Annotated in this window: 59 protein-coding genes and 3 pseudogenes (2 of these 62 only partly in view); 28 read left to right on the plus strand and 34 right to left on the minus strand. The window is 57.5% G+C overall.

Features of this window, described 5'->3' with window-relative positions:
• A protein-coding gene (locus AC07VO_RS12060) for a zinc-dependent alcohol dehydrogenase family protein (protein ID WP_192351380.1) crosses the window boundary here: on the plus strand, positions 1-484 show its 3' end. It extends 500 nt beyond the left edge of the window; 484 of the gene's 984 nt are visible here — the last part of the coding sequence; the start codon falls outside the window, past its left edge; the stop codon is at positions 482-484.
• Between the two features lie 171 nt (positions 485-655).
• Positions 656-2,470, plus strand: coding sequence for a DAHL domain-containing sensor histidine kinase (locus AC07VO_RS12065; protein WP_192351381.1), 1,815 nt, complete (start codon positions 656-658; stop codon positions 2,468-2,470).
• Positions 2,471-2,655: 185 nt separating this feature from the next.
• Here AC07VO_RS12065 and AC07VO_RS12070 read toward each other — a convergent pair whose 3' ends face one another.
• Positions 2,656-3,474, minus strand: coding sequence for an aldo/keto reductase (locus tag AC07VO_RS12070; RefSeq protein WP_018928215.1), 819 nt, complete (start codon positions 3,472-3,474; stop codon positions 2,656-2,658).
• 245 nt (positions 3,475-3,719) lie between these two features.
• On the opposite strand from AC07VO_RS12070, the gene AC07VO_RS12075 reads away from it, so the two are divergent.
• The 7 genes from AC07VO_RS12075 (at position 3,720) to AC07VO_RS12105 (ending at position 10,226) form a co-directional block, all read left to right on the plus strand.
• Positions 3,720-4,508: an alpha/beta hydrolase gene (locus AC07VO_RS12075; protein WP_086945351.1), complete on the plus strand. Its 789-nt coding sequence runs from the start codon at positions 3,720-3,722 to the stop codon at positions 4,506-4,508.
• Positions 4,509-4,787: 279 nt separating this feature from the next.
• Positions 4,788-5,765 (plus strand): NAD-dependent epimerase, encoded by a 978-nt coding sequence (locus tag AC07VO_RS12080; protein WP_086945350.1) that lies wholly within the window; start codon positions 4,788-4,790, stop codon positions 5,763-5,765.
• Positions 5,766-5,814: 49 nt separating this feature from the next.
• Positions 5,815-6,555, plus strand: a complete 741-nt coding sequence (locus AC07VO_RS12085; RefSeq protein ID WP_018928219.1) for a glycosyltransferase family 2 protein — start codon at positions 5,815-5,817, stop codon at positions 6,553-6,555.
• A complete protein-coding gene (locus AC07VO_RS12090) occupies positions 6,552-6,830 on the plus strand; it encodes a lipid-A-disaccharide synthase N-terminal domain-containing protein (RefSeq protein WP_018928220.1) in 279 nt (92 codons plus the stop codon). The genes AC07VO_RS12085 and AC07VO_RS12090 overlap by 4 nt, the downstream gene beginning before the upstream one ends.
• 3 nt (positions 6,831-6,833) lie before the next feature.
• Positions 6,834-8,354, plus strand: a complete 1,521-nt coding sequence (locus AC07VO_RS12095) for an ArnT family glycosyltransferase (RefSeq protein ID WP_064616901.1) — start codon at positions 6,834-6,836, stop codon at positions 8,352-8,354.
• On the plus strand, positions 8,351-9,286 hold the full coding sequence (locus AC07VO_RS12100; RefSeq protein ID WP_192351385.1) for an SdiA-regulated domain-containing protein: 936 nt from the start codon (positions 8,351-8,353) through the stop codon (positions 9,284-9,286). Before AC07VO_RS12095 ends, AC07VO_RS12100 begins: the two co-directional genes overlap by 4 nt.
• A 190-nt stretch (positions 9,287-9,476) precedes the next feature.
• Positions 9,477-10,226: an SDR family oxidoreductase gene (locus AC07VO_RS12105; protein ID WP_086945347.1), complete on the plus strand. Its 750-nt coding sequence runs from the start codon at positions 9,477-9,479 to the stop codon at positions 10,224-10,226.
• 181 nt (positions 10,227-10,407) lie between these two features.
• Here AC07VO_RS12105 and AC07VO_RS12110 read toward each other — a convergent pair whose 3' ends face one another.
• From AC07VO_RS12110 to AC07VO_RS12120, 3 genes are all read right to left on the minus strand, one after another.
• Entirely contained in the window at positions 10,408-11,769 is a 1,362-nt protein-coding gene (locus tag AC07VO_RS12110) for an MATE family efflux transporter (protein WP_086945346.1), read from the minus strand.
• A 354-nt stretch (positions 11,770-12,123) separates the two neighbouring features.
• On the minus strand, positions 12,124-12,366 hold the full coding sequence (locus AC07VO_RS12115; protein WP_086945342.1) for a hypothetical protein: 243 nt from the start codon (positions 12,364-12,366) through the stop codon (positions 12,124-12,126).
• Positions 12,367-12,378: 12 nt separating this feature from the next.
• Complete coding sequence (locus AC07VO_RS12120) at positions 12,379-12,858, minus strand: hypothetical protein (protein ID WP_192351387.1); 480 nt, start codon at positions 12,856-12,858, stop codon at positions 12,379-12,381.
• 348 nt (positions 12,859-13,206) lie between these two features.
• Here AC07VO_RS12120 and AC07VO_RS12125 point away from each other — a divergent pair, with 348 nt between their 5' ends.
• Entirely contained in the window at positions 13,207-13,767 is a 561-nt protein-coding gene (locus AC07VO_RS12125; RefSeq protein WP_086945340.1) for a lipid-binding SYLF domain-containing protein, read from the plus strand.
• Positions 13,768-13,865: 98 nt separating this feature from the next.
• On the opposite strand, the gene AC07VO_RS12130 is transcribed toward AC07VO_RS12125, so the two are convergent.
• Positions 13,866-14,804 carry a LysR family transcriptional regulator gene (locus AC07VO_RS12130; protein WP_192351389.1) on the minus strand — a complete coding sequence of 313 codons (939 nt, stop codon included), beginning with the start codon at positions 14,802-14,804 and terminating at the stop codon, positions 13,866-13,868.
• A 116-nt stretch (positions 14,805-14,920) separates the two neighbouring features.
• Between AC07VO_RS12130 and AC07VO_RS12135 the strand changes: the two genes are divergently transcribed.
• The 4 genes from AC07VO_RS12135 (at position 14,921) to AC07VO_RS12150 (ending at position 17,485) form a co-directional block, all read left to right on the plus strand.
• Positions 14,921-15,679, plus strand: a complete 759-nt coding sequence (locus tag AC07VO_RS12135; RefSeq protein WP_495007519.1) for a sulfite exporter TauE/SafE family protein — start codon at positions 14,921-14,923, stop codon at positions 15,677-15,679.
• 89 nt (positions 15,680-15,768) lie between these two features.
• Positions 15,769-16,308, plus strand: a complete 540-nt coding sequence (locus AC07VO_RS12140; protein WP_064616891.1) for a hypothetical protein — start codon at positions 15,769-15,771, stop codon at positions 16,306-16,308.
• Between the two features lie 212 nt (positions 16,309-16,520).
• Positions 16,521-16,883 carry a hypothetical protein gene (locus AC07VO_RS12145; protein ID WP_019020916.1) on the plus strand — a complete coding sequence of 121 codons (363 nt, stop codon included), beginning with the start codon at positions 16,521-16,523 and terminating at the stop codon, positions 16,881-16,883.
• A 296-nt stretch (positions 16,884-17,179) separates the two neighbouring features.
• On the plus strand, positions 17,180-17,485 hold the full coding sequence (locus tag AC07VO_RS12150) for a hypothetical protein (protein WP_018928234.1): 306 nt from the start codon (positions 17,180-17,182) through the stop codon (positions 17,483-17,485).
• A 263-nt stretch (positions 17,486-17,748) separates the two neighbouring features.
• Here the strand turns inward: AC07VO_RS12150 and AC07VO_RS12155 are convergent, their stop codons facing one another.
• Complete coding sequence (locus tag AC07VO_RS12155; protein WP_018928235.1) at positions 17,749-18,084, minus strand: hypothetical protein; 336 nt, start codon at positions 18,082-18,084, stop codon at positions 17,749-17,751.
• A 117-nt stretch (positions 18,085-18,201) separates the two neighbouring features.
• On the minus strand, positions 18,202-18,591 hold the full coding sequence (locus AC07VO_RS12160; RefSeq protein ID WP_192351393.1) for a c-type cytochrome: 390 nt from the start codon (positions 18,589-18,591) through the stop codon (positions 18,202-18,204).
• A 188-nt stretch (positions 18,592-18,779) separates the two neighbouring features.
• On the opposite strand from AC07VO_RS12160, the gene AC07VO_RS12165 reads away from it, so the two are divergent.
• Positions 18,780-19,250 carry a GNAT family N-acetyltransferase gene (locus AC07VO_RS12165; protein ID WP_192351395.1) on the plus strand — a complete coding sequence of 157 codons (471 nt, stop codon included), beginning with the start codon at positions 18,780-18,782 and terminating at the stop codon, positions 19,248-19,250.
• Between the two features lie 14 nt (positions 19,251-19,264).
• On the opposite strand, the gene AC07VO_RS12170 is transcribed toward AC07VO_RS12165, so the two are convergent.
• Entirely contained in the window at positions 19,265-20,230 is a 966-nt protein-coding gene (locus AC07VO_RS12170; protein WP_192351397.1) for a GlxA family transcriptional regulator, read from the minus strand.
• Positions 20,231-20,336: 106 nt separating this feature from the next.
• Here AC07VO_RS12170 and AC07VO_RS12175 point away from each other — a divergent pair, with 106 nt between their 5' ends.
• Positions 20,337-20,918 (plus strand): thioesterase family protein, encoded by a 582-nt coding sequence (locus AC07VO_RS12175; RefSeq protein WP_192351511.1) that lies wholly within the window; start codon positions 20,337-20,339, stop codon positions 20,916-20,918.
• Here the strand turns inward: AC07VO_RS12175 and AC07VO_RS12180 are convergent.
• Positions 20,872-21,506 (minus strand): annotated as a pseudogene (locus tag AC07VO_RS12180) (cation:dicarboxylate symporter family transporter); the annotation flags it as partial. The gene AC07VO_RS12175 and the pseudogene AC07VO_RS12180 overlap by 47 nt on opposite strands.
• Here AC07VO_RS12180 and AC07VO_RS12185 point away from each other — a divergent pair.
• Positions 21,492-21,890, plus strand: a pseudogene (locus AC07VO_RS12185) (LysR substrate-binding domain-containing protein); the annotation flags it as partial. The pseudogenes AC07VO_RS12180 and AC07VO_RS12185 overlap by 15 nt on opposite strands.
• Positions 21,891-21,896: 6 nt before the next feature.
• Here AC07VO_RS12185 and AC07VO_RS12190 read toward each other — a convergent pair.
• Complete coding sequence (locus AC07VO_RS12190) at positions 21,897-22,298, minus strand: DUF1801 domain-containing protein (RefSeq protein WP_018928241.1); 402 nt, start codon at positions 22,296-22,298, stop codon at positions 21,897-21,899.
• A gap of 164 nt (positions 22,299-22,462) precedes the next feature.
• Here AC07VO_RS12190 and AC07VO_RS12195 point away from each other — a divergent pair, with 164 nt between their 5' ends.
• Positions 22,463-23,026 carry a histidine phosphatase family protein gene (locus AC07VO_RS12195; RefSeq protein WP_018928242.1) on the plus strand — a complete coding sequence of 188 codons (564 nt, stop codon included), beginning with the start codon at positions 22,463-22,465 and terminating at the stop codon, positions 23,024-23,026.
• A gap of 330 nt (positions 23,027-23,356) precedes the next feature.
• On the plus strand, positions 23,357-23,842 hold the full coding sequence (locus AC07VO_RS12200) for an adenosine-specific kinase (protein ID WP_018928243.1): 486 nt from the start codon (positions 23,357-23,359) through the stop codon (positions 23,840-23,842).
• Between the two features lie 48 nt (positions 23,843-23,890).
• On the opposite strand, the gene AC07VO_RS12205 is transcribed toward AC07VO_RS12200, so the two are convergent.
• The 3 genes from AC07VO_RS12205 to AC07VO_RS12215 form a co-directional block, all read right to left on the minus strand.
• A complete protein-coding gene (locus tag AC07VO_RS12205; protein WP_018928244.1) occupies positions 23,891-24,712 on the minus strand; it encodes a MinD/ParA family ATP-binding protein in 822 nt (273 codons plus the stop codon).
• A 170-nt stretch (positions 24,713-24,882) separates the two neighbouring features.
• Entirely contained in the window at positions 24,883-25,257 is a 375-nt protein-coding gene (locus tag AC07VO_RS12210; RefSeq protein ID WP_064616884.1) for a cupin domain-containing protein, read from the minus strand.
• Positions 25,258-25,353: 96 nt separating this feature from the next.
• On the minus strand, positions 25,354-26,166 hold the full coding sequence (locus AC07VO_RS12215) for an AraC family transcriptional regulator (protein ID WP_192351399.1): 813 nt from the start codon (positions 26,164-26,166) through the stop codon (positions 25,354-25,356).
• 248 nt (positions 26,167-26,414) lie between these two features.
• On the opposite strand from AC07VO_RS12215, the gene AC07VO_RS12220 reads away from it, so the two are divergent.
• Entirely contained in the window at positions 26,415-27,275 is an 861-nt protein-coding gene (locus tag AC07VO_RS12220; RefSeq protein WP_192351401.1) for a CAP domain-containing protein, read from the plus strand.
• 57 nt (positions 27,276-27,332) lie between these two features.
• Here the strand turns inward: AC07VO_RS12220 and AC07VO_RS12225 are convergent, their stop codons facing one another.
• From AC07VO_RS12225 to AC07VO_RS12240, 4 genes are all read right to left on the minus strand, one after another.
• Positions 27,333-27,785 (minus strand): GNAT family N-acetyltransferase, encoded by a 453-nt coding sequence (locus AC07VO_RS12225; RefSeq protein WP_192351403.1) that lies wholly within the window; start codon positions 27,783-27,785, stop codon positions 27,333-27,335.
• A gap of 24 nt (positions 27,786-27,809) precedes the next feature.
• On the minus strand, positions 27,810-28,463 hold the full coding sequence (locus AC07VO_RS12230) for a peroxiredoxin (RefSeq protein WP_018928249.1): 654 nt from the start codon (positions 28,461-28,463) through the stop codon (positions 27,810-27,812).
• A gap of 166 nt (positions 28,464-28,629) precedes the next feature.
• Positions 28,630-30,042 carry a purine-cytosine permease family protein gene (locus AC07VO_RS12235; protein ID WP_192351405.1) on the minus strand — a complete coding sequence of 471 codons (1,413 nt, stop codon included), beginning with the start codon at positions 30,040-30,042 and terminating at the stop codon, positions 28,630-28,632.
• A 223-nt stretch (positions 30,043-30,265) separates the two neighbouring features.
• Entirely contained in the window at positions 30,266-31,297 is a 1,032-nt protein-coding gene (locus AC07VO_RS12240; RefSeq protein ID WP_192351513.1) for a lysozyme inhibitor LprI family protein, read from the minus strand.
• Between the two features lie 130 nt (positions 31,298-31,427).
• On the opposite strand from AC07VO_RS12240, the gene AC07VO_RS12245 reads away from it, so the two are divergent.
• Complete coding sequence (locus AC07VO_RS12245; protein ID WP_192351515.1) at positions 31,428-31,718, plus strand: DUF3630 family protein; 291 nt, start codon at positions 31,428-31,430, stop codon at positions 31,716-31,718.
• 77 nt (positions 31,719-31,795) lie between these two features.
• Here the strand turns inward: AC07VO_RS12245 and AC07VO_RS12250 are convergent, their stop codons facing one another.
• Positions 31,796-32,329 (minus strand): cysteine hydrolase family protein, encoded by a 534-nt coding sequence (locus AC07VO_RS12250; protein ID WP_111453712.1) that lies wholly within the window; start codon positions 32,327-32,329, stop codon positions 31,796-31,798.
• A gap of 262 nt (positions 32,330-32,591) precedes the next feature.
• Entirely contained in the window at positions 32,592-34,319 is a 1,728-nt protein-coding gene (gene ggt, locus AC07VO_RS12255) for a gamma-glutamyltransferase (RefSeq protein WP_192351407.1), read from the minus strand.
• Between the two features lie 153 nt (positions 34,320-34,472).
• Between ggt and AC07VO_RS12260 the strand changes: the two genes are divergently transcribed.
• The gene (locus AC07VO_RS12260) at positions 34,473-34,988 is read left to right on the plus strand and encodes a methylated-DNA--[protein]-cysteine S-methyltransferase (RefSeq protein ID WP_064616882.1); all 516 of its coding nucleotides are present in this window, start codon (positions 34,473-34,475) and stop codon (positions 34,986-34,988) included.
• Between the two features lie 30 nt (positions 34,989-35,018).
• Here AC07VO_RS12260 and AC07VO_RS12265 read toward each other — a convergent pair whose 3' ends face one another.
• On the minus strand, positions 35,019-35,894 hold the full coding sequence (locus tag AC07VO_RS12265; RefSeq protein WP_192351409.1) for a LysR family transcriptional regulator: 876 nt from the start codon (positions 35,892-35,894) through the stop codon (positions 35,019-35,021).
• Between the two features lie 114 nt (positions 35,895-36,008).
• Between AC07VO_RS12265 and AC07VO_RS12270 the strand changes: the two genes are divergently transcribed.
• Positions 36,009-37,226: a YbfB/YjiJ family MFS transporter gene (locus AC07VO_RS12270; RefSeq protein ID WP_086945327.1), complete on the plus strand. Its 1,218-nt coding sequence runs from the start codon at positions 36,009-36,011 to the stop codon at positions 37,224-37,226.
• 21 nt (positions 37,227-37,247) lie between these two features.
• On the opposite strand, the gene AC07VO_RS12275 is transcribed toward AC07VO_RS12270, so the two are convergent.
• Positions 37,248-39,059: an ABC transporter ATP-binding protein gene (locus tag AC07VO_RS12275; protein WP_018928257.1), complete on the minus strand. Its 1,812-nt coding sequence runs from the start codon at positions 39,057-39,059 to the stop codon at positions 37,248-37,250.
• A gap of 246 nt (positions 39,060-39,305) precedes the next feature.
• Here AC07VO_RS12275 and AC07VO_RS12280 point away from each other — a divergent pair, with 246 nt between their 5' ends.
• The 5 genes from AC07VO_RS12280 (at position 39,306) to AC07VO_RS12300 (ending at position 44,416) form a co-directional block, all read left to right on the plus strand.
• Positions 39,306-39,719, plus strand: a complete 414-nt coding sequence (locus tag AC07VO_RS12280) for a VOC family protein (protein ID WP_192351411.1) — start codon at positions 39,306-39,308, stop codon at positions 39,717-39,719.
• Positions 39,720-40,326: 607 nt separating this feature from the next.
• Complete coding sequence (locus tag AC07VO_RS12285; RefSeq protein WP_018928259.1) at positions 40,327-41,055, plus strand: winged helix-turn-helix domain-containing protein; 729 nt, start codon at positions 40,327-40,329, stop codon at positions 41,053-41,055.
• 12 nt (positions 41,056-41,067) lie between these two features.
• On the plus strand, positions 41,068-41,823 hold the full coding sequence (locus AC07VO_RS12290; RefSeq protein WP_018928260.1) for an EAL domain-containing protein: 756 nt from the start codon (positions 41,068-41,070) through the stop codon (positions 41,821-41,823).
• 38 nt (positions 41,824-41,861) lie between these two features.
• A complete protein-coding gene (locus AC07VO_RS12295; RefSeq protein ID WP_018928261.1) occupies positions 41,862-42,530 on the plus strand; it encodes a winged helix-turn-helix domain-containing protein in 669 nt (222 codons plus the stop codon).
• Between the two features lie 491 nt (positions 42,531-43,021).
• Positions 43,022-44,416: an undecaprenyl-phosphate glucose phosphotransferase gene (locus tag AC07VO_RS12300; RefSeq protein ID WP_018928262.1), complete on the plus strand. Its 1,395-nt coding sequence runs from the start codon at positions 43,022-43,024 to the stop codon at positions 44,414-44,416.
• A 405-nt stretch (positions 44,417-44,821) separates the two neighbouring features.
• Here the strand turns inward: AC07VO_RS12300 and AC07VO_RS12305 are convergent.
• The 13 genes and pseudogenes from AC07VO_RS12305 to AC07VO_RS12365 all read right to left on the minus strand — a co-directional run.
• Positions 44,822-45,046, minus strand: a pseudogene (locus AC07VO_RS12305) (VanZ family protein); the annotation flags it as partial.
• 230 nt (positions 45,047-45,276) lie between these two features.
• Positions 45,277-45,636 (minus strand): VanZ family protein, encoded by a 360-nt coding sequence (locus AC07VO_RS12310; RefSeq protein WP_310398206.1) that lies wholly within the window; start codon positions 45,634-45,636, stop codon positions 45,277-45,279.
• On the minus strand, positions 45,633-47,723 hold the full coding sequence (locus AC07VO_RS12315; RefSeq protein WP_310398208.1) for a YjbH domain-containing protein: 2,091 nt from the start codon (positions 47,721-47,723) through the stop codon (positions 45,633-45,635). Before AC07VO_RS12315 ends, AC07VO_RS12310 begins: the two co-directional genes overlap by 4 nt.
• Positions 47,724-47,731: 8 nt before the next feature.
• Complete coding sequence (locus AC07VO_RS12320; protein WP_310398210.1) at positions 47,732-48,499, minus strand: capsule biosynthesis GfcC family protein; 768 nt, start codon at positions 48,497-48,499, stop codon at positions 47,732-47,734.
• The gene (locus AC07VO_RS12325; RefSeq protein ID WP_310398211.1) at positions 48,496-49,155 is read right to left on the minus strand and encodes a YjbF family lipoprotein; all 660 of its coding nucleotides are present in this window, start codon (positions 49,153-49,155) and stop codon (positions 48,496-48,498) included. The genes AC07VO_RS12320 and AC07VO_RS12325 overlap by 4 nt, the downstream gene beginning before the upstream one ends.
• A gap of 14 nt (positions 49,156-49,169) precedes the next feature.
• On the minus strand, positions 49,170-50,282 hold the full coding sequence (locus tag AC07VO_RS12330) for a polysaccharide biosynthesis/export family protein (RefSeq protein WP_173861152.1): 1,113 nt from the start codon (positions 50,280-50,282) through the stop codon (positions 49,170-49,172).
• Between the two features lie 87 nt (positions 50,283-50,369).
• Entirely contained in the window at positions 50,370-50,639 is a 270-nt protein-coding gene (locus tag AC07VO_RS12335; protein ID WP_495007520.1) for a hypothetical protein, read from the minus strand.
• A 431-nt stretch (positions 50,640-51,070) separates the two neighbouring features.
• Positions 51,071-51,610, minus strand: coding sequence for a dTDP-4-dehydrorhamnose 3,5-epimerase (gene rfbC / locus AC07VO_RS12340; RefSeq protein ID WP_111453701.1), 540 nt, complete (start codon positions 51,608-51,610; stop codon positions 51,071-51,073).
• A complete protein-coding gene (gene rfbA, locus AC07VO_RS12345) occupies positions 51,607-52,485 on the minus strand; it encodes a glucose-1-phosphate thymidylyltransferase RfbA (RefSeq protein WP_064616870.1) in 879 nt (292 codons plus the stop codon). The genes rfbC and rfbA overlap by 4 nt, the downstream gene beginning before the upstream one ends.
• Before the next feature lie 44 nt (positions 52,486-52,529).
• Positions 52,530-53,597, minus strand: coding sequence for a dTDP-glucose 4,6-dehydratase (gene rfbB, locus AC07VO_RS12350; protein WP_138867123.1), 1,068 nt, complete (start codon positions 53,595-53,597; stop codon positions 52,530-52,532).
• Positions 53,594-54,715, minus strand: coding sequence for a DUF1972 domain-containing protein (locus tag AC07VO_RS12355; RefSeq protein ID WP_310398219.1), 1,122 nt, complete (start codon positions 54,713-54,715; stop codon positions 53,594-53,596). Before AC07VO_RS12355 ends, rfbB begins: the two co-directional genes overlap by 4 nt.
• Positions 54,716-54,733: 18 nt before the next feature.
• Positions 54,734-55,804: a glycoside hydrolase family 99-like domain-containing protein gene (locus AC07VO_RS12360; RefSeq protein ID WP_310398221.1), complete on the minus strand. Its 1,071-nt coding sequence runs from the start codon at positions 55,802-55,804 to the stop codon at positions 54,734-54,736.
• Between the two features lie 31 nt (positions 55,805-55,835).
• A protein-coding gene (locus tag AC07VO_RS12365) for a glycosyltransferase family 4 protein (protein ID WP_310398223.1) crosses the window boundary here: on the minus strand, positions 55,836-56,090 show its 3' portion. It continues 849 nt past the right edge of the window; only the last 255 of its 1,104 coding nucleotides appear in the window; its start codon lies beyond the right edge, outside the window; the stop codon is at positions 55,836-55,838.

The raw sequence follows: 56,090 nt of genomic DNA on the forward strand, positions 1-56,090 counted from the left end.
CTATGGCTTCGGCGCGGCAGCGCATCTGGCGATTCAGGTGGCGCGGGGCCGAGGACAGCAGGTGTACGCCTTCACTCGACCGGGCGACAGCGAGGGCCAGGCTTATGCCAGGACGCTGGGCGCCGTGTGGGCAGGCCCTTCGGATCAGCCGCCACCGCACCTGCTCGACGCCAGCCTGATCTTCGCCCCTGTCGGTGCACTGGTGCCACTGGCGCTGGAAGCCACAGTCAAGGGCGGTTGTGTGATTTGCGCCGGCATCCACATGAGCGACATCCCCAGCTTCCCCTATCGACTGTTGTGGGGCGAACGCAGCGTCCGCTCGGTGGCGAACCTGACCCGCGAAGACGGCACGGCGTTTTTTGCAGAGCTGCGTCATACGCCCGTGCACAGCGACGTCACCTGTTTTGCCCTGGACGATGCCAATCAGGCGCTGGCAAGCCTGCGGGCCGGTCAGGTCAAAGGGGCGATCGTGCTCGTCCCCTGACGCTCGCCCCTGCCGTTCGGTGTTTTTTCCGGCACCGTCCACCAACAACGCTAGGCTTACGGATGACGTGGCGATGCCTCGTCATTCTGCAGGGAGCGCAAAAAATGGAATTAATTGACCGTTGGCAGCCTCTCTCTCTCAGGACAGCCTGTATCAGGGAGGAATGCCGCCATGCAGATTTCTAATCATTACAAATGGTCTGCCTTGGCAGCCATTGCACTGACCCTCTTCAGCGTACTGATATTTTTGCTGATCAAATCCTACTCGTACGACACATCGACCTACTTCGAATCGCGCGACTTCGTGCGTCAACTCAAGCAATACGATGCCAATTGGAACGTGAAGCTCCTGCGAGCCAAAATCGGCATGAACAACAACCTGTTGCTGGTGGCGCCGCCTGAAGCGGAAGAGCGCTGGCAACAGCTCGATAGCCTCAACGCTGTCGGCCCGCTCCCGACCCTTTGGCAAACCCGACGCCAGGGCTATCTGGAGGCGGTAGAAAACAAAGCCCGGTTGGTTGAGCAATTCAAACAGCACAACACGGCCTTGCGAACAGCATTCGAGGCCCTGCCTACGCTGGAAGATGCCATTCGGGTGTTGCAGGAAGATTCCAACTACAAACTCTCGTCGGTGGATGCTCGGGCGGCGTCAGTGGTGTTCGATCTTACCTTGGACACCCTTGAATACGCCCTCTATGTCAGCAGCGAACGGGCCGAAGAAATCTCCGGGCATCTGGAATATCTGAATGAGTACATCAATCAACTGCCGCCTGAACGGCGCCCGACTTTCACTGCACTTGTAGACGCTGTGAATGCCATTGTGCGAGAGCAGCCCATCGTCAATGACCTGGTTGATCGCATCAGTGTCATTCCGGTCGCACAGCAACTGGACAGCATCAACGAGTTATTGAACGAGACACAACGGCGCACAGCCGCGACAGATCGCCAATACCACCTTTACCTGGGGATCTGCGCCGGCATCATGGCGCTACTGCTGCTGTACCTGGCCGCCCGTCTGATTCGCAGTTATGCGCTGATCAATAAGATGAACAACCAATTGCAGACAGCGAACGAGCGGCTGGAGCAACGCGTCGAGGAACGCACCCATGAACTGTTGGAAGCCGAGCGCGAACTGATCGACGCCGCGCGGATGGCCGGTATGGCAGAGATCGCGACCAACGTGCTGCACAACGTCGGTAATGTGTTGAATAGCGTTAACGTCTCCGCGGAATTGATCACCCGCAAATTGTCGACCAGCAAAACCCTCGGCCTGGGCAAAGCGGTAAAAATGATCAATGAACATGCCGAAGACCTGGGGCAGTTCATGACGCACGATGAAAAAGGCAAACTGCTGCCCCTTTACTTCAATCAACTGGTCGATTCCATCGCGACCGAGCAATCGAGCATCGTTGACGAGCTGGCGCAACTCACCAAGAGCATCGATCACATCAAGGATATCGTCGCCACCCAACAGGCCTATGCCGGCGCCGCCCGGCTGGTCGAGCCGTTGAATGTCGTCGATCTGTTCGAAGATGCGTTACGCATGAATTCCGGCGCCTTGAGCCGGCACCATGTCACGGTCATCAAAGACTACCAGGCCACACCGACCATCATCGGCGACAAACACCGACTGTTGTTGATCCTGATCAACCTGATCAGCAATGCCAAATATGCGATGTCCAGGGTCAGCGATCATCAGCGCCGTATGACGCTGGGCGTCAGGATTATCGATAACGCAACGCTGCGCTTCAGCGTAGAGGATCAGGGCGAAGGGATTGCCGCCGAGAACATGGCCCGCATCTTCAATCACGGCTTTACCACGCGCAAGGAAGGTCATGGTTTTGGCCTGCACAGTTGCGCACTCGCGGCGGTGGAAATGAACGGGCACCTTCGCGTCCATAGCGATGGACCCGGCCAGGGAGCGATTTTTACCCTGGAAATTCCGCTGGAGATGGCGCAAGTAATGCCAGCCGCCGTAAGCCTGTAGCAGCTGCCGAGCAGCGGCTGCGTTCGCTGGTAGCAGCTGTCGAGCCTGCGAGGCTGCGTTCGGCGGCGAAGCCGTCGTCAAACCAGAGCTTGCGGTGCATCAGGCAGACCGCGTCAGTCGGACTCACGACTGCTGCGCAGCCGAACGCAGCCTCGCGCTGCTCGGCAGCTGCTACAAGGTAGCCGTCACCCCACCAGCGCAATCAATTGCTGGCGCTGTGCATCCGTGAGCATCGGGCCGAAACCTGCACCGGCGTTTTCCGCCATGTAGCGCGGGTTGCCGGTGCCGGGGATGACGCAGGTCACCGCCGGATGAGCCAGCAGGAACTTGAGCGCCAGTTGCGCCCAGCTGTTGATCCCCACTTGCGCAGCCCATCCCGGTAGCGGTTTGCCTTTCAATCGAGCGATCAGGCCGCCGCCACCGAAGGGCCGATTGCAGATCACCGCCACACCGCGCTCACGACACAGCGGCAGGATTCGCTTTTCGACAGCGCGGTCGTCCAGGGCATAGTTGATCTGCAAAAAATCCATCGGCTCGCCTTTCAACACCGCCTCCACTTCGTCGTAGGCCGACGCCGTGTAATGGCTGATGCCGATGTAGCGGATGCGCCCTTCTGCCTTCCATTGACGCAAGGTCGGCAAATGGGTTTTCCAGTCCAGCAGGTTGTGAATCTGCATCAGGTCGATCCGGTCGGTCTGCAACAGTTTGAACGACTGCTCCATCTGCGCGATGCCTTCTTCGCGGCCACGGGTCCAGACCTTGGTGGCCAGGAAGGCCGGCGAGCGAGGGCGATGGATCGACAGCAGCTCACCGGTGGTCTGCTCGGCGCGACCGTACATGGGCGAACTGTCGATCACCTTTCCACCCTTCTCGAACAACGCGCTGAGCACCGCCTGCAGTTGCTTGTAAGCAGCGTCGGCTGGCGTGACATCAAAACCGCGATAAGTACCCAGGCCGACGATGGGCAACGGCTCGTTGCTGGAAGGAATGGCTCGGGTCAGCATGTTCTTGCCTCCGTGTGGCGAGGGGGCTTGCCCCCGTTCGGCTGCACAGCAGTCGTAAACCATTGCATGTGGTGTACCGCGATTGCAGGTTTTGGGGCCGCTTCGCGACCCAACGGGGGCGAGCCCCCTCGCCACAGGTGCTCGCACCCACACGGGCATTGGGCGGCGCTTCTGCACAGCTGAAATTGCTGGACTACACTCTGGCGACGCTCCAGCAATAGCTGTCTCAAGGCCCGAAGCAGTCCATGCCGTCCACTAAACTTAGCCGAATGTCGCGAACCCTGGTGTCTCTCTTCGCTTTCATTGCCGTTGCATACCTGCTGCTCTGCGTCGCGCTGTTCGTGTTTCAACGGGCCCTCATCTACTACCCGCAACCTCGCGCCATCGACACACCCGAATCGCTTCTTACCTTGTCAGTCGCCGACGCGCAGGTGCTGGTGACCGTCAGGCCGCACGACGGGCCGAAGGCGTTGATCTACTTTGGTGGCAATGCCGAGGACGTTTCCCGCAGCCTGCCCGGGTTTTCGCAAGCGTTTGCGGATCATGCGATCTACTTGCTGCATTACCGAGGCTACGGTGGCAGTACCGGGTCGCCGTCCGAGGAGGCGATTCAGCGTGACGCCATGGCCTTGTTCGACTATGTCTACAACAGCCATCCCGATATTGCAGTGATCGGACGCAGCCTGGGTTCAGGCGTTGCCGTGCGCCTGGCCAGCCAGCGCCCGGCGTCGCGGCTGATCCTGATCACGCCCTACAACAGCCTTGAAGACCTCGCCGCCCGCCAGTTTCCCTGGTTCCCGGTGAAATGGCTGTTGCAGGACAAGTTCGAATCCTGGAAATACGCCGCTCACATCACCGTCCCGACGCTGTTGGTTGCGGCCGAGCACGACGAAGTCATACCGCGCGCAAGCACAGACCGGCTCTACACCCATTTCGCCAAAGGCGTGGCCTCGCTGCAGGTCATACCGGACACGGGCCACAACTCGATCTCCGAGAGCCCCAACTACCTGCAAATGCTAGGCGCCGCGTTGTGAGCACCCTCACACCAGCACGCCTTTAAGCAGGTGGTCAGAAAAACGAAGTAATTACTTAACGTTTTTTTTACAATCCAACTGGCAGGGTATACGGCTGCCATTTCTGCGGCTCATGATGTGCACTGCACAGAACTTTACCAATACAATGGAGCAAGGCATGGAGCCAATGGTGGCAAAAAGCCCAAAAAATATACTGATCAGCGAGTACTTACAGGGGATTGTGATGCAAAAGCGCCCTTTGCGCAGAATCGGAATCAGTCACTCACAGGCGCAGGCCTCATGACGGTTCTGGTTACTGGCGCCGCCGGTTTTATTGGGTATCACACCGTCAAGCGTTTGTGTCAAGAAGGCCTTGAAGTCGTCGGTATCGACAATCTCAACGACTATTACAGCGTAGAACTCAAACACGCACGGCTCAAAGAGCTTGAATCCTTGCCGGGCTTTCGTTTCCAGGCCTTGGACATCGTCGACAAACCGGCCTTGATGGCCTTGTTCAAAGAACATGCTTTCACCGAGGTTGTGCACCTGGCCGCCCAGGCGGGTGTTCGCTATTCACTGGACAACCCGGATGTCTATGCGCAGTCCAATCTGGTGGGCTTTCTGAATGTGCTGGAAGCTTGCCGGCACCATCGCCCCGCGCATTTGATCTATGCCTCGAGCAGCTCGGTGTATGGCACCAACAGCAAAATGCCGTTCTGTGTCGAAGACGCCGTCGATCACCCCATTTCGCTGTACGCCGCCAGCAAACGCGCCAATGAACTGCTGGCGCACAGCTATTGCCACCTTTATGGCCTGAAGGCCAGCGGCCTGCGCTTTTTCACCGTTTACGGACCTTGGGGGCGCCCCGACATGGCGCTGTTCAAGTTTACCGAGGCGATCCTGAAAGGCTTGCCGATCGACATCTATAACCATGGCCAGATGTCGCGCGATTTCACCTATGTCGACGACATCGTTGAAAGCGTCGCCCGCCTGCGCTCCAAGCCACCGGTGCCGAACGAGCCGGGCGCTGGCGTAAACCGGATTTTCAACATCGGCCGTGGCCAACCCGTGCCACTGCTGGAGTTTGTCGACTGCCTGGAATCGGCGCTGGGCATCAAGGCCCAACGCAACTTCATGCCACTACAGGCAGGCGATGTGATCAAGACCTGGGCCGACATTTCGGCGCTGGCCGAGTGGGTCGATTTCCGCCCTCAAGTGGCGGTTGAAACTGGCGTAGCGGAATTTGTGAAGTGGTATCGCCACTTCTATCAGATATAAAACGTTAGCCCTTGATAAAAATAGACCAGGGAGCAAGGGAGAGGACTCTATGAGCCAAGACATTTTTGTATCTGTATTGATTCCAGCAAAGAATGAAGCAAACAACCTCAAGCCGTTACTTGAGGAAGTCCACGCCGCATTGAACGGTGAGGCCTACGAAATCATTGTGGTGGACGATGGCAGCACCGACTCCACCCTGCATGAGCTGCGGCAGCTGAAAAACAATGGCCTGGACGCGTTGCGCATCCTGCGCCATGAGCGCTCGCTGGGGCAAAGCACCTCCCTCTACCACGCGGCAATCGCCGCCCGGGGGCAATGGCTGGCCACGCTTGATGGCGACGGTCAAAACGACCCCGCGGACATCCCCGGGATGTTGGCGCTGGTGCGCGGTGAAAAGGGTCTGGTCGACGTTCAGCTGGTAGCCGGGCACCGGGTCAACCGCCGCGATACCGCAAGCAAACGCTGGGCTTCGCGTTTTGCCAACGGGCTGCGTCGCCGCCTGCTCAATGACGATACCCCGGACACCGGCTGCGGGCTGAAGCTGATCGAACGCGCGGCGTTTCTGCGCCTGCCGTACTTCGACCACATGCATCGGTACATTCCCGCGCTGATCCAGCGTCACAACGGCCGAATGATCGTCCACCCGGTCAACCACCGGCCCCGCACCGCGGGCGTGTCCAAATACGGCAACATCGACCGCGCCCTGGTGGGTATTCTTGACCTGTTCGGTGTGTGGTGGCTGATCAAGCGCACGCGGTTGAACACCAACGCGCAGGAGATCGAAGGATGAACCTCTCCCGCGAAACCCTGTGGCTGGTGGTCGGCTTCGCTGGCCAGATCGCCTTTACCGGTCGCTTCATCCTGCAGTGGCTGTATAGCGAGTACAAAAAACGCAGCGTGATCCCGGTGAGTTTCTGGTACCTGAGCATTGTCGGCAGCGCCCTGCTGCTCGCTTATGCCATTTACCGGGCAGACCCGGTGTTCATCGCTGGCCAGGCCTTTGGTTCCATCGTCTATCTGCGCAATTTGCAATTGATTGCCCGCACCAAACACCTGAAGGACTGAGCCATGCGTAAAACCCTGTCGCCCAGCATCGAATGCCTGGGCCTGGTGCTGCTTGCCTTGCTGTTGATCGGCGCTGGCCTGGGGCTGCGTCAACCGCAAAACGTCGACGAGGAACGTTTCCTCGGCGTAGCGCTGGAGATGCTGCACAACGGGTCATGGTTCATCCCTCACCGCGCTGCGGAGATCTACGGCGATAAACCGCCGGTCTTCATGTGGATGGTGGCGTTCTTCGCGTGGCTCACCGGCCTGCCCGCCCTCGCCCTTTATATTCCGGGGATGTTGTCGGCGGCGACGGTCACGGCCGTGGTCTACGACCTGGGCCGCCGGCTGTGGAATCAGCGCATCGGTCGAATAGCCGCGCTGTTGTACCTGGCCACCTATCAGACTTACAGCATCCTGCGTACCGGCCAGATCGACAGCCTGTTGATTCTGTTCACCTCCCTGGGCCTGTACGGACTGGCGCGGCACCTGCTGCTCGGGCCAGCCTGGCGCTGGTTTTACGTGGGCTGCGCCGCCATGGGCATTGGCATAATCACCAAAGGGGTCGGCTTCGTCCCGGCCTTGATGCTGATTCCGTATGCCTACGCGGTGCGCAAAAACTGGTCCGGCGTGGTGGCCATGCCCGGCCAGAAGCGCAAATGGTTCCTGGGCTTTCTGGTGGCGCTCGGGGCTATCGCGATCTGGCTGCTGCCTCTGGCACTGTCCATTGTGCTCAATGGCACCGCGGAAGAAGTCGCCTATGCGCGAGAAATCCTGCTGCGCCAGACAGCGGGACGCTATGCCGCCGCGTGGGACCATCGCGAACCGTTCTGGTACTTCTTCGTCAACGTGATCCCGCAATACTGGCTGCCGCTGGTGCTGGCCCTGCCGTGGCTGGTTCCGGCCTGGCGCAAGCAACTGCGCAAGCACGACGGTCGAGTGCTGGTGCTGTTGAGCTGGGTCGTGCTGGTGGTGCTGTTTTTCTGCCTGAGCACCGGCAAGCGCAAGTTGTACATCTATCCGGCGTTGCCCGGTCTGGTGCTGGTGGCGGCGCCGCTGATTCCCTGGCTGCTCAAGCGCTGGTTCGGAAAACGTCCGCGCGGTATGCGGGTATTCCAGGCGCTGGTGGTGAGCTGGTTCGTTCTGTGGTTCGCCCGCGGGTTCATCGAGCCGATCAAGGAAGGTCCGAACCCCCACGAAGCGATCATGGCGCAGGCGGCGACCATGACCCACGGTGCCGAGCTGGTGCTGGTCGACTGGCGCGAGGGCCACTGGTTATTCGCCCGGCAGCCGATCGTGCATTTCGGGATGAGCAGTTCCTCGGTCGAACAAGCGGCGCAATGGCTACGCGAACACCGTGATGCCTACGCCCTGGTCCCGGACGAAGTGCTGAGCAAGTGTTTCAATCCCGAGGCCGCTCATGAGCTCGGCGAAACGTCTCGCGCGCAATGGTCGATCGTCGGCGCCGATGCCGATAACGGCCAATGCCAGCCCGGACAACCCAAAAAGGTCTATCGCTTCAGCTGGGACAAGGACAAGTCATGAGCAAGAGAGGGAAGCTGGGGATATTGTTCATTGTTGTATTGCTTGGCGCCTACGTGGTTTCTGCACATTTCATGGTTCACCAGCAGCTGTATGCGTACTGGAAAACTCTTTGGCATGGTAATCAGGCGTCCGATAAAAATATCTGGCTGCCGGACTATAAAGCCGTGATCCAGGCCAAGCCTGTCGCGGACATCACCAATCTGTCCGGCATCGCCTATGACCCGGACCATGATCGACTGCTGGGCATCACCAATGGTGGGCCCATGCAGATTGTGGCCATGAACCGCAACGGCGATCTGCTTGAACGTTACCCGCTGATCGGCTTCCAGGACACCGAAGGCCTTGCTTACCTGGGTAACGGACGCGTAGTGATCGCCGATGAACAGTTGCAGCGACTGTACGTCATCACCTTGCCGGACAGCCCTGGCCCGATCCATGTCGAGAACGCCCCGTTCGTTGCCATCGAGATCAACCTGAGCGAACACAACAAGGGCTTTGAAGGCGTGACCTATGATGCGGCCAATGACCGTATCTTCGCGATCAAGGAACGCGATCCGCGGCAGCTGTTTACGGTCACGGGCATGCTGGCGTCCATCGGCAGCCCGTTGCAGGTGCACATCCAGGACTTGACCCACTGGATCGACCGTAGCGTCTTCGGCCTGGATCTTTCCGAGGGTTACTACGATCCGCGGACCGGTCACTTGCTGTTATTGAGCGAGCAATCCAGCAACGTGACCGAACTGGACCAGGACGGCAACTTCGTCAGCTTCCGCTCCCTGCTCGGCCTGAATGACCTGAAAAAAACCATACCGCAAGCCGAAGGCATGACCATGGACACCTCCGGCGAGCTGTACATTGTGAGCGAGCCCAACCTGTTCTATCGGTTCTCCAAGTCCAAAGCTGCTGTGGCGGAAAATCAGCAGAAGCAATAATGGGTTTTGCACCGGATGGGCCGGCCCCGACCATCTATCGGACTAGTTTCCAATCTTTGCGCCATTGAGGACATTCCGGGTCTTTAATGGTTGCAGGATTCCAAGCCAGCCCCCCACTCCGACCAGAAATACGACGTCCAAGCGGGGCTGACACCTCGCCCCCCACTGCGCACGCATCGGGAGACTCGTCATGAAAATCGTCGTGATTGGCGGTACCGGGCTGATCGGCAGGCAGCTCTGCAAAAACCTGCAAGACCTGGGGCATGAAACCCTGGCCGCATCACCGAGCACCGGCGTCAACGCCCTCACCGGCGAGGGCTTGCAAAACGCCTTGCAAGGCGCCGATGTGGTGGTCGACGTGGCCAACTCGCCCTCCTTCGAAGATGCTGCCGTGCTCGAGTTCTTCGAAACCTCCGGGCGCAACCTGCTCGCCGCCGAGAAGGCCGCCGGGGTCAAACACCATGTCGCGCTGTCCGTGGTAGGCACCGAGCGCATGCTCGACAGCGGCTATTTCCGGGCAAAAATGGCCCAGGAACAACTCATCAAGGACTCAGGCATTCCTTACACAATCCTGCGGGCCACGCAGTTCTTCGAGTTCATCGGGGCCATTTCCCACTCGGGCGTACAGGAAGGCGACACCGTGCGCTTGACCTCCGCCGCGTTGCAGCCGATTGCCGCAACCGATGTCGCGATGGCGCTGGCGAAAGTCGCGGTGCAAGCGCCGAGCAATAACACCCTGGAAGTGGCCGGGCCTGAGCGCTGGCCGCTGGTGGAGTTCGTGCGCTTGTTTTTGCAACATACCAACGACCCGCGCCAGGCCCAACCGGACGACACGGTCCCCTACTTCGGCGCGCCGATCGATGACCACTCGCTGACGCCGGGAGAGCACCCCATCGTCGGGCCGACGCGCTTCGAAACCTGGCTCAAGAGCAATAGTTGAGGGACCGTCGAGGGCCTAGGGGGCGTTCTCCATTAGTTTCCCGGCCCTTCGGGTTGTGCCTTAAAGCGAGCCAGCCTGCGTTGCAGGCCTTGGAAAGGGAACAACCATTCCCAGCAGCCTGCGCCTTGCCTGGCTCGCTTTAAGGCGACAACGCGGCGGGGAAACTAATGGAGTACGCCCCCTAGACCAACCGCTCGATCTTCTGATGCTGCCAGACCATTTTGTAGTACAGCGTCTGCAGCATCAGCATGCCCAGATACGCCACCGGAAACGCCATCCACACCCCTGGCAGCCCGAAGCGCGTATCCAGCAGATACGCCACCGGCAACTGCACCCCGACCACGCAAACGATCGACACCGCTACCGGCACCAATACCGTGCCGCTGGCGCGCATGATGCCGCCGACAATCGCCTGAAAACCAAATACCAACAGGCTCCAGAGCATGATGTGCAACAAGTGCTCGGCCATTGCCCGGGTGGAATCATCCGTAAGAAACAACCCCAGCAACCAGTGCGACAGCAGATAACCCAACAGCACCAGGCCGCCGGTCAGGCACACGTTGATCAACAACCCGGTGCGCAAAATCTCCCCCATGCGCTCAAGGCGCCCTGCCCCGATCGCCTGCGCGCCAAGGATCGACGCCGTGATCGCAATCGACAGCGCCGGGAACTGCACGTAGTTGACGATCTGCGTCACCGCCCCGTACGCCGCCGTCGCCTGGGACCCGTGCTGGTTCACCAGCGCCAGAATCACCAGCTCCGACAACGACAGCACCACCATCTGCAACCCGGTCGGCAGCCCGATGCGCAACACCTTGCCGAGGATGACCCTGTCGAGCCGCATCGCCGCAAACATCTCCCGATCCGGCGCCAACGGATGCCCCTTGCGAATCAACCGCCACGCCAGCCACCCCATCGCCGACAGGTTACCCACCAACCCCGCCCACGCCGCACTCTGAATCCCCATCGGCGGGAGCCCCAACCACCCGAGAATCAACGCCGGCGTCAGCGCCAGCCCGACACACGTCGACACCACCAACGCCAACAACGGCGACAGCGTATCGCTCACCCCACGCAGCAACTGCGTGAACAACACAAACACCAACAGCGACGGCAAAATCCACATCATCACATGGGCATACGCCACCGCATCGTCCAGCACATCCCCCGGCGTGCCCAACCCCTGCAACGCCGGCCGGGCAAACACACTGCCCAACACCGCCGCCACCAACCCGATCATCGCCCCCAACAGCAGCGTCGAACCGGCGATAGCCTTCACCAGATGCGGCTCACGGGCGCCCCAGGCCTGACCGATCAACACCCCAGCGCCCGCACCGAGGCCGATAACCAGGGCGATGAAGAAGAACACCACGGGGAACATGCCGGACACCGCCGCTAACGCCTGGGTGCCGAGCAATTGGCCAATGTAGATGCTGTTGACGGTGCCGGACATGGCCTGGAGGAAGTTGGAGAGGACCATGGGGGCGAGGAACAGGAGGTAGGTTTGCCAGAGGGGGTGTTGGGGTTTGGCTGGGGTTTGCATTGAGGGTCCGTCTCGGGTGGGGGCTGGTGTTTTGGAAATTCTACGCTAGGGGACTGGGAATAACGCGGTCCTGTTTTGTGGATTTGGATGTGTAATGGCTGCTTCCGGGCTAGGCCGAAAGCGAACGATCGACGGATGAGTGAATCACGCCAGCTTTACATACGAGTCCTACGGCTATGACTTGATGGATGTGATTGGCCGACGCTTGCGGGCGCAGACGGCGGAGTAAATGAAAACGGGCGCTGACCGGCGCCCGTTTTTTTTTGATATGGCGTGAACGCTTTATCGCGATGTTGTACAGCTCCTGCATAGCGATAGGACTAATCCCTGGTAGCGATAAATCCCTACATCCCTTCAGTCAATCTGCTCGAACCGCCGCCGCTTCATGAACAATCCCATCCCTATCGCCACGGCAAAAACCGACAGCAACCCCAGATCAAACCCCAACAAGCGGATCTGACCTGCCACAACGCAGCCAATCGCACCCGCCGCCACCAACACCACTCCTAGCCACTTGCGTAGCAGATACGGTTTGAGGAATTGATCAAGCAGAAAGGACAACACCAAGGCAATGACCAATTGAGTAATTACGGACATGTACGTCTCCAGTCAGGTCTTGATGATCAATGTCGAAAGGGTGCGTTGCGGGCCGATACCGCCGTTGACCTGCGCCTCAATGCTGACCAGTACGTCGCCCGCATGGTAGGTGGGTAGGATTTCATTGGCATACGTGCGCACACCGGCGCCTACAGGTATTGCCACGTAAGAGGGGGCCACGGCTTTGGTGGCGGCAGTGAAGGCAGTGGCTGCAAGGTTGGCGATGGTGGTGCGCTGGGCATTGAGGGCGTCGCCCTGTTGCCGGGTCAGCGGCTTGGAGATACCGATCATCATCACGCACGGCAAGCTCTTGGCCTGCATCTTGTCGTACAGCTCGACGACCTTGCTGTTGACCTCATAATGGGCGCTTTTCGCCTCGCCAAAATGCAACTCGCGCAGGCGCCCACGTTCGCTGTCGTTGAGGGTGATCTGCGAGACGTTGAAGACGATCCCGTGAATGCCCATGTATTGGAAAGTCCCTTCGAACTTCATCGCCCGCATCCTTTCGAGGCAAAGACGGCGATTCTCTACAAGGAGCGCATTGGATTCAAATCATTTCACCCTGCTGGCAAGGTGTGTACTCGGTTTGTCAGTACTTGAATGATGCCAGCGCCTTGTCAGGCACCCGTTTTGTTTTTTTCGAACCCGGCCAACACGCAGAGGTCGAAACCAGTGATGGCATCGCTACTGATCACAGGCCTCTGGCCTGCTTCATTCAAGGGCGACGCCAGTAGCTCACACACTTTAGGGTGCGCCGGATAATTTCAGCAGGCCCGGATTCTGCCGAGGGCAGGTGCTGACTGCTGCTCACATCCAATGCTCCCGTATCGGAGTACTAACATGACTCAGTCAATGCGGTTCTTCCTATCGATCGTCCTTGCGACAGCCTCACTGGCATCGGCAAGTTTCCTGAACACTGCTGGTGCGGCAACCGCCGAGGATCTGAATGTCGACTCTCGGCAAGCGTTGCAAACGCTCTACAAGGCCAGACCAGTTGCCGAAAAAATCTCACACGACGCTAAAGCGATTCTTGTCTTCCCGAAAATCATCAAGGCGGGCCTGGTGTTTGGCGGCAGCTATGGCGAAGGCGAATTGTTGATGGGTAAGAAAGTCGAGGACTATTACAACTCCGTAACCGGGTCCTGGGGGTTGCAGGCAGGCGCCCAGTCATATGGCTATGTGGTGTTCCTGATGACCGATAAAGCCGTGAACTATTTACGTGAAACCAAGGGTTGGGAAATTGGCGTAGGCCCCACTGTTGTTGTGGTTGATGAAGGGGTGGCGAAGAATCTGTCCAGCTCCACGCTGAAGGACGATGCTTACGCGTTCATTTTCGACCAGCAGGGATTAATGGCTGGGGTCAGCATCGAAGGAACCAAGATTTCCCGGATCAAGCGCTGAAACCGGTCGTTTGGCGCTTGCGGGCGCAAGCGGTGAAGTGAAATGAAAGCGGGCAGCCGAGTGGCGCCCGCTTTTTTATGTCCGCGATTCGTGATGCGTCAGGCCCCCTGGAGCGTTACTGCATGCTTTCGATCAAGACTTTCACCAAAACCACGGATCATCTCCAGCAACGACTTCACCCGCTGCGGCAGATTCCCGGCCGGGTACACCGCGTGCATCTGCGGGCTCTCACCACTGCTGGAGGTGAGTTTGTACTCGGGACAGACCCGCAGCAGGCGCCCCGCTTGCACTTCGGGCTCTGCCAGCCAGTCCGCCAGGCGGGCAATACCGAGGCCTGCCAGGGCCGCCTGGAACACCGCCGAACCGGAGTTGAAGCGAAATTTGGGATGAGCCCGAACGCTGATGGCCTGCGCCTCACTGCGAAAATTCCACTCTTTGAGAATCCGCGGCGCCGTGTGCAGGATCAGCGAGTGCGCCTCCAGCGCCTCGATGGAGTCGGGCATCCCGTGCCGCTCCAGATACTCGGGGCTGGCGTACAGATAACGTGAATAACTCCAGAGTGGAAAGCCGATCAGGTCACTGGATTGCGGATACCCGCCGCGAATCGAGAAGTCCAGTTTGCTCTTGGCCGGGTCGATGGTTTCATCGGTGAAAATCCCATCGACGTTCACGTCCGGATAACGCTCGGCGTACTGCGCGATCAGCCGGGGCAATACCCCGTGCCCGAGAAACTCGGGGGCGGAAAAGCGGACCCAGCCGTAGGCCTGGCCACTGATGCCGGCCAGGTCTTCATCCGCCTCACGTTGCAGATCCAGCATTTTGTAAGCGTGAGGCAACAAGCGCTCACCCGCCTCGGTCAAGCTCACGGCATTGGAGGAGCGATTGAACAACTTGACTCCGACACTTTCCTCCAAGGCCTGAACTGCGCGGGTCAGCGCGCTGGGAGAGCGCCCCAGAGTTCGTGCTGCCGCGACGAAGCTGCGCTTGCGAGCCACCGTCGCGAAGGCTTCAAGTTCCCCCAACATATCCAATGCCATGCGCCACCTCGTTGCACTTTTCACAACGTGGCATTGCAACACAAAAAAAGCGCTTTGGTTAACCTTCCGTTCAACCCCGGACTCTCACCCATCTTTCACCGTCAGAGCCTGATTCCATGATCGATATTGTCATCCTTTGCGTATTCGCCTTCTCTGCCGGCCTGATCGATGCGGCGGTGGGCGGCGGTGGACTGATCCAGATACCCGCGCTGTTCAACGTGCTACCCACGGCACAACCGGCGGCGCTGCTGGCCACCAACAAGGTTGCGGCAGCCTGCGGCACTGCATTCGCGGCCCGATCCTTCGTGCGCAAGGTGGTGATCAACTGGAGTCTGGTGATCCCCGCCGCCTGCGCGGCGTTTGTCATGTCCTTCTTCGGAGCGGCGACGGTGTCGTTCGTGCCCCAGTCGGTGATCCGGCCGGCGGTGCTGGTGTTGATCGTGCTGATGGCGATCTACACCTTCTGGAAAAAGGACTTCGGTGCCCTGCACAAGCCCATGCACATCGGCACCAAGGAAAAACTGCTGGCGATCGTCATCGGCGGCGCCATCGGTTTCTACGACGGACTGTTCGGGCCCGGCACTGGCAGCTTCCTGATCTTCCTGTTTATCCGCTGCTTCGCCTTCGACTTCCTGCATGCCTCGGCGTCGGCCAAGCTGGTGAACATCGCGACCAACGTAGCAGCGCTGATGTTCTTCATTCCGACGGGGAACGTGCTCTACCTGATCGCCATCCCCATGGCTGCATTCAACATCCTCGGCGCACTGACCGGCACCTGGCTGGCGGTACATAAAGGCGTGCCCTTTGTCCGGGCGCTGTTCCTGGTGTTGCTGCTGATCCTGATCGGCAAACTGTCCTATGACCTGTTCGTGTAAGCGCGTTTTCTGCCGCTACACTCAAGCGGAGCAAGGCATTTCACATAGGCATTACGCCATTTCCATCGTCTATTGAGAGTGAGTCGTTCATGAACCGTCGATTGCTCACCGCTTTCATCGTGATTTCTCTTTCATGGACAAGTGCACAGGCCGGCTACTGGAAGGATTCAAACGGCAATCCAATCCCGGACACTGAATCAAGACGAACCATCGGAGAGTTTGGTGGCTCGCTGTTAATCACTTCCGATCCCGACTGGGAGAAAAAGTGGAATACGCCGGCCGAAACCACTCCAGTATTTACCGAAGCCCAAATAGTCAGCCGAGGTGAAAGGATCTTCGCGCTTACGTTTTTTGCAAACCCGAAGCTCAATGCCAATCACGAAGCCAACATCACGTGCGATTTGAAAGCCACAAGGCCGAACGGTACAGAATCAATCAATCAGCGAGATGCCGTTTGTTTTCAAGGGCGTCTTAAAGGGGATCCGAACAACATGTATCTCGCCGCCCCCGTGATCGGTTTCATCGGTGAGCCTGACGATCCCGTAGGCGTCTGGACGCTGGAAATCACCCTCAAAGACAACTTGCGCAAGGTAGTCATGCCGCTCAAAGCAACATTCACGCTGAAGTAAGTGGTTCTTTACACCGCTGACCACCGTTGTCAGCCTGGCTGTAGCGGCATAGAGCATCACTCCCAGCACCGCCAGATTGGCTGGGGTTGCCCACCACGTTTCAACCATTGTTGACGTCGATAGTCACCATCACGTCAATGAAGTTCTCATAAAAAATCTCCGGCGTAACATCCGCTCCATACCCAACCAATAACACCCCGGAGCACACCATCATGAAACGCCAAACCCTTCTCAGCATCGCTTTCTCGGTTTTTGCAGTAAACGCTTTCGCCGCTTCCCCTGCTCACCCGGTCGTCGCTGAAGGCGGCTCGGATCGCCTGATTGAAAGCCGCGTCGCTGAAGGTGGTTCGGATCGTCTGATCGAGAATCGCGTCGCTGAAGGTGGTTCGGATCGTCTGATCGAGAATCGCGTCGCTGAAGGCGGCTCGGATCGTCTGATCGAAAACCGCGTCGCTGAAGGCGGCTCGGATCGTCTGATCGAGAATCGCGTCGCTGAAGGCGGCTCGGATCGTCTGATCGAAAACCGCGTCGCTGAAGGTGGTTCGGATCGTCTGATCGAAAACCGTGCAGCATGAGTGAGTGGCTTTACCGCAACACTCGACCAAAGAACCCGGCCTCATCAGCCGGGTTTTTTCATTCCTTTTTTTAGTACCCGACTGCATCGATGTTCGCCCGAAGCAGCATAGATGCGGGTTTCAGCGAATTAGCGCCCGCGCTGAATCATCAACTACGACCGTCCGTAACCCCGCCCCGACGCCCTCTCACCCTTCGCTATTCTTAACCACACACACCGCGGGCACGGCTTGCGGCATCAAAACCAGGAGTAAGGATCCGGGTAAGGAGTGCGCCACTTCAAACTGAGTATCAAATAATGAAAATGCTACTGATGGTCGAGTTTCCCCATGAGCCTTTCAACGCGTTTGTCAGGTCGGGGAAGGTCGGCGAAATCATGAACCGTATCCTGGACACCATTAAGCCCGAGGCGACTTATTTCACCGAGCAAGATGGCATGCGAAATGGGATTTTTTTGATCGATATCGTGGATCCCTCCGAAATACCCGGGTATGCGGAACCCTTCTTCCTCAACTTCCAGGCCAACTGCAAATTCCGTGTGGTCATGAACCCGCAGGACCTGCAAAACGCCGGTCTGGAGGAACTCGGAAAAGCGTGGGCGTGAGGTTCGATCAATGAGCCGGGTGATGGCATCTGGATGTGCCTCACCCCGGTCGATGTCCTAAGCCGTAATGCGATCTGTAGCAGCTGCCGAGCTCGCGAGGCTGCGTTCGGCTGCACAGCAGTCGTAAGATCAGAACTTGCGGTGCATCAGGCAGACCGCGTCAGTCGGATTCACGACTGCTTCGCAGCCGAACGCAGCCTCGCGAGCTCGGCAGCTGCTACAAGGAATGCGCCGCAGCTGAAATGACTGAAGGCGCACTGCACTTACTGAACGGTTTTCAGCTTGACCACATCACCGGAGATTTTGGTGGTGTAGCCGGTCAGGACCCAAGCCCAGAACCAGTTTTCCTGCACTTGGGTGTTGATCATGGCATCGCCGCCCTTGGCTTTGATGGCCGCGTCCTGAGCGCGGATGAAGCGGTTGTTCTGCTGGATCGGGATGACGCCGAACAGCAGCAGGCCAGTGGCGGTCGCTTCACTGTGGCCGACAACGGTGTACTGGCTGCTGTCGTATTGCTGGGTCTTCATCGGGGTGCCGGTGCAACCCGCCAGAACCAGGCCAAACAGGGCTACGGCAACCGCTTTGCTGAGGTAATTCACTGTGTCACTCCATTAGAAATACCCGGGATCCATCTCTCGGGCGGTGCATACTCTAACGGATGAAGTGGCCCATTGATATCATTCGACACTTAAAAAAACGGATCGATGAGGCACCGATCATTGCGGCTGAAACGTCTGCAGATAGGCCAACAGGTTTTCGATCTTTTCCGGATCGCTGAGGCCCCAGAAAATCATGCGGGTGCCGGGGACCACTGTTTTTGGCGCTTCGATGTAGGCGGTGAGAGTTTCGCGGGTCCAGACGACGCCTGATGATTTCATCGCGTCTGAGTACTGGTAGTCCGCCGTGCTGCCCGCAGGGCGCCCGAAAATCGCATTGAGTTGCGGACCAAAAAAACCTCGCGCCGAACTCCCTACCTGATGGCAGCCGCCGCAGATTCGCTTGAACAGTTTCTCGCCCGCCTCAGCATTGCCAGCCGCTACTGCTTGCGTACTGAACAACCCCATGTTGAGCATCAAGGCCAAGGTGAGTACGACGGCGTTTTTCATGTTCGGCTCCAAATCAGGTGCGGCTGACAGCAAAAGCGGGTGGCTATTTCATCATGACTGGCGCCCACATCGAAGCCTTGAAGCTAATCTATAACTCTCTTTGCTCCATTAACGCCGCTGCAGGAGAGCCAGAATGAAATCCATCGTACTGGCGCTGGCTCCCCGTGATGATAATTAGAGTGCAAACGATGTCCGTCATACCTGTTGAAAGTCCTCTAGTAATGTTGGTTCCGGCTCACCCCGCCGACCTGGACAATCTTGTGGCCATTCGAATTGAGGCCATGCGCGAAAGTCTTGAACGGATTGGGCGATTTGATCCGATACGTGCACGTGAGCGTTTTATCAACGGTTTTGATTGTCGCAACACGCGTCACATTGAGCTGGCCGGTGAGCGAGTCGGTTTTATTGTGGTCAAGCCTCAGCTGAACGAACTGCTACTTGACCACTTGTACGTGCGACCGAATGCCCAGGGAACAGGTGTAGGCTCTGCTGTCCTCGAACAGATTTTCAAAGAAGCGGATGCCGCCGCGCTCTCTGTCAGAGTGGGCGCGCTCAAAGAGAGCGCTTCGAATCGGTTTTACATCCGTCATGGCTTCCAATTCGTCGAAAGCGGCGAGTTCGACAATTACTATGTTCGTCCGAGCGCTGCGGCTCGATAAAAAGCGGATGCCACTCAACTCCCACTCGCTTGAAACTTCTTCCGGTAAGCCGCCGGCAGCAGGCCCACGCGCTGCTGGAAAAGCCTGCGAAATGAGTTGCTGTCCTCGTAGCCGACTTTGTAGGTGATGCTGTCCAGGGTCATTCGTGTGGATTCGAGCAACTGCTTTGCCTTTTCCAGACGCAGTGTTTGCAGATAGGTCAGCGGCGTGTAACCGGTGGCTTCCTTGAAACGCCTTTTGAAGTTCCTGACGCCGAATCCGAATCGCTCGGCCATGTCATTGATCAGCAGCGGCTGATGGAAGTGATCTTCCAGCCACGCTTGAACCTGCAGGATTTCGCCATCCCCATGGTTCTTCGGCATCGACCACATGACATAGACCGATTGCTCGCTGCGCGCATTGTCGACCAGCAAGTATTTGCCGCACTTCTGCGCCAGCTCCAGTGATGCGAAGCGGCGGATCAGATGCAGCAACAGGTCCATGGCAGCCGTCGCGCCGCCGCTGGTGATTACGCGATTGTCCTCGCAGAGGATCTGCGCCGCCTCCAGACAGGCGTCTGCATACCGGCGACGAAAAAGATCGGCAAAGGCCCAGTGCGTGGTGGCACGAACGCCGTCCAGCATTCCCGCCTCTGCGAGCATGAACGTCGCCGTACACATGGAAGCCACGACGGCACCCTGCGCGTGCTGTTGACGCAGCCACGGCCCATAACCGGAAAATGCCGGCAAGGCGTCTTTCAGGGTAAAGAGAAACCCCGGGATCAGCACCAGATCGGTTCGGGTGATGTCGGCGATGGATCGGTCCACGCGCAGCGTTTGCCCTCCCCATGCGGCGACATTGGCGCCATCCAGCGAGGCGGCAACCACCTCAAACGGCGCGCTGGCGGTATCGGCGAACAGGTTGGCGGCACTGAGCACCTCCAGCGCCAGGGTGGCGCTGGCGGCGGAGCATTGATCAGCCAGTAGCAGGGTGACGTGCATGAATCATCCAGATTGCGCTTTTCGCATGAAAAAAGTCATTTGTGCACCTACCTTATCCGATTTCCGCCCCCTAAAGTTCACCGGTCATTCAATCCTCGGCGTACTTATGAATCTCTGGTTTCGACTTATCCTCATGCTGTTCCGTCGCCCATGGCGCAAACCGGTGGACGGCCTGGCCACCACCGTCATCCGTATGCGCGTCTGGCCGCTCGACCTCGACCTCAACCGGCACGTCACCAATGGCCGCTATTTCACCCTGGCCGACGTAGGCCGCATGGATTTCACGCTGCGCAGCGGCGCCTTTCGAGTAGCCTTGCGCAACAAGGCTGTACCGATCGTTGGCGATACCTGGGGCAAGTTTCGGCGTGAACTGAAGCTGTTCGAATCGTTCGAGATTCATACCCGCATACTCGGCTGGGACGATAAATGGAGCTTTATGGAGCACCGCTTCGTGAGCAAAGGCCGGGTAATCGGCGTCGTCATCATGCGGGGTCTGTTCCGCTCGGCCAAAGGCACGGTTGCACCGGTCGAGTTCGTCCGCGAGCTGGGGTTGGCCGAACAGTCTCCCGAGATGTCGATGTGGCTGACGGCCTGGTCGCAAAGCTGCGATGACATGAGCCGTCAGCTGCGAGGGGAAGAAGCTAGTTGTTCAACCGCCCTGCTGTCATCGATGAAGGAACAGCAATAACGTCCGCCTGAGCCATCTCGGGCTTTGCCTCCGCGCCCTCCCCGTTCAGCGCCTTGTTCATCTTCACCGTATCCAACGCGTCGACCCATTTGGCAATGGCCATGGTGCCGACGCCGTTGCCAATGGTGTTGGTAATCGCGCGTGCTTCCGACATGAACCGATCGACGCCCAACAACAGCACCATGCCCGCCACCGGAATGGTGCCGAGTGAGGACAGCGTCGCCGCCAGGATGATGAACCCCGAACCGGTCACCCCCGCCGAGCCTTTGGAGGTGAACATCAGCACCGCCAGCACGATCAACTGGTCCATGAGGGCCAGCGGCGTGTTGGTCGCCTGGGCGATGAAGATCGCTGCGATGGTGTAGTAGATCGCCTGGTCGTCCGGGTTGAAGGTCCGAACACTTTTGCGCGCGGCCCGACATGCGCCAGGGCAACACCCAGCAGAATGGAGAACAGCAAGATTTGCAGGACGTTGCCTTTGGCGAAGGCATCCACGATGGTGTCGGGGATGATGTTCATCACAAAGTCCATGAACGACGCATGTTTCACCGCCGTGGTGTAGGTCGCCAGGCTGGCGTGCCGCAACGCCTGGCGGATTTACAGCAACACAACTGCATCTTCCTGCGGCAAAACGAAACGCCCTACGGCGTATGGAGCTTTACCAACGGCGGGCGCACGCAAAACGTCAAAGTGCGTGGCGCGTTAGGCTGCAACGACGGTGAAGTGGCCCTCAATTGGGCGCTGGAAGGTCATGGGATTCTGCTGCGGGCCGAATGGGACATCGCCCGCTACGTGCGCAGTGGCCGTTTGCGCCTGGTGCTGGAGGACCAGACACCGACCCGCGCCGATGTCTATGCCATCTACCCGCAACAGTTGCACCTGTCGGCGCGAGTGCGCAGCCTGATCGATTTTCTGGTCGAGCGTTTCAAGCACATCGATCACTTGGATGAACCGGAATCTGTGCTCGACTGAACGGCGCTACGACAGATTGAGTGCCACGGCGGCGCGGATCAGCGCCTTCAAGGCTGTTTCATCAATCCGGTCGCCCTCATGAATATCGATGGCACGCCGGGTGTTGCCATCGAGGCTGGCGTTGAACAGTCCTGAAGGGTCTTCCAGCGAGGCGCCCTTGGCGAACGTCATCTTCACCGCATTCTTGTACGTCTCGCCGGTGCAGATGATGCCGGCATGGGACCACACCGGAACACCCCGCCACTTCAACTCCTCGACCACATCGGGGTCGGCCTGTTTGATGAGCGCTCGAACCCGAGCGAGCGTCTCGCCCCGCCAATCATCCAGTGCCTTGATTTTCGCCTCGATCAGCGCAGAGGCAGAGCCTTGCCCCTCAGTGTCCTTTGAACCGGCCGTCTCCTTGCTCATGGTGGTTATCCCTCTTCATAATGATTGTCGCTCGCCTGCCTCTGGAGTATCGCTGACAGAACTACAACGCAGGCATTGCAGTTTGACCCACAACGGGGCGTTTGCCTTCAAATCTCCGATGGGTGCAACCACTCACGGAATAGCAAAACAAGGACGTAGCAACAGTGGAAAAGGAAATCATCTTGATGCGTCATGGCCAGCCAGATCTGGCCGTGCAAGACAAAGTTTCAGCGCGCGATATGAAACGCTGGATCGAGCAATACGACCTGTCAGAAATCATCGACCAACCCGCCCCGCAATCGAGTGTGGCGCTGGCGCGTACCGCCAGAATGATCGTGTCGAGCAGTGCGCCCCGGGCGCTGACGTCGGTTCGAGCGCTAGGCCTTCAAGCCAGCGTTGTCGATGATATGTTCTGCGAAGCGCAACTGCCCCATGGACGATGGACACTGCCGCGCCTTTCACCGTTTACGTGGGCATTTATTCTTCGTGTTTTATGGTTGTGCGGTTTCTCGGGGAAGGTCGAGTCAGCCAGTAAGGCCAGAATGCGCGCCAATACGGCAGCTCAACGGCTTCAATCCCTTGCCGACGAAGGGCCTGTTTTACTGCTCGGTCATGGAATAATGAATCGAATGATTGCCAAGCATCTGGAGGCTACCGGATGGATTCGCCATACCAGCAATGGTAACCGGTACTGGAGCGCGACGGCCTATCGAATGAAACCGCGTTAAGGTACGACGACAGCCCACAGACTGAATCCTGGCGCCCTGGCTGGTGGTCAAATTGGAGCTAATATTCATCTGTATTCCTCTGCAAAGGACTGCAATCAGGAGCCGGCTCAAGTTACTGACCAAATGGAATCGCATGATCGTGCGGTTGCAGATCGAGCACGAAATCAGTGCCCGGGATTTCGAGAAGTTCAGCCGGAAACTGGGCATCCCTTGAGGAGACTGGGTGATGTTCGCATCCACCCGGAGACACAGCCAGAGGAGCAGGAGATCGTCCCGGCTTGAATAGAGGCCCGATGCCGGTCCGCGACATCGTGACAGGAGGCGTTTGAGATGCAACTCATCACGTTGAAAATCGACAAACCGGAAGCGACGAATTTCATCTTTGGTCAGACGCACTTCATCAAGTCCGTTGAAGACCTCCACGAAGCGTTGATAAACGCCGTGCCAGGTATCCAGTTTGGCGTGGCTTTTTGTGAAGCCTCCGGCAAATGCCTGGTGCGATGGTCTGGCACCAATACCGCCATGATCGAGCTTGCGCAGAAAAACGCGCAAGCCATCGCCGCCGGCCATAGCTTCATCATTTTCCTCGGCGACGGTTTCTATCCGCTGAACGTGTTGAACGCCGTCAAAATGGTGCCAGAGGTGTGCCGCATTTTTTGTGCAACAGCCAATCCAACCGAAGTGATTCTTGCCGAGACGGAGCAGGGACGCGCGATCCTGGGCGTCGTGGATGGCTTCTGTGCCGATGGCATTGAAGGCGACGAAGACATCCTGTGGCGCAAGAATTTGTTGCGGCAGATTGGCTACAAGCTGTGAAACACGTTTCGCGGCTGAGCTAACGACGGGCTGCCGCCGTCGACAGCCTCACCTGCCGGAATTATGCACGAGTTGCTCAACGAAGAACTCCACGTGCCCTCTCGGATGAGTCGGCAATGGCCAGCTGTCGACGTTGTGAGCAAGAGCCTGGAAAGCTTGAGCACACTTGGAACGAGGGAAGGCTTCAAACACTGCGCGTCCCTTCTGCACGGCTTTGTGCGCACTTTCGTCGTTCGGCACCGCGCCGACGTATTGCAGCGAGACATCCAGGAACATTTCGGTAATCTTTTCCAGCTTGGCAAACAGATTGCGGCCTTCCGCCGGACTGCCCGTCATGTTGGCCAGCACGCGAAAACGCTGCAGACCGTAGTTCAGGTTGAGCAACTTGATCAGCCCGTAGGCGCCGCTGATCGAGGTGGGTTCATCGCACACCACCACCAGCACTTCCTGAGACGCGCGGATGAAGTTGATCACTGAGCCACCGATACCGGCGGCCGTATCGATGATCAGCACATCCAGTTTGTCGCCGATATCGCTAAAGGCCTGGATCAGCGCGCGGTATTGCGCAGGCTCCAGATGAGTCATGTTCTGCAAACCAGAAGAAGCCGGGGCCACACGAATGCCTCCAGGCCCAGGCATGAGTGCCTCGGACAGCTCGCAACGCCCTTCGAGAACATCGGCCAGTGTGTAGCGCGGAGTCAGCCCCAGCAGAATATCGATATTCGCCAGGCCAAGATCGGCATCCAGCAATACGACGCGCCGCCCCATTTTTGCCAACGCCAACGAGAGGTTAACCGCTACCGTTGTCTTGCCCACGCCCCCTTTACCGCCAGTCACAGCGATAACTTGCACGCAATGCACATCATCCATTTGTCTTTCCCTTCCCTGCGCATCGTGTGCCAGCACGTAATGGCACCCTCCAGATGCCGCAAGAATAGCTGAAAAGCGCGCAATAGCTGCTTTATCTCCCGACGAGAGGCATTTTGCCGGCCTCCATCGAATCGTTTCAACGAAAAGGCCGGCAAAAACCACCAAAACGTCTAGATCCACACATCATTCATTGCGGTTCTTTCCCCGGCTTGATCACCGGTATTCAGCACACCTCGCGGCTCGATCAGCAACAGTTTCACCTCGCGTTCTGCATAAGGCTTGTGTTCGACGCCCTTGGGGACAACGTACATTTCTCCCCGCCCAACCACGACGGCCCGCTCCCGAAGATCGATGCGAAGCTCGCCTTCAAGGACGATGAAGGCTTCATCGGTATCGGCATGGGAATGCCAGACAAAGTCGCCTTCGATTTTCACCACCTTGAACTGATAGTCGTTCATTTCGGCAATCACCTTTGGCGCCCATTGCTCGCTGAACAAGGCATATTTTTCGGCAAAGTTAATCGCGGTGCAGGCCTGGGAATTCATTTAAGTCACCCTCATTGGACAAGATATCGAGCCCTGACTCTAGGGATGACCTAACGCTGCGTATTGCATGATTGTGCAAGTTGGCCGGGACCCTGCTCAATCAAGGCCCAACCTCTTCAGCCACCGGCCGGGGGAGACGCCGTAGGTCTGGACGAATTGACGCGTCATGTGGCTTTGGTCGAAAAAACCTGCGCATACGGCCGCCTCTGCCATCGAGTGGCCCCCAATCATCAATGCTCTTGCCAGGTCGAGCCGGCGCTGGGTCATGTACCGATAGGGGCTTGTGCCGTACAGCGCCCGAAAATCACGGCTCAGGCTCCACCGGTCTCGACCACTCGCCTGGGATAACTCATCCAGGGTAATGACTCGATCCAGCGAGTCATGAATCAGCGCACGCGCGCGCTCGGCCGCTGCAAAATCAAATGACTTGCGCCGCCCACGCTGACCAGAGAGCGTATCCAGCGCCTGCGCGAGATCGTAAATGGCATCGTCTTCTTCCAGGGGGTCGATGCAAGCGTCGAGGTTTTGCAGCAGTACCTGGGTTGCGGCACCCAGCCGTGGGTCGCTCGATAAGCCACCCTCGATAAATGGCAACGGCTTGCCGCCCAGCACCTGCTGAATCAGGGCAGGTTCGATGTAGATCATCCGGTAATGAAAACCCGCTTCGGTACCGGCCTCACCGTCATGCACCTCGTCCGGGTGCAAGACGATGGTTTTACCGGGCAGGCTGTGGCGCTGGGATTTGCGGTACTGGAAACTTTGTACACCCGACAGCGTTCGCCCGATGGCGTAAGTATCGTGGCGATGCGGCGTAAAGCCATGGCCGCCAAAAAAGGCTTCGATGCGCTCCATCTTCAACGGCTGCGCTGAGCGTTTGACCCAATCCTTGTTGCCCTTGGTCTTAGTCATGTCCCTGTACCACTCGAATGATGTCAGTACGTTACCAGTGCGAGCGTCTGCTGTCCCAGGCTCGTGACCCGTCTGAATCGGCCCTCTCAGCGTAGCCGTCAAATTTGTCTGTTCCCCTCGTGAACCAGTTTTGAGACCCGCAGTCATAGCCGTGCCGTAAAAGACGCTCGCCCAATGAAGCGCTCATGCGGTTATTGCTCATCTTTATCCCACCCTTATCGTCGTCAACTCATCAGAGCTGTCTGTTCATGCGCCCGACTGTCCGCTGCTGCCGCTTTATTTCGCTGTGCCTGATGCCTTTGTTTCCGCTGTTCGCCAGCCCCGCCCATGCCAGCGGGGAACGGCAACTGGTGGAAGTCATCAACGATTACCGCGCCGATCCCGACCGCTGCGCGGGGCGTGCGGTCAGGCCGTTACGGCCACTGGCGCTGAAATCGGACTTGTCCTTGCCGATCGGCTATGGCGGTGGTATGCGGGAGGGGTTGAAGGCTAACGGCTATCAGGCTGTAACGGTACGGACCATCCGCCTGGTCGGCGCGCAAGATGCCGATGAGGCGTTCGACATGCTCCAGAGCGACTACTGTGGGGCGCTGCTCGATACCCAATACGCCGACATCGGTGTCACTCGTGCCCGCAGCGAATGGCGGGTGGTGCTGGCGCAACCGGTGCTCGACGGGCGTATCGGCGATTCGCGCGCTGCGGGCAAGACGTTGCTGGCGCAGGTCAACGCGGCAAGAGCCAGGCCACGCATGTGTGGGCGCCAACGCTTCGCCGCCGCACGGCCATTAACCTGGAACGCCGCCCTGGGCGCCGCCGCGCAAGGGCACAGCAAGGCAATGGCCTACGGCAACTACTTCGCCCACCAGGACCCCGACGGTGATATGCCGGCGGATCGCGCCAGAGCCGCCGGTTACCGCGGCCGGCAGATCGGCGAGAACATCGCCGCCGGGCAAGGCTCGCCCAGCCAGGCGATGTCCGGCTGGCTGGCCAGCCCCGGGCATTGCGCCAACCTGATGAACCCGATGTTTACCCAGGTCGGCGCGGCGTACGCCAGCGATTCGCGCAGCAACAAAGGGGTTTATTGGACGATGCTGTTTGGCGCGCCTTGAGTGAGGGTTTCGAACCGTCCATAGAAAATGGCTGGCGCTGGGGTCACAAGTTTGCGCCTACTTCAAGTCGAGGCAATAGGTGTAGTAACCCGTATCACGCACATAGCCCAATGATTCATACAACCGTTGCGCAAGGTGATTGTCCGTGGCCGTTTCCAGCACCATGCCCTTGGCGCCGGTCAACAGCGCAAAGGCTCGGGCGGTGTTCATCAGCAACGTCCCTACCCCTCTGCCGCGGGCGGCAGGTGTGGTGAAGAGGTCGTTGAGCAGCCAGGTGCGGTGGGCGTCGATGGAGGAGAACGTCGGGTACAACTGGACAAAGCCGAGCGCTTCGCCCGTGGAGTCCTCGGCGAAGAAAATCACCGATTCGTCCCTGGCGATGCGCTCTGCGATGAAAGCGCGAGACTGCATCAGGTTCGTGGGCTGGCCGTAAAAGCCTCGATAGGCGTCGAAGAGGCTGGCGACTTTATCGATGTGGGTTGCATCAACGCGCAGGACCTGGACGGCCATGTGGGTGGTCTCCGAACAGATGAGTTACTTCGGTTGCGCCACGGTGCGCAAATAAGGTTTCAGCGTCTTGAAGCCATCCGGGTATTTCTTCCTGGCGTCCTCATCGGAGACCGAAGTGGGAATGATGACGTCCTCGCCCGGACGCCAGTTCACCGGCGTGGCAACGGTGTGCTTGGCGTTCAGTTGCAGAGAATCGAGCAGACGCAGAACTTCATCGAAGTTGCGCCCGGCACTCATCGGGTAGATCAGCATCGCCTTGACCTTTTTGTCCGGGCCGATAATGAACACCGAACGCACCGTGGCATTGTCCACGGCAGTCCGTGCGCCGCCACTGGCATTCGGATGAATCATGTCGTAGAGCTTCGCCACCACCAGGTTCTCGTCGCCGATCATGGGATAGTTGACCGCATGCCCCTGGGTCTCTTCGATGTCTTTGGCCCAGGTCTTATGGTTACTGACAGGGTCGACACTGAGCCCGACGATTTTGGTGTTGCGCTTATCGAACTCCGGCTTGAGCCCCGCCATGTAGCCAAGCTCAGTGGTGCACACCGGGGTGAAATCCTTGGGGTGCGAGAACAGAATCGCCCACTTGTCACCGATCCACTCATGGAAATGCAGCGGGCCTTCGGTGCTTTCAGCGGTAAAGTCCGGTGCTTCGTCGCCAATACGGATTGCCATGTTCGTTCTCCTTACTGTTGAGTCGTAGGGAAGTCGCCGGAGCGCTGGCTGCTGTTCCGGCGGCATTCGGTGTCTGTGTTAAATCGTCAACGCGGATCAGTATAGGAGACGCTCGAGGACCCGGTAGTTAGCCGCGCGCCCCCTGCCCCCTTTGATGACCGGGCACTCAAGCCTGCGAACTGCGCTCGACCGACACCGCAAGCGCAGATGTCCTGGCCAGCCAGTAATAGAGCATGCCCGGCACCACCAGCCCGACGATCCAGGAAATATCGACACCGCCGAGCTGCGCGACCATTGGTCCGGAGTAGAAGTGAGTGTCGACAAAAGGCAGCTGGACCAACACACCGAGCACATACACGCTGATCCCCAACACATTCCAACGGCCATAACGCCCCGCCGGGTCGGACAACGCCGGGATGTCATAGCGCTCCTTGTTGATGAAGTAGTAATCCACCAGGTTGATCGCGCTCCACGGCGTGAAAAACGTCAGCAGGAAGAGGATGAAGTACTTGAACGTGCTCAGGAACGAGTACTGCCCCAGCAGCGCCAGCGTGGTGGACGCGCCGACAATCACCAGCACAAACAGCATGCGTTTACCGGCGGATATTTCGAAGCCACGACGAAAGCCACTGATGATGGTGGCCACGCACATGAAGCTGCCATAAGCGTTGAGGGTCGACACCGTGACCTTGCCGAACACCACGCTCAAGTACAGCAGGGAGGCCATCACCCCGGTACTGCCCAACCCGACGATGGTGGCGACCTCATGTCCACGAAAATTCACGCCCGCCAACGCAGCAGCGAACACTCCCAGCACCATGGAAGCCTGGGCCCCCACCACCGTCCCCAGGCCGACGGCGGTGAACGTCTTCCAGGACGAGGTCTTGCTCGGCAGGTAGCGTGAGTAGTCGGCCACATAAGGGCCGAACGCGATCTGCCAGGATGCGGAAAGAGACACTGCCAGCAGGAAAGTACTCCAGCCGAAATGGCGGTTTTCCAGCAACAGACCGATATCGTTGAGCGTCATCAACCGGGTAAACAGATAGACGAAGGCGATGATGCCCAGCACGCTCGCCACCCTGCCCACCAGGTGGATGACCCGATAACCGAAGAGGGTCAGAAACGCGATGCAGGAGGCGAAAATCAGGATGCCGGCGCTGTCACTGACATGGACCAATTGAGCAATGGCCTGCCCCGACAGTACCGCGCCGGTGGCGCTGAAGCCGAGGTACATCAGACACACCAGCACAATCGGAATCGCCGCCCCATAGACCCCGAATTGCACACGACTGGAGATCATCTGCGGCAGCCCGAGCTTGGGTCCTTGTGCAGCGTGCAGCGCCACCACCGCGCCGCCGAGCAACTGGCCGACCAGCAAACCAATGAGTGACCAGAACACATCGCCACCCAGCACCACGGCCAGCGCGCCGGTCACAATCGCCGTGATCTGCAGATTGGCGCCGAGCCACAGGGTGAACTGGCTGTAGAGGCTGCCATGACGCTCGGCTTCCGGGATGTAATCGATCGAGCGTGTCTCGATCAGGGGACTTCGCTGCCGGGTATCGCTGACCTTGGTCATTTTTGTGTTCTCTTCTTATTGAGGTAGACGCTAATGCCAGTGAGCCAAAGTGCAGAACCTGTGGGAGCGAGGCTTTCGTCGCTCAAATTTCTTAACTTACCGGCATTGGGGCGTGCTTTTATTTCTGTTGTTCCGTTACCGCCCACTTCTATCGAGCCAACAACCGAGTCTAGACATAACTACTCGTCAGCGTCGCATTAGCGCGGTCGCCAACGAGATTGCATTAAGGCATCAGATCCAACGGCATCACCTGCCCTTTCGTTCGCTCGTCATACCAATGCTGCAGCACATCGGGTAAGCGGCCTTTCCAATCCGACGCGTTGGTGTAGTAACGGGCTCGGGAATTGTTCTGCTCATCGAACACCAGCAGCACTAGCCAAAATCGAACGTCCGCTGTACGCATGAGGATGGCGGCGTTGGTATTGCCCAGCCCGCGTACCCACATTTCAGTCACTTCGGCGCCCGGCAGGTCATTCGACTCATCGCCGATCAGCCTGGAACTGCTGCTGTCCACCAGCGTCTGGTAATCGTCCTTGAGCAATTGCCGCAATGCATCGTCTTCTTGCTGTGTACGCGCCAACCCCAGACTCAGCAAATCGTTGTCCAGAGCCAAAGGCTGTTCCGACGCGACATAGCGCCCGGCATAGAACACGCCCATGCCCGCACCACAATCGGCATCGGCGCCGTCCTGGGTGACATCAAGCACGCCGTTGATGGCTTGGAAGGTCAACGCGCATGCACCTTCGACGTAATGCGCCTGAGTGCCATCCAGTTTGGCGACGCCATCCAGGTCGCCAGAGTTGGCGCCGCTCGCGGCAGAAATTTCGAAGACGAGATGAGTCGAATCCCGACGCTTTGTCTTCAACTCAGCTCCCGTCGAAACGCCCCAGGGAATGCGCTGCCAAGTCGCGTCCCAGGTAAACGGAATGGCCGCGTGTTCGAGTTCAGTGATGCGCATCAAGTACTGTTGGCGCAGGCAATCGATTTGGTCTGCGCAGCGGTTACGTTGTTTCAACCACTGACGCTGGTCTGCTTTTAACGCTTTAGGGGCGGTGACTTTTTCCAGCGTCGAGCGCCAGACCGCTCCCAGTTTTTGGTCCAGCTTCGACGTGTAAGCGTCGGCGCAAATGGCTTTTTCACTGGAGCTGGCGGCGCTGGTGCATTCGAAGCTACTGGCATGGGCTGCGGCAGAGAATGCGAGAAACCCCAGCAGTAAAGCGCGGCGAGCGTTAGAGCAGAACAAGGTCGGGGGCATGGGCAGATTCCATTCTTTGAGCGCGCCAGTATGCCGAGACAAACGTGAAAAGGCGCTTGTTTTGGTATGGCTCGCTCGCCACAAATCCAGCAGGAAGCGTAAAGTCATGCTCATTCTCAAGGAGCAAAACATGACTGATCCGTCGCCCCCGCCAACACGGGAAATTTATCTCTCGCAGACATCCGACCGGGATCTGTTCAATCGCATCGCCAGTGAATTGGCACGAGGGCTGGGCGGGACCTGGACGGCACAGATCAATGGGTTGGACCAGCATTATTGGGACCTGGCCGTCGAAGGGCAGACGATTACGCTGCATCTGGAACACTACCTGGGGATCATGCTGCTGGTGGAGGACGCGGATCCGGACTGGATTGCGTCGGAGCGTTTTCAGGCGGTGGTGCGGCGGCTACAGACGGATTGAACAAAAAACGGGCGCCATGATCGGCGCCCGTTTTATTTGAAGCGAGAGGGAAATACATCCAGGAACCACCGATGCTTTCAGATATTGATTTCGCTGGCCGGCACGACATCGATCCGCGCCACGGAACCGGTCAGGTGCGCCAGATCCTTGTTGTGTTCGGTGATGATGTCTTCGGCGCTCATCGTGCCATTGTCGATCGTGGAATGAGCATCGGACGCCAGCACCACGTCGTAGCCTCGCGATAATGCCTCACGGACCGTCGCGTTGACGCAGTAGTCGGTTTGCAGGCCGCAGATAATCAGGCGTTCGACGTCCAGCTCTTGTAGATGTTCATGCAGGTGGGTCTGGTAGAACGAGTCCGGGGTGGTTTTGCGCACGCGCAGGTCGTGGGGTGACGTCTTCAGGCCGTCGGCCAGTTGCCAGCCTTCGGCGCCGTATTGCAGCAGGTCGCCCTCTTCTTCGTGCTGGATCAGGATGACCGGAATATTGGCGACTCGGGCTTTGGTGCTGAGGCCGTTGATGGTGTCGATGACGCGCTGGATGTCGAAGCATTCATACTCGCCGGTGCACAGCGCGCGTTGGACATCGATGATCAGGAGTGCGGTGCTCATGGCTTCCTTCCTTAGACAGGTCGCTGGAACGATGGATTTCAACTCCCTTTCAGCCTGTGTAGCCGATGTAGCAGCTGTCGAGCTTGCGAGGCTGCGTTCGAGCGCGCAGCGCTCGCCATATCAGCGAATGCGGCTTGCCCGAATGAACGCGGCTAACCGACTTTACGACTGCTACGCAGCCGAACGCAGCCTCGCGGGCTCGGCAGCTGCTACCCGGGATCGAGGCCACCCAGGGAGTCGGGGTGGCCGATGATCGCCTGTTTCAGTAACCGAGTGACAACCCGGTATTGCGCCGTGGATCGTTCGCCCCATAGAACCGGTTCTTGCCCACGGGTTTGCCTTCCAGCGAAGGCGCACCTACCAGAATAGCTGCAATATGGTTGGGGTCCTGCGGGCCGGCAAACTTGTGGCCCCAACTTTCGAGCATCTTCTTGGTGTCCGGGCTGGTGGCGAAGTTCTCCAGGTTGGTTTCTTCCGGCAGCCATTGCTGATGGAAACGCGGCGCATCCACCGCTTCCTGGATGTTCATGCCGTAGTCGATCACATTGAGGATGGTCAGCAGGGTTGCGGTGATGATGCGACTGCCACCGGGGGTGCCGACGACCATGACGACTTTGCCATCCTTGGTGACGATGGTCGGGCTCATGGACGACAGCGGTGCCTTGCCGGGGGCGATGGCGTTGGCCTCCCCTTGTACAAGGCCGTACATGTTCGGCACGCCGATTTTCGAGGTGAAGTCATCCATTTCATCGTTGAGGATGACCCCGGTTTTGCTCGCCATCACGCCGGCGCCGAACCAGTCGTTGAGGGTGTAGGTCACCGACACCGCGTTGCCCCATTTGTCGACGATCGAGTAATGGGTGGTGTTGCTGCCTTCGTGGGGCGCTACGCCGGGTTTGAGCTCGCGGGAAACGCCGGCCTTTTGCGGATCGATGGCGGCGCGGATTTTGGTCGCGTAGTTTTTATCCAGCAAATGGGCGATCGGATTTTTCACGAAGTCCGGGTCGCCGAGGTAGCTGTTGCGGTCCACATACGCGTGGCGCATCGCTTCGATCTGGTAGTGCATGGCCTGCGCCGAGCGGTAGCCGAGGTCTTTCATCGGGTAGCCGTCGAGGATGTTCATGATCTCGCAGATCACCACACCGCCGGAGCTTGGCGGCGGCGCCGAGACCACGTGGTAGCCGCGGTAGTCGCACTCGATGGGTGCCAGTTCGCGGGTCTGGTATTTGTCGAGGTCGGCCTGGGTGATGATGCCCTTGTTGGCCTGGCTGGAGGTGACGATGGCGTCGGCCACCCAGCCTTTATAGAAGCCGTCGGCGCCCTTTTCGGAAATTTCCCGCAGGGTTTTGCTCAGGTCTTTTTGTACGAGTTTCTGCCCGACCTGCATCGGCTCGCCATTGCTCAGGAAGATCGAGCCCGAGTCGCGCATGTCTTTCTTGAAGACGTCTGTGGCGTACTCCAGCAAATCGACATCGCCCTGCTCCAGCACAAAACCGTCTTCGGCAAGCTTGATCGCAGGGGCGATCACTTCCTTGCGGGGTTTGGTGCCGAATTTCTTCAGCGCCAGCTCCATGCCAGACACAGTGCCCGGCACGCCGACGGCCAAGTGGCCGCGGGTGCTGAGGTCAGGGATGACGTTGCCCTGCTTGTCCAGGTACATGTCGGCCGTGGCGGCCAGGGGTGCTTTTTCACGGAAGTCGAGGAAGGTCTTGCGCCCGTCCGCCAATTGAATCGTCATGAAACCGCCGCCGCCCAGGTTGCCTGCAGCGGGGTACACCACCGCCAGCGCATAACCCACCGCCACCGCCGCATCGACGGCATTGCCGCCATTCTTGAGGACATCGACGCCGACGTGGCTGGCCAGATGCTGGGCGGTGACGACCATGCCATTTTCGGCAGCGACCGGGGCAACGGAGGCCGCGTGAGCCGTCAGGCAGCTCAGCGCCAAGGTGGTCGCCATAAGCGATTTGGCAAAAGGTTCGAACTTCATGAGTCGGTCTCTTTTTTGTTTTTAGGCTCTGTGCAGAAGACAGAGGGAACGGTTCAAAAGCAGTAGGCAAGTATGGCTGCAATTGCGTATTGCGCCTCCCCGGCGAGGCAGTATGCTGGGCCCCTGTTCAGCACGTGTGCGGAGTCCGCCGGCATGACCTACACATTTACCACCCTGGCGTCGCCGGTCGGCGAGTTGAAGCTGGTCGCGAAAGGCACGCGTCTGGCGGCCATCCTCTGGGAAAACGACAAACCCGGCCGGGTAAGACTGGGGCCGATGAGTGAAGCGGCGGACAACCCGATCCTGATACGCGCCGCACAGCAGTTGCGGGAATACTTTGCCGGCACGCGTAATCAGTTCGAGCTGGAACTGGACTTTGCCGGGACGGACTTTCAGAAGCAGGTGTGGCAGGCATTGCTGACGATTCCGTTTGGCGAGACGCGCAGCTACAGCGAGATAGCCCGGCAGATCGGCAATCCCAGCGCGGTTCGGGCAGTGGGCGCGGCCAACGGCAAAAATCCGATATCGATTGTCGCGCCGTGTCATCGGGTGATTGGGGCGTCGGGGAAATTGACGGGGTTCGCCGGGGGGCTTGAGGCGAAAGAACGGTTGCTGACGCTGGAAGGCTGTGAATGGTCGGGGGCCGGCAGGATGGGTGATTTGTTTTGACTGAATGGGCACCGACACGAGCAGCCTGACTTATTCATTCTCCAGTGCAAACGCCTCGACAATCTGCTCAATCACCGCCCGCACCCGCGCGGTGTGGCGCAGGTCCGCATGGGTCACCAGCCACACTTCATACGGCAGCGGGCGTGTGCGTTCCGGCCAGAGCCTGACCAGCCCATCGCGCTCGCCCATGTACACCGGGATCTCCCCCACCCCGAGACCTGCGGCAATCGAACGACGCACCAGCAGGCTGGAACTCAGGCTGGCGACAATCCGCCCACGGCTCAGGGGTTCCGAGACCAGGGTCATGTTCTTGTTGCCCTGCAAGTACGGCTGATACACCACCAGATCATGCCCCTCGAAGGCCGAGCCCGGTTGCGGCATGCCGTTGGCCTCGACATAACTTCGCGAGGCGAACAGCCCCACCGGCCAGCGCGCGATGCGCCGGGCGATCAGGTCGGGGTTGTCCGGCCGGGTGTTGCGCACGGCGATGTCGGCTTCACGCTTGGCCAGGCTGAGGATTTGCGTGGAGGCGTCCAACTGCACCCGCACGTCGGGGTGCACCGCATGCAAACGAGCGATAGCCGGGATCAGAAAATCGATGGCCAGAGAATCGGTAGTGCTGACGCGCACATTGCCGATCAATCGTTCGTCTAGGCCCTGAATCTGTCGCTCCAGCTCAAATGCCGAGAGCTCCATCTTTTCCACGGATTGCAACGCCGCTTCACCGACCGCTGTCAGCGCATAGCCCTCGGAGGTGCGCAGAAACAGAGTCGCGCTCAACGATTTTTCCAGCGCGGCGATTCGCCGGCCGACGGTTGCCTGATCGATCTTCAGCACCCGTGCCGCGCCGCGTAGCGTCGATTCGCGACAAACCGCCAAAAACACTCGCGCATCATCCCAATTCATGGCGTTTCCCGTAGTGATGCATATACGCATCATCGTAGCGCGAAATCGCAGCAATATTGCATCAGCGTTCCTCGATATGCTGGAGGCCAAGCACAAATTCACAGGACCGCTCCCATGCACAGCACCTCCCTCGACACTGGGCGCAGCGCGATCTGGCTGCCGATCTTCGCCGGCCTCTGCGCCAGCCTGGTCAGTATTGGTCTGGCGCGTTTTGCCTACACGCCGTTGATACCATCGTTGATTCAGGCCCAGTGGTTTTCCGCCAGCGACGTGGTGTACCTCGGCGCCGCCAATCTGGTGGGCTACTTGATCGGCGCACTGATCGGCCATCCGCTGGCCCGTCGAACATCCAACAAAGCCGCTTTGCGGCTGATGATGCTGGCGGTGACACTGGCCTTTTTTGCCTGTGCCTTTCCGTTATCGGTGAGTTGGTTCTTCGGTTGGCGATTGCTGTCGGGGATTGCCGGTGGCGCGATCATGGTACTGGTGGCGGCGACCGTGTTGCCCCATGTGCCCGCCTCGCGCCGAGGCCTGGCCAGCGGTGCGATTTTCCTGGGCATCGGCTTGGGCATCGCCGGCTCAGGCACCCTCGTTCCGCCGCTGCTGAGCCTTGGCTTACAGAACACTTGGCTTGGGCTCGGCGCCTTGGCCTTGATTCTGACCGCCGCCAGCTGGTTTGGCTGGCCGTCATCCGTTGCCAATGAAACGGCTGCACCACACGCTCAGCACACCAAATCGCCGTTTGATCCCAACCTTTATCTGCTGTTTGCACAGTACGCGTTCATGGCTGCCGGGCTGGTGCCAGCCATGGTGTTTCTGGTGGATTACGTGGCACGCGGCCTCGGTGCCGGGCCCCATGTCGGTGCACTGATCTGGGTGATGTACGGCCTGGGCGCGATAGTCGGGCCGGTGAGTTATGGCTTTCTGGCCGATCAACTGGGGGCGAAGCTGAGCATCCGCGTGGTCCTGGTGGTGCAGGCGATTGCCGTCGGCCTGCTGGCTATATCGAGTTCGTTCACCGCCCTGGCCCTGCTGGCAGTCATCCTCGGTTCGTTCCCACCGGGCATCGTGCCGCTGGCGCTGGCCCGGGTGCATGAGCTGGTGCCACAACACCATCACCAGCAAGTGGCCTGGAGCCGCGCCACGGTTTCATTCGCAACCTTTCAGGCCATCGCCGGGTTTGCCTACTCGGCGCTGTTCAACGCCAGCGGCGGTCATCACGGGTTACTGTTCGTCATCGCGGCCGGGGCCATCGTCGTCGCACTCTTGCTGGAACAGGCCTTGCGCTTGCTGAACCTGCGCGACCGGATGATGCCGGTGGGTTGTTCATGATCGCGCAACCCAAGTTTGCGGCTATCGATAACCACGCGCCTGCACGTTGAACAACTGCGCATAGCGCCCACCCGCCGCGACCAGACTGTCGTGATCGCCTCGCTCAAGGATCGACCCCTGGTCCAGCACGATGATGTGGTCGGCATTGCGCACGCTGGAGAAGCGGTGAGAAATCAGCAACGTCATGCGCCCTTCGGTGTGTTGGCTGAAATGCTCGAACACCGCCGCTTCCGCCGCCGGATCCAGGGCCGAGGTCGGTTCGTCCAGGATCAGGATATCGGCGTCGCGGCGCATGTAGGCGCGAGACAAGGCGATCTTCTGCCATTGCCCACCGGACAGTTCCTGCCCACCGGCAAACCACCGTCCCAATTGCGTGGCGTAACCACGATCCAGACGCTCGATGAAAGGCGCGGCCATGCCTTCGGCGGCCGCTTGCTGCCAACGGGTTTCATCGTTGAACGCCAGGGTGTCGCCCACACCAATGTTCTCGCCAACGGAGAACTGGTAGCGAATGTAGTCCTGGAAAATCACGCCGATGCGCCGTCTCAGCGCCTCTTCTTCCCAGGCCTGCAAATCACTGCCGTCCAACAAAATGCGGCCCTGATCAGGGCGATACAACCGCGTCAGCAACTTGATCAGCGTGGTTTTACCCGAGCCGTTTTCCCCCACCAGCGCGACACTGTGTCCGGGCAACAGATGCAGATCGATGCCCTGCAAAGCAGCGCGGCTCGCCCCCGGATAACGGAAACCGACACTCTCGAAACGCAACCCATCGCCGGGCACCGCACCCACTGTAAGGCTTCCGGCATCGGCCACCACCGGTTCGGCCAGATACTCATAGAGGCTCGACAGGTAAAGACCATCCTCATAGAGACCGCTGATCGCGCTCAAGCTGCTGCTCACCGCCGTCTGCCCCTGCTTGAACAGCACCAGGTACATGGTCATTTGCCCGAGGCTGATGCTGCCGTGAACGGTATCGACCACGACCCATGCATAGGCCAGATAAAACGCCGCGGTGCCCAGCAGTCCCAGCACAAATCCCCAGCCATCGCGACGCAACGTCAGGCGCCGGTCTTCGGCGTAGAGACGAGCAAACGTGTCCCGATAACGCTGCAACAACAGCGGCGCGAAGCCAAACAGCTTCACCTCTTTGATGTAGCCCTCATGGGAGAGCAGTGTCTCGATGTAGTTCTGCTGCCGACTCTCCGGCGCCCGGCGCGTGAACAGCCGAAAGGCATCCCCGGAAAAGTGCGCTTCGGCAAAGAACACCGGCAATGCCCCGACCACCAGCAGTACCAGCGCCCAGGGCGAAAAATGCACCAGCAACACGCCAAAGCTGATCAACACGATCAGGTTCTGGATCAGCCCCAGCGACTTCATCACCAGCGCCAATGGCCGGGTCGATGCCTCGCGCCGCACCCGAACCAGCTTGTCGTAGAACTCGGAGTTCTCGAACTGCACCAACGATAACGTCTGGGCCTTCTCCAGAATCATCGTGTTGACCTTCTGCCCCAACTGCACCCGCAACAGCGACTGCTGCACCGACAGCGCACGCTGCGTCCCGGACAGCAACGCAAGCACGCCCGCTTCAAACAGCACATAACGCACGACCGGCCACAACGGTGCGCTGCCCTGTTGCGCGTGCAACTGCATCGCGGTAACTACCGCGTCGACAATCCGCTGCCCCAACCAGGCTGCCAGTGCCGGCAGCACACCAGCGATCAGCGTCGCCAGCACCAACCCCAGAAACAGCCCTCGGGACGTTCCCCAGACCAGCAGCAAGGCACGCCTCGCCTGGTCGAGCAAAGAGGCGAAACGGGTAAGGACAGGCATGGGCGATGGACTCGGTGGCGGATGTAAAGGGGTGCTGCAGGTCATACTGTATGGGGAATGAGCGACGCCCGCTTTACGTGGATATGAGGCGATAAGCCTCGCCTCGCCCATAGGAAAAACATCTAAAAAAGTATCGTCGCTCACCACGTTTTAGCGCTTTGCTATGAGGAGTCAATGCCTATCGGGATTGGAAGACGAACCTGAACGTCCAACCGATGTGCCCCACTCCATCACCGGGAGCAGAACATGAAAATCAATCCCTACCTGATCTTCAACGGCGACTGCCAGGATGCCTTCAACTTCTACGCCAAAAGCCTGCCTGGCCAGATCGAAGTCATGATGACCTTCGGCGAAACTCCGGCTCGCGACCATGTGCCAGCGGACTGCCACAACCTGATCATTCATACGCGCCTGTTGGTCGGGGATCAGTCGATCATGGGGTCGGATACCACACCCGATCGCCCCAGCGCCGGCATGAGCGGTTGTTCGGTGTCATTGAATGTCGACCGTGTGGTTGAGGCAGAGCGAGTGTTTGCGGCATTGGCGCAAGGCGGGAGTATTCAAATGCCATTGGAGACGACGTTCTGGGCGGCACGCTTCGGGATGCTGGTCGATCGGTTTGGCGTGTCATGGATGATTAATTGCGAAAAAGACCAATGACCGGCTCTCCCCTTAGACTAATACTTAAGTATAATGGCCATCTGATATCATTCTTAGCTTTTTGTATTCAGTAACTAGGTAGAATAACTACACTGCTCACAAATTCAGCTCTTGACATAAAATATTACAAATATAATGCAAAAGGAGTAAATTAATATACCCCCGCTCTCATTTGCCCTAAAAAGAGGCGACAGTTGAACTGGCGCCTTTCGAGCGCGCACCCAAACTGCCATAGAAGACCGTGGAATATCCTTATAAATCAACTCCAGAAATCAAAAATGCGGACTTCCGCACAGTTTATACGCAAGACTTCTCTGTGATGCCTCGTTCTGTAGCCCGATCCGCGGATCAGCCACGCTTCAGTGTTGATCATAGAAAAGTCAACCTAGAGGGCCTAGTCCGACGCAAAGGCGCTCACCAACTAAATCGGATATCAAAAAATCAAATTGGCTAAAGCCTCCACAGTTGGCTATGTCATTGATTCAACTGAAACTACTGGCAATGGAATGGCACCTGCTGACAAGCTCAAAATGTTATAAAAAGTCAGATAATTTCAGTATTATGTGTATTAAGATTGCAGCGCCAGCACATATGAGTAATTTGCACGATGAGTACTGAGAGCAAAATCGAAAATAGCCAGAGGGGTATTCTCGCTATTGGGCGCACTTGGCGCTCGGCAGAGAAACTTCGACAGTTATTTGCACCCAATCTCACGCATATATATACATTAGATTACACAAACCCATTAAATCCAGATAGCGAAGCTCAAGCCCACGATGCCGTACTAATCGACATTGAAAGCCCTTCCATTCTTAATGACTGCCTGGCGCTCATCAAGAAATTACGTACGAGCCCAACAGAACTGTCCATTATCGTTGCAATCAATTTTCGCGCTCCGCAAACCAAAATTGAATGTTACCTGGCCGGTGCAGATCATTGTATCAATGTACCTAACGACCAGGATGAAAAAGCCAGGTTAATTTCAGAGTTGCTCGAAACACCTGAATGGCAGCCTGCCATTAAGTTGACCTTGGACCAAACATGCCTGCACTTATACAACGATGAGCTCAAACTGGATCTGGCTTATCAGGAAATGAAAGCCCTGGATGCGCTTATCAATGCAGAAGGTAATATCCTGCACCATGACTCCATGGCCGAATCCATGGGTTTGAATATCAAACTCTATGACTCGCGTGTTCTGGAGAAATCCATAAGCCGCCTTCGAAACAAAATCAAAAAGCACTTCGGCATTAACATCATTCATAGTGTTCGCGGTTATGGCTATCGATTGCTTCGAGGGGTCGTCTCAGTAAAGCAAGCAAACTTTCATTCTTAAAGGGACTAAACAATGGAGTCCAGCAGGCAATATACCGTGCAAGATAACTTCGCATTGGTTTTCTTCAGGCAATCAATCCTCAAGCGAAACGATGAATTGTTCGGCAGTGAGATTTATGCCAAGGCGACCAAACAACAGACACCTCTGAACAAGGGGTATCAGCCATTGCATCCCGATCACCCACTGGCGATTTATCGTGAAGTACTGATGCGGATCCAATTAAATGCCCTTTCACAGATCGAGGCCACGTCGTCCCCATCCGTACAGACACCCAATAAATTGTTCGTGACCATGAACCAATCCGCGTTATTGGATAAAGCGTTCATCCGAGAACTGAACGACGCTCAAACGACACTCAAGAAGCATGAACAACAGCTAATCCCCAGCATTAATGGCAGTTCGCTCCTTTCGTTCAATCTCAAAGAAAAAAGAACCATTATCAATCATATTCATTTATTGAAGGACAACGGGATCGAGATCGCTTTCGATGGCTATGACTTAAGCGATGACAGCGCTGAAAAACTGATCAGCCCGAAGCTGTTCGATTACATAAAAGTGGACCTGACCCGGTCCAATTTCGACATCATGGTCGATAACAGTCAGGACTTTTTCAACAGGTCTTACGACTGCCTGAGCAGCATGATCCATGACAGCAAAATCAGATTCATTGCGGACCGGGTCGAGCACAAAGCACTGCACACACTGGCCCGCAGCATGCCTTTCGATTTTTTCCAGGGGCGGTACTACTCGCCTACCGAGGTTATTTAAGCTTAAAAAATTTCACCAAACTAGGAAGGAGCCTTATTGTGAATACGCCAAACAACAGCTTTCTAATTTTCACCCGAGATCAACTGGCACGACAAGCTATAGAATCGCTTCTCGCACAACGCCTGCATCTATCTTTTGAAATCGAATCTGGCAAACTCAGCAGCGAACGCATCCGAAAGAGTCGATTCACGCACATCCTGCTCGACCAGGCCGATATCTCGCTGAGCGATGTCAGCTTTATCCGCAAAAATCAAAAAGATGCGGAAATCATACTCATAACTCCCAACTCGGAGCATTCAGAACTTCATCACTTCTCGCACTTCGGGGTTGATGGATTTCTCAAGAAACCGGTGGCAGACGAAGAGTTCATCTCTGCAGTCAGCCGAGTTAAAGAGTCGCAGGGTAACCCCGACATCTGGTGGTTTAATGCCGACGACAGAACATTAATCAAGGAAGATATAACCATCCCATTGACCGGCACCGAATCGTTAATGCTCACCCAACTGGTCATCAGTGATCGACGGGTACTCAGCAAGAACGATCTTATCCTACGTATCGATAAAGACCCGGAGAATTACAGCGGCCTTGAAATGTGCTTGAGCCGACTGCAGAAAAAATTCAAGACTGCCGCCAACGGGGAACGCCTGATTCGCTCGGTCAGAAACCGTGGTTATTGCCTGGCACAAAGGATCAGAATCGCATACTGATTGAAATCGCAAAAACAATAACAATAAATGCGATTTCCCGCTCAACCCGATACCGCTTGACTGCCTAACCACCTCACCTCGTACTTCCCGCCGCCTGTCCCTCGCACGTATTTCTCTCCATAGTTCCTGCCGGATCCCTCCCCATGGCGGGCAAGCGCTTATCGGAATGCTGCAATTTTATAGACGATTTAGTGATGCCCTCCTAATAAAAGAGCACGACCTTTTATAACATGAGCCCTGGAAGTGGTGTCCGTTATAATTCGTCAGACACCCACAAAGATTAAGGTACTAGTATAAAAACCGGACACTGAGACAACCGTATCAGCTGACTTGAAAACAACATTCGGATGGCCAGCCATAGCCCGCGTTATTCCCTTCCAATAATAAAAATAATCTCTGACCGAACTGCGCTCGCTCAGCCTTTGCGCGTGGCTGCCATTTATTAACCGTCGACTGATACACAACGTGGCGCACGCCCGAGGGACACCGCGATGGTACATAATCGTATTAATCGAAACAGCATATCCAAAGGACTGACCTTCTGGGGGCAATGGATAATTGCCATCACTTCGGTCAATGCGTTGTTATTTGCTCTGGCGTTGTACCAGACAGGAGAAATCGAAGCTCATTATCGTGTGCTTGCCGTGCTGACTTTCCTGGGCTCGGTCCCTTCTTACTCCCTGCTGCTGGTCTATCACAAGCAGCATGGATACCTCTCCGGCCTGGGTCGACTGCTGCTGGGGTGGCTGCTGACACTGACCGGCCTGACCAGCATCGGCTTTCTCAGCAAGACCAGCGAATTGTTCTCCCGGGAAATCATCATGGTCTGGGCTGTGGCAGGTTATTGCGTGCAGGCCCTGCTGTACCTGCCTCTGCATAGTTTTTCCAGACACTACCACCGGCAATTGCACAGCCAAAATAACACCCTGATCATCGGCACCGACCAACTGGCGGTGAATCTGGCGGACAAACTGGCCAAAACCGAGTATCCGCCGCTGGTCGGCCTGATTAGCTCAAAACCCAACGAGCTGTCGACCAACGTCAATACCCACCGGATCGTGGGCCAACTGCAGGAACTGCGCGAGCTGATCCGGGTGCACGATGTCCGGCGGTTGTACATCGCGCTGCCTTTGAGCGAAGCCAAACAGGTCGAAGCGCTGTACATCGACCTTCTCGACTCGAATGTGGATGTGGTCTGGGTTCCCGACCTGGGCAGCATGACGTTGCTCAATCATTCCGTCAGCGAGCTGGATGGCCTGCCCGCCATCCACCTCAATGAAAGCCCGCTGACCAGTTACCCGACAGCGGCACTCAGCAAGACCCTGCTGGACAGAGGTCTCGCCGCCCTGGCGCTGATCGCCTTCAGTCCACTGCTGCTGGTGATTGCCGTCGCAGTGAAGATCTCCTCCCCGGGGCCGATCATTTTCAAACAGGAACGGCACGGCTGGAACGGCAAGATCATCAAGGTCTGGAAATTCCGCTCCATGCGTCTGCACGACGACCATCAAGTCCGCCAGGCCGGCCGTGAAGACCCACGCATTACCCCGGTTGGCCGTTTCATTCGACGCACGTCCATCGACGAACTGCCGCAGTTCTTCAACGTACTGCAAGGCCATATGGCGCTGGTCGGACCGCGGCCGCACGCGATTGCCCATAACGACTACTACACCGGCAAGATCCAGGCCTACATGGCCCGTCATCGAATCAAACCGGGCATCACCGGGCTGGCCCAGATCAGTGGCTGCCGTGGCGAAACCGAGACCCTCGACAAGATGCAAAAGCGCGTGGAGATCGACCTCAACTACATCAACAACTGGTCGTTGTGGCTCGACATCAAGATCCTGATCAAGACGCCTTTTACGCTTTTTTCAAAGGACATCTATTAACTGCTGCGATTCGCCCCCCCGCCTGTTCTTCAGCTTGTGGCTAACTGAGCCGCAGTCCGGGCAGTCAGATCTCTGACTGCCCGGAGCCCCTCTCCCCGCCTCACCCCATTTACCCTTTGTTTTGTAGCAACTGCCGACGGCTGCGTTCGCCCGTAGCAGCTGTCGAGTCTGCGAGGCTGCGTTCGGCTGCGTAGCAGTCGTCAAACCAGAACTTGCGGTGTATCAGGCAAACCACGTCAGCCGGATTCACGACTGCTGCGCAGTCGAACGCAGCCTCGCAAGTTCGGCAGCTGCTACAGATTGCATTACGGAACATATGCCGGATGGAGTGGCAAAAGAGGTGTTGCTGGAGAGGGGATATAGCGAGGGTCAAAGGTTACAAAATGCCGAGGGCCTAACGCCTTTTCAACGTACCCAGTACCTTGAAATCAATAACCCCATCAACACGCCGATACTATTTGCCAGCATGTCGTCGGGCGAGGCCGTGCGCAGCGGAATCAAACCATGCGCAAGCTCAATGAGTACACCGGTGAGCAAACACCCCAAGGCTGTCCAGACAAACTTCACATTGGGGAAGGCCAGACGGCAACTGCACGCAAACACCAGAAATCGTATCCAGTGCTGAGTTCGACTGCGCAGCAGTCGTCCAGCCAGAACTTGCGGTGCATTAGGTAGATCGCGTCAGCCGGATTCACGACTGCTGCGCAGCCGAACGCAGCCTCGCAGGCTCGGCAGCTGCTACAGATTGCATTACGGAACATATGCCGGATGGAGTGGCAAGAGAGGTGTTGCTGGAGGGGGATATAGCGAGGATCAACGGTTACAACATGCCGACGAACTGCCAGGTGCCTAAAGCCTTTTCAGCGTACCCAGTACCTTGAAATCAATAACCCCATCAACACGCCGATACTATTTGCCAGCATGTCGTAGGGCGAAGCCGTGCGCAGCGGCATCAAACCTTGCGCGAGCTCAATGAGTACGCCGATGAGCAAACACCCCAAGGCTGTCCAGACAAACTTCACATTGGGGAAAGCCAGACGGCAACTGCATGCAAACACCAGAAAGCCGATCCAGTGATGGATCTTGTCCTCTTCGGCAAACAACTCCGGGATCGGCTTAGCGCGCAATCCCGCGAACAGCAGAATCGCCGTCACCATGGCAAAGGCCAGGCACCGGAGCCAGAATGGCAACTCGATCAAGCCTTTGAGCCACGTGATCATTCGGTAATTTTCTCGAAGTTGTTGTAGAACAAGCTGCTGTCACGCCCGTCGGTCATGGTCTGTAATGAGTAGGCACGGTTCAGGCGCGCACCACCATCGCGAGTCAGTGGCGCCCAAATGATATTGGCGCGACGCATGGTCGAGGTACTCAACAGCTCGTCGAACGGGATGGAAATGTAGATGCCTTTGTCAAAGCTGCCCTCGCCATATTCCGCCTTCGATGCCGTGGTCAGGGTGACCCAGCCGCCAAACTTCACGCCGTTCTTGAACTCCCGCGACAAGTCGACGGTGGTGCCCCAGTCCCGTGCCAGGTAACGCCCGACGCTGACCGCTGCCAGCATGTCATTGGGCAATTCAGTATAGCTGGTGACATGACCCGTTATGGTCTGGTAATCGCGCAGGCCAAAGCCCTGATCGAAATCCCGCTGGCGTACGAAGTTCAGATCAGCGCCCAATGACCAGCGTTTCCCCGTGGGTCGATACAGCACTTCGCTGCCGACCCCGGCATACATGGATTCCAGATAGCCGCCATAGACCATGCCATACCAGTCCCGATCCAGCTGCGCCGCGTGGTTGAACTGAAACGTCGGCATCGTCACATCGGAGGTGGTCAGGTATTGACGCAAATCGGTGCGCACTCGCGGCAACCCGCTCGGTGCGTCGTAGGTGAACTTGTCGTAGTTGTTCAGCAGGTTGGCGCTGAGCAGGCCGCTCCACCAGGTGTTGCGGGTGAAACGGTACTCCGCGTCGGCATCGGCGGTGAACTGATAGAGCAAGCCGTCGGGGCCGCCGATGTTCTGTTTGTAGCCCAGGCCAAAACCATAGCTGAACGGCTCCAGCGCCTGGGTATAGAGCGTGGTTTCCCGGTGTGCAGTCGCCGGATTGACCTCGGTCGTACGGTGTAGATCCTTCAGCGGCTGGTCGTTGTTCACCACCGCGCGGAATGTTTCCCGCGGCACGCTGGTTTCTTCGATAGACATGTCATAACGCTGATTCACCAAGGTGAACCAATCGATGTCCTGATTGACGCTGTTATCGAGAATCCGGCTGGCCCGCCCGACGGCCTTGGCCGAATAAAAATAGCGAGACTGCTCGCCATACACCATCAACTCCGAACCGCGTTGGGTAATGCGTTTGACCTTATAGCCAGCATTTTGCTGTAACCGATTGGAGACATCGGCCCAGTTGACCTGGTCGGCCGGAGTCGACGGTGCCTGCGCCGGCAGCGGCTCGGCGGGAGGGTCATAGGTCTTCACCGGTGCCTTGCGGCTGACAAAGTTGGTGTGCAGGGTGATGCCGAACATCGCCGTATTGCCACGCTCCCAACCGGCGCTCAGGTCGACGCTGTCGGCCAGCTTGTAGACCACGCCGACGTTGATCGGCAGGTCTTGCTTGAGCGGGTTGTCCAGTGGCTCGTTCTTGTAATCGTTGCCCTCGTACTCGATCTTCAGTCTCAGTGGTTCCCAGGGCGTTTGATAGGCAATCCCACCGAACAACGAAGGGCGGCCCCTGAAGTACGCGTTGGTGTTCACGTCCCCTGCCCTGGCCACAGCCGCCGTGCTCTGCGGCCGGTCGTTGAATTGGCTGCCCAATACCGACAGCGGGTTACTGAAATCCCCACGATTACCCAGATAACCCCAGGCAATGCCGAGGCTGAAATCCAGGTCGCCATAACGCTTGTTGGCGACGAAATACTCGCTGGAAAACAGCCCGGTACCGCCAATGTCCCGGGCGCCGATAGCGACCTGCGGCGCCCAGTGAGTTTCTTCCCAAAGCCGCGCCTTCAAGTCGATGGCCTTGTCTTTGAAGCTCTGGTCGCCGCTCAATTGCTCGGTGCCGTACTTACGGTTGGTGATCGCGGTGTAACGAAACGACCCTTCCAGCCAATCGAGTGGCTGCAAGGAAAAACTGTAGCGCGAATAAGGGTCGGTACGGCTGGCCGTGACGCTCAACTCCCCCGCCGGGGCCATGCGCGCGGTGGGGGTCTGTAACAGACCGACGCCACCAAAATCACTCTGGGTGTAGCGCGGTTCACCGTGAGCCAATCCGCAGGGCAGGAGCAATGCAGCAGCAAAACGTAACTTCAACGGGCACTTCAAGGGGCCACCTCAGCCAGCGGTTGAGTGGCGAGAAACTCGGCCAGTTGTTGATTGAGCTCAGGGGTCGGCGTCTCGAGATCGTCGCTCCTGATCGGCACCAGGATCTTGCTGCCGGGCGCCACAACGATGCCGTCCTCACGATTCCACGCCGCCGCGCCCAGGCGCCGCACCTGGCCGTCAGGCTGGATCAGCCACAGATAGTCGCCCTCGGCGTCGCCAAGAATGGCGCAGTCACGGGCATAGGCACGCACTTCCTGCAGGGCCCGGTAAGGCACCTGACAAGGCTGCGCGACCGCCCCGAAAACCTCCACGGTGGACGGCCGCTGGGGGTAAATCAGATAGTCGCCATCATCCACCAACGCGTTGCGGGCGAACCCCGTTTCCACAGCGATCGGATCGAGCACCGCGACCTGACGTCCGGTGACCGGCAGTTGCGCGACCTGCTCATATAGGCGCGCGCTCAATTCTGCTCGCGTGCCTTTGCCATCGAGCAAGGCCCCCCGTTGCAACAGTTTCAGATCGAACAGAACACCTGCTTTCAAACGCGTCTGCTTGTCCACTAATGAACGGTGCAGCCACGCCGCGCCCAGCCAGTAACTTTCGGCATTGGGTTGGGCTTTACGAATGACATCCAGCAAGCGCGCACCGGGCTTGATTTCGAATTGACCAGGGCTGCGCACGTCACCGCTGACCGTGACGGCCGCCTGGCCCACGCCCGGGCCGATCAACAGCAGACCAAGCAAGAAAAGGTTTGAACACTTCACCAGGCAGCTCCCCGATCACGGCGCACCTGCACGATTTTCAGAAACAGTTGCGGCGTCAAATGCTGCTCGCTGCGCAGGATGAAACCGTCCTGGGGGTCGACCCAGTAGCGGTTGGTGGCGCGGAAATTCAGGGTGGGTGCATCCACCTGCTCGTCAATGCGCAGCAAGGCGTAATCCTTGTCCAGAATGCTGATGGTCTCGATGCCATGGGGACTGAAACGGCTGTTGACCGCGATACCGATGCGGTTGCCGTTATAGATGTCGATCCAGCGCGTGCTGGTATAGCCGTCGGGCAAATGCTGAAGGCCGCGTTTGAAGGGCGACTCTTCATTGAAGCGAGTGCCATCCAGGGAAACGCCCAGCCCGACAGTGCGCACCACCAGGCCGTCGCGCATCAGCAGCACTTGCTTGCCGGAAGCGACCCAGAACTGCAGGTCGCCCCGCCGACGAGCCATGGCCATCACGCCCTCACTGGAGGGGGTGGTGACCAGGATCTGCGGATATGGCACAGCGTCGACCTGAGCACGGGTCAAATTGATGGAGGCAGGCCCCGCGACAGATGTTTCAAGGGTGTCCCAGGAGGCCTTCATCAACGGGTTACACCCGCACAGCAAGAGCGCCATCGTCAGACTGGCGCAGGTAGGCAAAGTTTTCACGGCGGGATTGAGCCTTATCTGCTGTTGGCTTCGCTGAGATCGTTAAGTGAGCTGGCACCGGTCCCCAGGACAGTGGCCGTAGGCAGAAGCTGGCTGATCAGACGGTTCCAGCGCGTCACGCCGGCCGGGCCGACATAGACGATGTCTTGCGGTTGCAAGTCGAAACGGGTGGCCAGTACCAGGGCCGAAGGGGATTCTGCGTCGAGCTGGAACACCTTGGCCGGTTCGGTTTCCAGGTGGTCGGCGCCGCGAATCACGTACACCGCATTGCCGTTGGAGGTGGTCTGGTTCAAGCCCCCCACTGTGCCCAGCGCATCGGTCAGGTTGATCGACTTGCCTTTGAAGCTCAGTGCGCGAGGCAAATTGACCTCACCCATGACATAGATCCGCTTTTGGTCGTTATAGGGCAGGTACAGCCGGTCGCCGCCCTTGAGGTAAACGCCTTGCAACTGTGAGTCCTGGCGATTGAGGGTGTCCAGATCGAGCTTGTATTCGCGCCCGTCCCGAGTCAGCGTCAGGCCTGACAGGTCTGCGTTCGAGGGGTCCACACCGGCCGCGCCAACGGCCTCCACCACGCTCAACGGTGTGGTAGTGATTGGCTGTTGGCCAGCCTTGAGCACCGCACCGGAAATCACCACGGTCTGGCTGGCGAAGCGCAATACACTGACGTCGACCTGGGGGCTTTCGACAAATTGCGACAAGCGCTCGGCAATAAAGGCCCGCAACTCTTCGATGGTTTTACCGGCCGCCGGGATATTACCGATGTAGGGATAAAACAACGTGCCGTCCGGACGCACCAGACGCCCGTTGGCATCGAGTTGCTGTTGCGGCCCCGAAGGCGCCGTCAACTCGGGGTGATCCCAGACCGTGATAAATAACAGGTCGTTGGCACCCACGCGATAACCGCCTGGAACGTAGGACAACAACGCTGGGGGAACGGATTCGCGAACTTGCGTGGCCGCATCCATGGCAATCAATTTAGGCGTGATGGGAATAAGCTCCACCCGGCTACTTTCCGGAGAGCCGTCACTGACCATTTGACTGGTGTCCATGTGTTGACCAGGCGAAAACATACAGCCGTGCAAGCTGATACTTGCCAGCATAACAACAGATAATCTACGGATCATAATGGCACTACGCTAGTCGAGGGCAAATCTAAAACAAGATCACCCAGAAAGTTCTGAGTGATCTTGGACAACATACTTCGTAGGGTATTAGTTGGTGCCGGTAGTACCGGTAGTACCAGTGGACCCCGTCGTTCCGCCATTGGAACTGCCACCGGAGTTTGAAGCGGCCGCCGCAGCGCCGACAATGGCCGCGCCGATCACCACGGTTTCTGCGACCGTCACTCCCCCAACCAGCGGGGTACTCAAGGACAATGGCTCGCTCACCTCTTCGCTCGCCGTTTTGCTCGCCGGCTCATCCGCCGCCAACGCTGCAGTGCTCATGACAGCCAGCAAGCCGGCCGTAAGTAGTTTCTTCATATCAGACTCCTTCTCGACATCAACTCTGCATTAGATTTGAGACTAAGGGACCGGGAATGGAACAGCAGGTGAATGAACTGACACCCGTCAATTGAACGAGACAGTTCATGCACATTGCCTCCTTTGGAGAATGTCATTTATAGGGAGTGCATGCCATACGCCAAACCTCGTCACATCATGGACAAAAGCGCTTGCACCGAGCAGGACTTATTGACGGAAAAAGGCAATTTTCCAAGATATTTGCTACATGAGAAGGCATTTTCGGCACAAACTCCCGAGCAAAAGTCACTCCCCCTTCACGCCTATTGTTATTATTAGTCAGGATTTTCCCGGCATCCTGTCCCGCTAGGTTCTATTGTGACTGAACATTCAAGGCTAAATAACATCAGGTCATAAATAGTTAATGTTAACTATAGACCAATATTAACCCGTCATTCCCCGTTCAACACCGCGCGCAAGCGTGGGTTGCGCAAGTCTTTTTCCGAGAGTTGAGGCGATTCAACGGGCCAGGCAATGCCCAGCTCCGGATCATTCCAGAGCAGCCCACCCTCATCCTCGGGGAAATACAGATCGGTGCATTTGTATTGAAAATCGGCGGTATCGCTGAGCACGCAGAAGCCGTGGGCATAACCCGGCGGCACCCATAGCTGCAGATGGTTGTCGGCGGTCAACTTGACCCCTACATGTTCACCGCAAGTGGCCGATTCGGGATTGATGTCCACCACCACGTCGTACACCGCACCTTGGGTAACCCGCACCAACTTGCCCTGGGGCCGGGTCCGCTGGAAGTGCAAACCGCGCAATACGCCATACTGCGAGCGTGAGTGATTGTCCTGGACGAATGGCAACTCGATGCCGGCGTCGCGATAACGCTGTTCGTGATAACTCTCGAGAAAGAACCCACGGGCATCGCCAAACACCTTGGGCTCGATAATCAGTACGCCGGGCAACCGGGTGTTGATGACATTCATTTCGAAGGCTCCGTCGTCAGTACGCGCGCCAGGTATTGTCCGTAACCGGTTTTGTGTAACGCGGTGGCTTGTTTATCCAGTTCCGCAGCCGACAACCAACCCTGGTGATAGGCCACCTCTTCAAGGCAGGCCACCTTCAAGCCCTGCCGCGCTTCGATGGTCTGGACGAAATGCCCGGCCTCCATCAACGAATCATGGGTCCCGGTGTCCAGCCAGGCAAAACCACGCCCCAGCACACTGACGTGCAGATCCCCGCGTTGTAGATAAGCATTGTTCACGTCGGTGATTTCAAGCTCACCGCGTACCGAAGGCTTGACTTGCTTGGCGATGCTCACCACGTCTTTGTCGTAGAAATACAAACCGGTGACAGCATGGTCGGACTTCGGATGTGCAGGCTTCTCTTCGATCGAGATCGCCTTGCCGCTCTCGTCGAACTCGACAACGCCAAAACGATCCGGGTCGCTGACTCGATATCCAAAAACAGTGGCACCGGTCTGTCGTTGTGACGCTTCGCGCAACAAGGCGCTGAAGCCATAACCGTAGAAAATGTTGTCGCCCAGAATCAGCGCCACATTGCTGTCGCCGATGAACTCCTCGCCGATCAGAAAGGCTTGCGCCAGGCCATCAGGAGAAGGCTGTTCTGCATAACTGAGTTCAATGCCGAAAGAAGAACCATCACCCAGCAAGTTCTGGAAGTTGGGCAAGTCCTGGGGCGTGGAAATAATCAATATCTCGCGAATGCCCGCCAGCATTAATACCGACAGCGGATAATAAATCATCGGTTTGTCGTAGACCGGCAGCAGCTGTTTGGACACACCACGGGTAATGGGATGCAAGCGGGTGCCGGAGCCTCCCGCCAGAATGATACCTTTCATAGGGGATTCCCTTCGAAGTTAAATAGAGGCAGGTTTTGAATGTTTCAGCCAACGTGGCCAAGACGCTCGGACCGGTATTGGCCGTTGAGTATCCGTTGCCACCAATCTTGATTATCCAGATACCACTGAACCGTTTTGCGTATACCGCTTTCAAAGGTTTCCTGTGGTCGCCAACCAAGTTCACGCTCAATCTTGCCTGCATCGATGGCGTAACGACGATCATGCCCAGGGCGGTCGGTGACGAAGCTGATCAACTCCTTGTAAGAGCCCTGCCCTTCATCGCGGGGGCGCAACTCATCGAGCAGCTCACAGATGGTTTCCACCACTTGCAGGTTGCGCTTCTCGTTGTGTCCGCCGATGTTGTAGGTTTCGCCCACGATACCGCGCGACACCACTTCGACCAGCGCTCGAGCATGGTCTTCAACAAACAGCCAGTCGCGGATCTGCGAGCCATCGCCATATACCGGCAACGGCTTGCCGTGGATGGCATTGAGAATCACATGAGGGATCAACTTCTCGGGGAAGTGGAAGGGCCCGTAGTTGTTCGAGCAGTTGGTGACCAGCACCGGCAGGCCATACGTGCGGTGCCAGGCGCGCACCAGATGGTCGGAGCCGGCCTTGGACGCCGAGTACGGCGAGCTCGGCTCGTAGGGCGTAGTCTCGGTGAACAGATCGTCGGTGCCTTCCAGGTCGCCATAAACTTCATCGGTGGAGATATGGTGGAAGCGAAAGCCCTGTTTCTGCTCCGCCGCCAACCCTGACCAGTAGCGGCGGCTGGCCTCCAGCATGCTGTAGGTGCCGACGATGTTGGTCTGGATGAAATCCGATGGGCTGTCGATGGAACGGTCCACATGGGACTCGGCCGCCAGGTGCATCACCGCATCGGGCTGGAAACGCGCGAACAGCTCGTGCAGCGCCGCTGTGTCGCAGATATCCACCTGCTGGAATTCATACCGGGGGCTACCCGCCACCGACGCCAGGGACTCGGTATTGCCGGCGTAGGTGAGCTTGTCGATATTGAGCACGCTCACATCGGTATTGTCGATCAGATGGCGAACGACGGCGGAGCCGATAAAACCAGCACCGCCGGTGACGATAATACGTTGGGTCACTTGCTGTACTCCTTGGGATACCACTGGATCAGTAATTTTTCGTACTGGGAAAGGATGTTTTCCCAAGTGAATTTTTCGTTGAAGCGGCGGGTGCTTTCAGCCTTCATCGCCGCGATCAAATGGCTGTGGTCATCGCGCAGGTACTTCTCGAACAACTTGGCGCAGTCGTGCTCGTCATCGAAGTACACCGCCGCATCACCGGCGACCCAACGGTTGAAATGGTTGTTATGGGCAATCACCGAGCAGCCGGCGCCCAATGCCTCCACCAGCGAAGGGTTGGTGCCCCCGACTTGATGGCCGTGGATGTAAAAGCGGCTGAAAAACCGCAGCGCCCGAACCACCGCCGCCTCATAGATGGCACCGGGGAAGATCACTTCCTTGCCGGCCGCGTCCATCACCCGCTTGTGGTACTCGTTCTTCTCTGGCGTGAAGTTGCCCAGCACCACCAACTTATGGTTACGGCGCTTGCTGCTGAAAGCCTTGACGACCTGCAGAAAGGAGTTCTCCGGCTCCGGCCGGGCGATAACCACCGAGAATCCATGGGGCTCCAGGCCATAATCAGCCAGGGCGGTCGGGTCTGCTTCGTTCACCCGGTCCCCGCCATAAGGGATCATGGTGATCTTCGAATCCTTGACCCGGGTGGCCAGGTGATCCTTGATTTTCGGGTGGTCGGCCACCAGGTGGTTGCCGATCCAGCAACCTGCTCGCTCGTTCAACCAGAACCAGGTCTTCGCCACCACCCCCCACTTCTCCCGTCGCCATTCAATGCCATCCATATTGATGACATTGGTCTGGCCCTTGACCCGCTGCAGAATATTGAACGCCGCCGTGTTATAGCCGAGGGTCAGAAACAATCCCTTCTGGCCCAGCGCATGGACGGTAGCCTTCCAGTCGAAAAACACCGTGCCCGCCACGCCGGTGTTGGCGATCGGGATATGAATGCGATGAACCCCCTTCCATTCACTGGTCGATATACCGCCGGAACCGTCTTCCTGGCAGTAGACAGTGACTTTCCAGCCCTGCTTGACCAAGTAGAGGGAGAGCTTTTCGGCGAAGGTTTCAAAACCGCCGTGTTTGGCGGGAACGCCGCGGATGCCGAGGATATAGAGGTTTTTCATAGAGGCTTTTTGGTTCTTTCAATGTGAGGGGTTTTCAGAGCTATCTGAAGTTTTGAAAGTGTTTTTAATCTGTTCTAAATATTGAAATTTATATTTTTTGGTTGGCTCAATATATGAACCCTCGCCGTATTCATTCCAACAACATATGACAACGGTGCTTAGTGTCTTCTTGGGCTCTGAGGTAATAAGCGATTTTGCTGACTCCAAGTGCAATCTAAATTGCTCTGGTGTGCTGCTCGAATTATCATGATTGGGGGATTCGCTTCCACCCCATGGAGTTTTGTCCCAGCCCGAAGTGACGGGAATTAAATAGGGCAACTTGCTAGTACTTAAAGCCGAATTCCAAGCTTGTTCGTATCCATCTGAAAGTTCTTTGTAACTTGCGGACGGACGCCTTTCGCTCAACTTCTCGGCTGCATTAAGTTGATAATTATAAGCGGACAATGCGTCGTAATTCTGAAGCGGCAAAATCTCTTGAGAAAATCTGTCACCAGCCTTTATTGATCCAACAAAATATATTCCAGGCAATCCTTCCTGGATCGCTCGATCCCGTGCCCTTTCCAATAGTTCATTGGCATTACTGCCAAAGTTTCTGGCGTCCCTTTCAAGTAATTCAGATGAAAATATAAAAACGACGGGTTTACCATCTATTTTTTTATAGCCAGGCGCTCTGAAATAATGATCTATCCAGTACTGCACTATATCATCGAATTGCTTAAGGCTCGAGGGTGTCCCGGTATGGTTGGCCCAGAGAAGGGTAAACTTGATATCATGTGTATCTTTTAATCTGGAGAAAGAGTCTATAGCGTGCGTCCGATTAACACCGTGAATATTGTCCCAGTACCAATCATAGATAACGAAATTTATTCCATACTGATGCATCCAGTCGATCTGTATTTTTGTGTTTTCTGCAGATCCTTCTTTATACCACCCCAGTAGAGGCTCTCTATCCTTAAATGGCTTTATCTTCTGCCAGGGGTCATTCGGTTGATCCCAACCTGGATAGTAGTAAACGCCTATATCAACTGAAGGGCTCGCACTTGCAGTTAGATAAAACAAGGAAAGCATGAGTAGCATGATAAGTTTCATGGTATTCCCGATAACATGGATTGCTCTGCTTTTAATTTGTGTTTTCCAGCATTGAGTTTATGTGCTCTTTATAGCTTTTTATTGAGAATTTCTTGTAATAAGTATCAAGCGCGCACTTACTCAGTTTTTCGTACAGAGGACTGCCCGGCGAAGGAAGTCCTAGCAGGACATCCTCAAGGCTGCTTTGATTGGCAGGAATGAAAAGGAAACCATCTTTTTCATGGTTAACGATCTCTACCAAACCACCATGGCCCGCAGCTATCACTGGTTTTCCGACAGAGTACGC

The organism is Pseudomonas sp. GW821-FHT03E01 (genome assembly GCF_059420765.1).

Coding starts and splice junctions, on each gene's coding strand:
- AC07VO_RS12260 (WP_064616882.1), top strand. CDS start 34,473: ATGACCTACACATTTACCACCCTGGCGTCGCCGGTCGGCGAGTTGAAG.
- AC07VO_RS12085 (WP_018928219.1), top strand. CDS start 5,815: ATGAGCCAAGACATTTTTGTATCTGTATTGATTCCAGCAAAGAATGAA.
- AC07VO_RS12300 (WP_018928262.1), top strand. CDS start 43,022: ATGGTACATAATCGTATTAATCGAAACAGCATATCCAAAGGACTGACC.
- AC07VO_RS12110 (WP_086945346.1), bottom strand. CDS start 11,769: ATGCAAACCCCAGCCAAACCCCAACACCCCCTCTGGCAAACCTACCTC.
- AC07VO_RS12170 (WP_192351397.1), bottom strand. CDS start 20,230: ATGCACGTCACCCTGCTACTGGCTGATCAATGCTCCGCCGCCAGCGCC.
- AC07VO_RS12095 (WP_064616901.1), top strand. CDS start 6,834: ATGCGTAAAACCCTGTCGCCCAGCATCGAATGCCTGGGCCTGGTGCTG.
- AC07VO_RS12240 (WP_192351513.1), bottom strand. CDS start 31,297: ATGCCCCCGACCTTGTTCTGCTCTAACGCTCGCCGCGCTTTACTGCTG.
- AC07VO_RS12130 (WP_192351389.1), bottom strand. CDS start 14,804: ATGGCATTGGATATGTTGGGGGAACTTGAAGCCTTCGCGACGGTGGCT.
- AC07VO_RS12215 (WP_192351399.1), bottom strand. CDS start 26,166: ATGACTAAGACCAAGGGCAACAAGGATTGGGTCAAACGCTCAGCGCAG.
- AC07VO_RS12285 (WP_018928259.1), top strand. CDS start 40,327: ATGAGTACTGAGAGCAAAATCGAAAATAGCCAGAGGGGTATTCTCGCT.
- AC07VO_RS12150 (WP_018928234.1), top strand. CDS start 17,180: ATGAAAATGCTACTGATGGTCGAGTTTCCCCATGAGCCTTTCAACGCG.
- AC07VO_RS12140 (WP_064616891.1), top strand. CDS start 15,769: ATGAACCGTCGATTGCTCACCGCTTTCATCGTGATTTCTCTTTCATGG.
- AC07VO_RS12275 (WP_018928257.1), bottom strand. CDS start 39,059: ATGCCTGTCCTTACCCGTTTCGCCTCTTTGCTCGACCAGGCGAGGCGT.
- AC07VO_RS12175 (WP_192351511.1), top strand. CDS start 20,337: ATGAATCTCTGGTTTCGACTTATCCTCATGCTGTTCCGTCGCCCATGG.
- AC07VO_RS12280 (WP_192351411.1), top strand. CDS start 39,306: ATGAAAATCAATCCCTACCTGATCTTCAACGGCGACTGCCAGGATGCC.
- AC07VO_RS12270 (WP_086945327.1), top strand. CDS start 36,009: ATGCACAGCACCTCCCTCGACACTGGGCGCAGCGCGATCTGGCTGCCG.
- rfbC (WP_111453701.1), bottom strand. CDS start 51,610: ATGAATGTCATCAACACCCGGTTGCCCGGCGTACTGATTATCGAGCCC.
- AC07VO_RS12335 (WP_495007520.1), bottom strand. CDS start 50,639: ATGAAGAAACTACTTACGGCCGGCTTGCTGGCTGTCATGAGCACTGCA.
- AC07VO_RS12225 (WP_192351403.1), bottom strand. CDS start 27,785: ATGGCCGTCCAGGTCCTGCGCGTTGATGCAACCCACATCGATAAAGTC.
- AC07VO_RS12080 (WP_086945350.1), top strand. CDS start 4,788: ATGACGGTTCTGGTTACTGGCGCCGCCGGTTTTATTGGGTATCACACC.
- AC07VO_RS12075 (WP_086945351.1), top strand. CDS start 3,720: ATGCCGTCCACTAAACTTAGCCGAATGTCGCGAACCCTGGTGTCTCTC.
- AC07VO_RS12265 (WP_192351409.1), bottom strand. CDS start 35,894: ATGAATTGGGATGATGCGCGAGTGTTTTTGGCGGTTTGTCGCGAATCG.
- AC07VO_RS12310 (WP_310398206.1), bottom strand. CDS start 45,636: ATGATCACGTGGCTCAAAGGCTTGATCGAGTTGCCATTCTGGCTCCGG.
- AC07VO_RS12360 (WP_310398221.1), bottom strand. CDS start 55,804: ATGAAACTTATCATGCTACTCATGCTTTCCTTGTTTTATCTAACTGCA.
- AC07VO_RS12065 (WP_192351381.1), top strand. CDS start 656: ATGCAGATTTCTAATCATTACAAATGGTCTGCCTTGGCAGCCATTGCA.
- AC07VO_RS12220 (WP_192351401.1), top strand. CDS start 26,415: ATGCGCCCGACTGTCCGCTGCTGCCGCTTTATTTCGCTGTGCCTGATG.
- AC07VO_RS12160 (WP_192351393.1), bottom strand. CDS start 18,591: ATGAAAAACGCCGTCGTACTCACCTTGGCCTTGATGCTCAACATGGGG.
- AC07VO_RS12290 (WP_018928260.1), top strand. CDS start 41,068: ATGGAGTCCAGCAGGCAATATACCGTGCAAGATAACTTCGCATTGGTT.
- AC07VO_RS12135 (WP_495007519.1), top strand. CDS start 14,921: ATGATCGATATTGTCATCCTTTGCGTATTCGCCTTCTCTGCCGGCCTG.
- AC07VO_RS12250 (WP_111453712.1), bottom strand. CDS start 32,329: ATGAGCACCGCACTCCTGATCATCGATGTCCAACGCGCGCTGTGCACC.
- AC07VO_RS12165 (WP_192351395.1), top strand. CDS start 18,780: ATGTCCGTCATACCTGTTGAAAGTCCTCTAGTAATGTTGGTTCCGGCT.
- AC07VO_RS12205 (WP_018928244.1), bottom strand. CDS start 24,712: ATGGATGATGTGCATTGCGTGCAAGTTATCGCTGTGACTGGCGGTAAA.
- ggt (WP_192351407.1), bottom strand. CDS start 34,319: ATGAAGTTCGAACCTTTTGCCAAATCGCTTATGGCGACCACCTTGGCG.
- AC07VO_RS12355 (WP_310398219.1), bottom strand. CDS start 54,715: ATGAAAAACCTCTATATCCTCGGCATCCGCGGCGTTCCCGCCAAACAC.
- AC07VO_RS12145 (WP_019020916.1), top strand. CDS start 16,521: ATGAAACGCCAAACCCTTCTCAGCATCGCTTTCTCGGTTTTTGCAGTA.
- rfbA (WP_064616870.1), bottom strand. CDS start 52,485: ATGAAAGGTATCATTCTGGCGGGAGGCTCCGGCACCCGCTTGCATCCC.
- AC07VO_RS12230 (WP_018928249.1), bottom strand. CDS start 28,463: ATGGCAATCCGTATTGGCGACGAAGCACCGGACTTTACCGCTGAAAGC.
- AC07VO_RS12245 (WP_192351515.1), top strand. CDS start 31,428: ATGACTGATCCGTCGCCCCCGCCAACACGGGAAATTTATCTCTCGCAG.
- AC07VO_RS12100 (WP_192351385.1), top strand. CDS start 8,351: ATGAGCAAGAGAGGGAAGCTGGGGATATTGTTCATTGTTGTATTGCTT.
- AC07VO_RS12235 (WP_192351405.1), bottom strand. CDS start 30,042: ATGACCAAGGTCAGCGATACCCGGCAGCGAAGTCCCCTGATCGAGACA.
- AC07VO_RS12210 (WP_064616884.1), bottom strand. CDS start 25,257: ATGAATTCCCAGGCCTGCACCGCGATTAACTTTGCCGAAAAATATGCC.
- AC07VO_RS12120 (WP_192351387.1), bottom strand. CDS start 12,858: ATGAAGTTCGAAGGGACTTTCCAATACATGGGCATTCACGGGATCGTC.
- AC07VO_RS12200 (WP_018928243.1), top strand. CDS start 23,357: ATGCAACTCATCACGTTGAAAATCGACAAACCGGAAGCGACGAATTTC.
- AC07VO_RS12115 (WP_086945342.1), bottom strand. CDS start 12,366: ATGTCCGTAATTACTCAATTGGTCATTGCCTTGGTGTTGTCCTTTCTG.
- AC07VO_RS12190 (WP_018928241.1), bottom strand. CDS start 22,298: ATGAGCAAGGAGACGGCCGGTTCAAAGGACACTGAGGGGCAAGGCTCT.
- AC07VO_RS12070 (WP_018928215.1), bottom strand. CDS start 3,474: ATGCTGACCCGAGCCATTCCTTCCAGCAACGAGCCGTTGCCCATCGTC.
- AC07VO_RS12105 (WP_086945347.1), top strand. CDS start 9,477: ATGAAAATCGTCGTGATTGGCGGTACCGGGCTGATCGGCAGGCAGCTC.
- AC07VO_RS12330 (WP_173861152.1), bottom strand. CDS start 50,282: ATGATCCGTAGATTATCTGTTGTTATGCTGGCAAGTATCAGCTTGCAC.
- AC07VO_RS12125 (WP_086945340.1), top strand. CDS start 13,207: ATGACTCAGTCAATGCGGTTCTTCCTATCGATCGTCCTTGCGACAGCC.
- AC07VO_RS12090 (WP_018928220.1), top strand. CDS start 6,552: ATGAACCTCTCCCGCGAAACCCTGTGGCTGGTGGTCGGCTTCGCTGGC.